This is a genomic window from Vibrio sp. Scap24 (assembly GCF_013394185.1).
Lineage (GTDB): Bacteria > Pseudomonadota > Gammaproteobacteria > Enterobacterales > Vibrionaceae > Vibrio > Vibrio pomeroyi.
The window spans coordinates 1-57,671 of sequence record NZ_CP041333.1; the positions used below are offsets into that span (position 1 = coordinate 1).

Below are 57,671 nucleotides of genomic sequence, written 5' to 3' on the forward strand. Positions count from 1 at the left end.
GCAAACCAACTCCGTTATTACTTAATTGTAGTTGCAATAACGGGGCGGACCATACATTTTAGTTGTGGATTTGCTAGAAATTACTCGCCTGAGTCAATTGAAGTTAAAATGAACTCGACTCGTTCCTCAACAGATAACTTAGGTACTTCCACCAGCTGATAACCAAACTGAGTATAGGCTGCCACCATTTTTTCGTAAGTGGCGATCGCTTCATCAAAATCTTGCTTGCGCTCTTGGTCATTGATGAAAATAGACTCCCAAGGCGGGAAGATAAATACCTTGGCGTTGTATGCAAGCTCATTACAGCTATTGAGTAAGGATTCTGGAATAGGCAACGTCTCTAACAAGCTGTAACCGTATGAATCCACGATGCTTCTATCAAAGAAAACCGGCTGTTCACTCGATTCGAAGGCTTGATAATTGGCTAACTCTTCTCGCACCATTTCGTCACGAAAAGCCATTTTGTTTAACCATGGTAAGGCGTGACCTTGCTGTTCGACTTGATGTTGAATCACTTTACGCCCGACCTCTGGTGCGCAGCGATAGCCCTTGCTTTTCAAAGCGTCGATGACCGAGGTTTTGCCTGAACCCGGCCCACCGGTAAATACAATTAGGTTATTCAAATGAACCTCTTCAAAGGGGAAAGATAACGAATCGAATCCTAACGAAACCCAAGTTAACGAATCAAGGATAGAATGGACTTAAATTCTGGTGTGCGGCAATCTTTCACAAGCTCGTATAAGCTCATTTCTAATCCCGTAATTTGGACACCAGCGTCCCGCAATCGACTGATAGCCAGTTTCTTATTCAATGCTGTTCGCGAACTAACACAGTCACCAACTACCTGAGCCTTGTACCCGAGCTCCAACAAACCTATTGCAGTTTGATAAACACAAATATGAGCCTCAATACCACACACCAACCACGTATCCACATCTTTGGCTTGCACTGCCTCAACAAACTTAGGCTCGTTACACGCGTTGAACGTGAATTTTGGTATCGGATTAGAGTCACTCAATAGGTCATTCAGCTCACTAACGGTTGCCCCCAACTTCTCTGGGTTCTGCTCCAAGCTCACAATAGGAAGACCTAAAACCTGAGCTCCCTCAATCAACTTTCCACAGTTAGCAATCAATGTCTCGCTCTCATCAACAAGGCGTGCGAGCTTGCCCTGAACATCCACAACCACCAAACCTGTCTTTTGTTTCGTTAGCATGTTTACTCCTTGTGTTGGGAAGCCTTATCCAAATGCAATCTGATGCACACTCTTTCTACTATGTAATGATTCAGCTTACAAAGCCATACAGTAATACATAAAAGACTACGGAATAATGGTCATCAACGGTCGAAAGGTCGCAAAACAAAAATAATTGATACTGACATGACATTAAAGAGTGAGTAAGAAAAATGAACAAGATAACGAAATCAGCATTAGCACTGGGCTTGATCAGCGCGGTTTCTCTTCCAGCTTTAGCAGCAGGCACTGACGGCGGCGCATACATTGGTGGTGGCCTTAGCGTCTACCAAGATTCAGATACAGATGGCGCGCCTAGCTTAGATTCTAGCGGCATGGGTTACAACCTATACGGCGGTTACCAATTCAACCGTATCGTTGGCGTGGAACTTGGCTACACAGATTACGCAAACTACAAAAACAGCACTGACAAGCTTTCACCAACGTCTATTTCTGTGTCAGCAAACCTAGGTTACACATTCGACAACACAATCCGCCCATTCGTATTGGCTGGTTTAAGCTCTGTCGACCTCAATGCGAATAGCGGTGCAGGATACGATGATGATAGCGGTACAGGTTTCCACTTTGGTGTTGGTGTTGAATACACGCCGGTTGAGCACCTAACGCTGCGCCTAATCTCACAAGCAGATGCGGTAAGCGTAAATGACTACTCAATTGGAAGTAACGGCTCATTCAAAAGCGGTGACCATACGCTTGCATTCAACAGCATTAGCTTCGGTGGTTCATACAACTTCTAATGTGATTGAACCACGTAGAATAAGCTGAACATACTAATTCACTTTGCTGTTCCACCTTGTCATGAAGGTCACTCAGTAAAGTGAATTTTTTGTTTCTACACGCCTATCGCGTCATTTCACTTTAACCAGTTATCGCTCATCACCGCCCAATTGAGCTTTATGCGTTGATATTAGAGCTTTCTTGGTAGCGAGACTAAAATAAAGGGATAAGAGACGCAGGAAAACAAACCTATGAATCTACCAAGCTTAAACATGTCGATAAACAAGCTGCCCTTTGTGTTGGCTGTATATTATCTGCTTGTCATCAACATCCCTCTCTCCCAAGAGCTGTTTAGTATTGTTCAGGCGTCCAAGTCTGAAAGCGTTGCGTTTCTTATATCCATCCCTATCTTCTTCCTTGCTGCCTTCAATTTTATCTTCCAAGTCTTCAACTGGCCGATATTCTCCAAGCCATTTTTTATCTTCTTGCTCATCACCTCAACACTCGTCAGCTACAGCATGTTCAATTACGGCATCTATGTCGATTATGGGATGATAGAGAACGTCTTCGAAACCAATAGCGGCGAAGCAGCAAGCTATGTAAGTACCCACTCCATCTTGTGGTTATTCGCGATGGGGATTGTCCCGTCACTGATGTTACTGTTTACCAAACTCAAGCGAGAATCATGGAAAGATTTCTTTGTCTGGAAGTCGATTGGATTGCTTTCTTCTTTGATTGTTATCGCGATTATTGCTGGGTTGTTTTACAAAGATTATGTCTCGATTGGTCGTAATAACTCGCACATCAAAAAGATGATCATCCCAACCGAATATGTGTCATCCGCAGTCAAATACATCAATAACACCTACATCAAAGAACCTATCCCCTACCAAGAGCTAGGATTAGATGCGAAGCAAACACCGCAAGCTAAAGCGGCAACCAAACCGACCTTATTGGTGTTTGTGCTGGGCGAAACCGCACGCGTGTATAACTACCAATATCATGGCTATGAAAGAGAAACGAACGCTCACACCCAGCCTTACAACCCGATATTTTTCTCCGATGTTCAGTCGTGCGGAACAGCCACTGCGGTTTCTGTGCCGTGTATGTTCTCGAACATGAATCGCAGCAACTACGACCGCGACAAAGCTTATAACCAAGATAACGTGGTCGACATCATGAACCGCGCGGGCATTCACTCTATCTGGCGAGAACATGATGGTGGAGACAAGGCGGTTGCACACCGAATCAAAGAGATGACGCTCGTCGCCAAAGACAGCGACCCGTTGTGCAATAACGATGTGTGCTACGACACGGCGATGCTGGAGAACTTCGAGCAAGATACTCAAGATCTCAACCAAGATAGCATCATTTTCTATCATATTGCCGGATCTCATGGCCCTACTTACTTCGAACGCTATCCAGATGAACATAAGAAATTCACACCTGATTGCGCTCGCGCCGATATTGAAAACTGCACCAAAGAGGAAGTGGTTAACACCTACGACAACACCATCTTGTACACGGATTTCTTCCTCTCACAGGCGATGCAAAAGCTTGAGAAACTGAACGACAAATACAACGTGGCGTTGATGTACGTGTCCGATCACGGCGAATCTCTGGGAGAAAATGGCGTCTATTTACACGGCATGCCTTACTCTCTCGCTCCAAAAGAACAAACCCACGTTCCACTGATCTTTTGGATGTCGGATAGCTTTGCTGCTGAGAAAGGCATCAGTGACACATGCTTGCGTAAAGCAGGCAAAGAGCAGAGCTTCTCACACGATAATCTGTTCGACTCTTTGCTTGGCCTGATGGACGTTCAAACCAAAGAATACCGAGCGAACCAAGATATTTTTGCAGCATGTCGGTAGTGCTTTTGCTTATGTAAACCATCGAAAAACTTGAGTTGCCTGAACAAGCTCTCCTCAAGTTCCCCTAAAAAGAAAAGACCTCGGTCTTTTCTTTTTTTCGTCGCTAACATGGAGCCAGAGTGCTAATTTATAACGACGAAACAATGAGCTACATTTAATGGAGACAATAATGGAAGAGTCCGTCGTGCTCCAAAGACCAACCTGTCTTGTTAGACTTTATCTCACTCACATCGCTCATTGAACTTACCAAGATTAAGCTCAGTTCAATACGGCACCTGAATGGCGCCACAATATCAATGTTTACGTCATATCTTTAAGGACAAATGAATGGACGCTTTCATAATTTCAAGCTGGCAATTTTCTGAGGGTGTGGCACATGAACACATCACCAGCCCAGCCTCATTCGAGCAATCAACTTGGTATCACTGCCAAAGAGATGCTGACGGTTTGAGAGAATGGCTCCACTGTAATACGGTTCCAAATGCCATCATCGATTCATTACTCACCGATGACACCCGCCCTCGGTTCGAACAGTTTGGCCACGACTGTTTTTTGATGATTCTGCGAGGCATTAATCTAAACGAAGGTGCTAACCCTGACGACATGCTTAGCCTACGCATCTTATGGTACAAAGGCACTTTAATATCGACACGCAAAGTTCCTTCAAAAGCGGTCAGTAATCTGATATCCGACCTCAAACAAAACCAAGGCCCGACATCTTTACCTGATGTATTGTTGGGCATGATACGTGGAATCAACCACAGTATTTCAACCTTCCTAGTACCCGTCGAACTCTTGATTGACGAGTTAGAATCTAAATCCAATATCGACATAAGATCCATTAACGCTCTGCATTCAAGGCTACTTAGACTAAGGCGCTATTTGAAGCCACAGAAATACGTTTTTGAGGACTTAATGAGTGACCTGCCTGTACCATTGAGTAAGCACAACAGTCATATAAAGAACAGCCTTGATACCATCCTGAGAATTAATGAGTCTGTTGAGTTTTACATCGAACAAATTAATGTATTTTTAGCGAGCCTAAGTCAGCAACAAGCTGAAAAAATGAATAGAAATACGTACCTATTTTCTATCATTGCGGGTATTTTCCTCCCTGCTGGGTTTTTCACCGGTTTGCTGGGTGTCAATATTGCTGGAATACCCGGAACAGATAACCCAATAGCATTCCCACTATTTTGCATTGGGCTGCTCGTGGTCGTAGCGGCAGAGGTCGTTATTTTGAAAAAATTGAGGTTTATTTAATGGTTGAGTTTTTGCAATCCAATATGTGGCTTAGACAAGTGGTTTTAGGTTTACTTCTTATCACTGTGTATTGGGTGATCAAACGCTTAGGTAAGAACTGGATAGAAACATTAGCGGAAAATAAGCGCGTCGAATTGAAGCGAAAGCAGTTCGTGATTAAGTGTTTCAATATTGTTCTGTTTCTACTCTTCATCGCTGTGTTTACGATTGTTCTTAACTTAGGTTTTGGTGATATTTCGCTATTCTTATCATCCATATTTGCGGTGCTGGGTGTCGCATTATTCGCGCAATGGTCGATTCTAAGTAACCTCACAGCCAGCGTACTAATATTTTTCGTATTCCCTTATCGCATTGGCGACAGAGTAAGAGTCGCGGAGAAAGACGAAGACATCAGCGGTGTGATCATCGATATCACAATGTTCCACGTTATTCTTCGACACAGTTCAGGCAACATCATCACCTACCCTAATAACCTGATCCTACAAAAAGGCGTAATCAAAGTTTTGGTTGAACCTGAAGCAAAAAGTGAAGCAGGTGATACTGAGCTAACCAAAACTGAAAATTCAAAATCATAAGATCTACTGGTGCCTTAGATATCGGCATGTCAAACAGATAGACACAGCGAACTGATTCGTAAGATATTAAAAGAGCTTAGTTCAACACCGATTGCAGAGCTTGGCGATAAAGGGCATTAGAGAGAAGCTTCAATAAGGTAAAAAGTCTGACACCCGATACTTACGCTAAACAAGGCGGCCTAACCATTGATGTGTATGGTGGAGTGAGATCGGACTAACCCACTCTTTGTCTATCAAGCACTCTTTGTCTATAACGCGCATTCTTTCTATAACGAACGCTCTATCTATAACAAACGTCCTGTCTATAATGCACACCTCTGTCTTTTGTGTCCCATTAGCCGCAAGTTTTATTGAGTTTAGATTTGCGACTAAATATACTGGAGACACCATCAGACGGAGGACAAAAATGAATAATAAAAACAAACATATAGTTTTAATTCATGGTCTATATATGCCTGCGTTGATCATGCAATATCTGGATAGAAACTTCAAAAAATGCGGCTTTCAAACCCACAAGTTCGCTTACAACTCACTGCGCTTCCCTTCTGCCGCTAAACGCCTTAACCGATTCGTGAACGCACGCTTTGATGAGCACGATGAAGTCTACTTCTTTGGTCACTCACTCGGTGGCTTGCTGATCCGCCACTACTTTAAGTTTTACCAACCCAACTTTGCCGACACCTGCATCATTACCGCAGGGACTCCACACAATGGCGCGACTATCGCGAAAACGCTGTCGAATCATGGTCTTGGATTTATATTTGGTTCGAGCAAGATGATCTTAAGCGATGGCTTGGGTGATTATGATATTGATGTGCCGATTGGCGTGATTACTGGCACCTACGACGCAGGTGTGGGGCGCATTGTGTTGGGCAGAAACCCAGGAGATGGCACAGTTACGCTTGAAGATGCGAACCTGCGGGGTGCAACAGACACCTGCGCGCTCAAGCTTAATCACACGGCGCTTGTGTACTCTAAGGAAGTGGTTGCACTCTCAACTCAGTTCATCGAACACAGGGCTTTCAAGAGCGCTTCATAGCTTATTTACGTTAGCTTTCGCACATTTGCTCCTTTATCGAGCTCTTGTTCTCTTATTTATGATAGATAAAAACAAAAATACCACTCTGAGATAAGAGTGGTATTCAAAGATTCATGACTGCAAGTGAGTACTTGTTATAGACGATTTACTCGTGTTGGTAAGAACACCTCACCCAACATGCATCGCACCGAACCACCACCAATATCTTCAATCGTTTTCACATTGAATGGTAGCAGCTTACCGTGTGTCGAAAGTTGCGCTAACTGAGCTGGAGAGAACGCATCGTAAGCCGATTGAGACATCGCAATCACCTTGTCACCATTCACGGTTTCCAACTGTAGGATATTGCCACAGAATCGGTTCATCTGATCGATTGAGATAGAGATAACCTGCTTATCTTTAGCAAGCGACTTCACCACAAAACGGCGCTCAAACTCTGGGATCACTTCATCACAGATCACGCAGAAGTTATCACCAATCGCCATCATCACATTAGTGTGGTAGATCGGCTGACCAGACGGCAGTGCAGTTTGGAATGACACCACGCGAGAATAGCCAATACGCTTCGCATAATCCTCTAACACTTCACGGTCACAACGCTGAGAAAGCGCCGCGTAGATGGTCTTATTAATGTGGTCGATCACCATCACACCCGTGCTCTCTAGATAAGAACCTTGAGCAATGTAAGACTCTAGAGACTCACTGTGATTTACAATGCGACCAGACGCTTCAAGTGCTTCAATAAGGGCATTTGGCTTCACTTCATTTTGACGGTTTTCACACGCCATAGGGAACGTAAATAAGCTTCCGTCGCCACAGGTGCTAAACCAGTTATTAGGGAAGACCGCATCTGGCGTTTCCACACCTAGTTCTGGGTAATCAAACTCTACAACCTGCACACCTTCTTTACGCAACGAAGCAACCATTGCCTTAAATTCGGCCATGGTTTCTAATTTTACTTCAGCTTCGGTCAGATTAACTCTGTTCTGAAACTCATTATCTTGTGCCGTTTCTTCATTAAATTTAAATTCTTTTGGCGGCACCATAACAACGCAGTTGGCGTTTTGAACATTAGTAATGTGAAGTGATTTTTTGTGTAGGTTTAACATCTCAACCGTCCCTATCTTTTATTTACCTCAGAATTGTAAACAACTTGTTACGACAAGATTCACTGAAAAGAATAATGATTTGAATATTTATCCCAAACAATTCCTGCAAAACTCAGTTTATTCGGTAATTTTTACTGCAAGATAACAGCACATCAGAAAGAACCAACAGTTTGCATATGAGATACAGAATTTGCTGAATAAATATCCGAGCTTCATTCTCTAGCTTGCTGCGGGTTTAGGTTACAATTTAATCCATTTAGCGTTAGGATTATCACCGTTGCATAACAATCAATTACGTTTGAAATAAGCTTAACTTTTCCTGTCCGATTCAATCTAAAATACGCGTCATGAAAGACACGCTTTGAACCTTTCCTGCGACATCGCTTAAACAACGTATTAGTGTTAAACGAACTCGTGAGCCAAGTTTTTCAACCAAACGCTTAAACTAAAATCCATCAAATGGCTTAATGCTTATAAGAACGAATTGGCGCTTATATAATTTCAAATCAAGACTGTTAAATTTCTAATCGAACCTATAAAAACAAAGCTACACAGACGATGCAGTTGCTAATAGATGCATTCGTTTATAAAGGGAAATCTATGTACAAAAAATTTGAAGGCTTTACTGAAGCCTTTCCAAAGGGAGAGCCGATACAACCTCCTACTGGAATACTGGCATTCTGCCGCCATTACACTCGAGGTTTTGAAAAGCCGTTAATCTTGCTCGGCCTAATGAGCATGACCATCGCGATCATCGAAGTCGCGTTGTTCGGTTACATGGGCCAACTGGTTGATTGGCTATCAACCAGCAACCCAGAAACCTTCTTAGCAGATAACCAATCCACACTCATGGGGCTTGGTGTGCTGTTATTGGTCGTGATGCCGATCTTGATCAGTGTTTACTCGCTCTTGCTTCACCAAACCTTGCTGGGCAACTATCCAATGTCGATCCGTTGGTTGGCGCACCGCTATCTTTTGAAGCAGAGCTTGTCGTTCTATCAAGATGATTTTGCCGGACGTGTTGCCACTAAAGTAATGCAAACATCGCTCGCAGTGCGTGAAACCGTGACCAAAATGGTTGATGTGTTTGTTTACGTAACGGTTTACTTCACGGCAATGCTGTTCATGCTTGCCGAGTCAGATTGGCGTTTGATGGCTCCGATGCTGATTTGGTTGTTCGTTTATATCGGTATACAACTGCACTTTGTACCAAAGCTGAAAGACGTATCATCAGAACAAGCCGATGCGCGCTCGTTAATGACAGGTCGTATTGTCGATAGTTACACCAACATCGCGACGGTGAAACTGTTCTCACACAGTAAAAGAGAAACCGAATACGCCGAAGAAGTTATGGAAGGCTTCCTAGATACTGTGCACCGCCAAATGCGCTTGGTAACCGGCTTCAACATCTGTGTTGAGTTCGCTAACTATCTATTGGTGTTCAGCATTGCTGGTATCTCTATCTACCTATGGCTAGATAGCGCAATCACCGTGGGTGCAATTGCGATTGCAGTGAGCTTGGCTCTGCGTATTAACGGCATGTCGAAATGGATCATGTGGGAAATCGGTGGTCTGTTTGAAAACCTAGGTACTGTGATTGATGGCATTAAAACGCTGTCTAAGCCAATCGCTATCGAAGACAAGAAAGACGCTGAGCCACTTAAGGTTCCACAAGGCGGCATCAACTTCAACAACGTAAGCTTTAACTACGGCGAGAACAAGGGCGTGATCAACAACCTTAATCTCAACATTAAGCCGGGTGAAAAAGTGGGCTTGGTGGGTCGTTCAGGTGCAGGTAAATCAACCTTGGTTAACCTGCTGCTGCGTTTCCATGATGTAGAAAGCGGTCGCATTCTGATTGACGATCAAGAGATCTCAACAGTGACGCAAGACTCGCTGCGCAGCAACATCGGTATGGTGACCCAAGATACTTCACTGTTGCACCGTTCGATCAAAGACAACATTCTTTACGGTCGACCTGAAGCATCAGATGAAGAAGTTTACGCAGCCACTAAACAGGCGCACGCGCATGAGTTTATCGAAACCCTAACCGACCCGTTTGGCAACGTTGGTTACGATGCTCAAGTAGGTGAAAGAGGCGTTAAGCTTTCTGGCGGTCAGCGTCAACGTGTCGCTATCTCACGTGTTCTTTTGAAAAATGCACCACTGCTTGTTCTGGATGAAGCGACGTCTGCACTCGATTCTGAGGTAGAAGCAGCAATCCAAGAGAGTTTGATTGAGCTAATGGAAGGCAAAACTGTTATCGCGATTGCACACCGCCTATCGACCATTGCTGCGATGGACCGCCTGATCGTGCTTGATGAAGGCAATATCGTCGAAGAAGGCACACACCAAGAGTTAATTAACCAGAATGGTATCTACGCACAGTTGTGGAATCACCAAACGGGTGGCTTCATTGCGGATGATCTTGAGCAGGCAACCAGCGCTTAATTTTTGTGCTATTTTAAAAGTGCGGCGTAATTCACACCAATTTGTTAGTTAACGGTAAATTACACGTAGCAGAATGTTATGTCGTAATTATATAATGACTTTAACACCAAAAACGCCTCGCTTGCGCGTTCTGGAATAAGGCTAGACTTCGGGGGGAGGCTAGCCTTTCTTATGCCCCTAGATCAGCAATCTTTCCCACCTGTTACGTAAACTTCATCGATCCTTTTGTTTTTTTCTTGGCGTTTTTTTCTTAAAATGCGCGCAGTATTCTTTCTAGAGATCAACCATGAACAAAAGTGTCTTAACTAACGTTATCGCGTTAGCGCTGCTTGCTGGCGGCTATGCGACAGCAAACCAATACTTGCTTTATGCAGGCCTATTCGCATTTTCTGGTGCTATCACCAACTGGCTTGCGATTCACATGTTGTTCGAGAAAGTACCCGGCCTATACGGTTCAGGCGTTATTCCAGCACGCTTTGAAGAGTTCAAAGCAGCCATCAAACAATTGATGATGGAACAGTTCTTTACTGAAAGTAACATCGACCGCTTCCTGAGCAGCGAGATGTCTGGCGGCCAATCACTGAACCTAGAGCCTGTGATTAAGAAGATCGACTTTAACCCTGCATTCGATTCACTGGTCCATGTCATCGAGAACTCTCAATTTGGTGGCATGTTGGCAATGTTTGGTGGTACTGAAGCGCTGGAGCCAATGAAAGCGCCATTTGTTGAAAAGATGCAAGAGTCTGTTATCGAAATCAGCAAGAGCGATTCGGTAAAAAATGCCATCAAAGAAGAGCTAGAATCTCCAGCGATGATGGACGAAATCAAAGAGAACATTGAAGCGATCATCGATCAGCGTTTGAATGAACTAACACCGAAGCTTGTAAAAGAGATGGTTCAAACCATGATCAAGAAGCACCTTGGCTGGCTTGTGGTTTGGGGCGGTGTATTCGGTGGTGTGATTGGCTTAATCTCTGCGGCAATTACGCTGTAATCGGTTTACCAACAACCAACTTATCTGATTGCCTTTCCTGGCACTCAACAAAAAATGGAAGCTCATTAGCTTCCATTTTTTATATCGAAACAAACACGCTTGAAGTAAAAGCAGAGCCCTATTTTAAGGTTGCCAACAACTCAGGGTTAACACCAAAGCCCTTCTTGTGTTCCTCAATCACCACTTCACTGCGGGTCTGAATCACGCCAGGTAGCGTACCCAGCTTGGTGGCCATAAACGCTTGGTATGCCTTCATGTCTTTCACTCGAACCTTGATCATGGTATCGAAGTCTCCCGACAGCGAATAACACTCTTCCACCTCAGGCATCATTTCAACGGCTTGGGCAAACTTATCAAAAATCGAAAAACTGGTCTGATCGAGACGAATATGGATAAAGACTTGAACATCGAGTCCCAACTTTTCTGAACACAGCTCAGCATGGTAGCCCGTTATGTAGCCCTCTTTTTCCAATCGCTTGAGTCTATCAGAGCAAGGGGATGTCGTTAGGTTAACCTGCTTGGCCAACTCAACCACGGGTAAACGCCCTTTCATGTGCAGAATTCTTAGTATCTCTTTATCGATACGATCGAGTTGATGCTGAGACATAACATTCCTTAAACATTCTAAATTCGGCTCAGTATATTCCATACTAAGAGCAATCGAAGAAAACCCCGCTCACACATTTAAAAACTAAATGCACAAGTGATATTCACACCAAATATAAATTCATACAAATCGATAACAACCCTTATAAATCAAACTCTAGTTATTAACAAATTATTATAGAAATGACCCGATAAACAAATAAGTTGAGCCAGAAACGAAAGAAAGGATATATGGCAAAGTGAATAATAGAATTATCAAAGAGAAAGGATGACTCTATTATGAAAACGCAAGAACTCGCATATAAACCTTACGGCATTGGTTCATGGACGCACGTAACGGTATCAAAAGATGTTGCTCAAGCACTAGCAAGTGAATACTCAAACTATGGATGGGAAGTGAAAGTTGATGGCAATGCCATTGAAACTGAGCTTGCACTCAAGGCAGCCTAGAAACTCAAAAACCTCCTAACACGGAGGTTTTTTGAATCAAGTTAGTAAGTACTTACTATGATTTAGGCTAAGCCAACTTGGGGAACAGTACTTCCGGTTTCGCAACGGCAATTGCACGTGCGGCAGAAGTGCTGAGTTTCCATATCGTAGTACAGGTTTCCACTAAATAGCTTTGACGTCCATTGCATCATACGGCCAGACGCTGTCTCGGGCTCTGATTCACAACGTTTCATTATAGACTTATGTAGTGTTGTTTTTTTACATCCTTTGCAATAGAGATCAGGCATACCTTTGTCCTATAGGTCTTTAGTGGTTACTGACAATTGACACATCATGTCCAATTCGGTTCCACAATTCACCGAGCTAATGACAAAAGTGAGCGCCAAGTTCAAAAAATAGCCACTTTTCTATTTTATTTTTTGACATCAAACGCCATCAACAAGGCAGATTTTTCATTTCTCGCTCAAGATCCTTCGCTTTCGATTTACATTGTAAAACCCCATAAAGACACCTCTTCAGCTCGATTCACCAGCAAACTTCCACGCAAAAAAGCGGCACCTCCACAATGAAAGCACCGCTTTATAACGTCATATCTGGTTCAATTTAACTCAAACTTAGAAGCCAAATTTACCGTTGTCATTTTTCCACTCTGAACGCGCAGGAATGGTTTCGATGGTGTCCCAGTGCTCCACAATCTTGCCATTATCAACACGGAATAGATCATAAAACGCTACGTGGTTATTCATGAATTGGCCTTCGCTGATCGACAGTACAAAATTACCTTGGCCTAAGATCTTGTGGTTAGCGGTATAAACCATTGGTATTCCTGCTTCAGCTAACGCACCCAAAGCTTCACCTAAACCGCTTAGACCATCGGCCACACCAGGGTTGTGCTGAAGGTAAGCGCTGTCTTCGTTATCGATGTACTGATTAATCTTCGACATATCACCGCCAATCAGGATGTCTTTGACAAAGCCACCGACAAGCTGTTTATTTTGATCCGTTTTCTCGAGATCTACGACTTTAGTCGTACCGTCTAATTGAGTGCGACCACTTGCGTTTGGCTTAGCGATCTCTTGCAAGTTATCCCAGTGTTCTACAATAAGTCCATCTTCAAAACGGAATACATCGAAGCCGACTTTAGGGCCGAAGAAGTTGTATTCAGTGTGTGTTACTACGAAGTCACCGTCTTGAAATGAGCGCTTAACTTGTGCCTTTGCAGAACCTTCAGGCAGCATTTGCAACACTTCACCAAAACCAGCTAAGCCATCACCGACCGCTAGATTATGTTGGATGTACTTCTCAGGGTTAATGTAGCTCACCGCTTTTGCATCGCCCGTTTCAATGCTTGAAATGACTGCGACGCCTTTCTCTTGAATAGACAGCTCTTGAGCTGCCACAGAACCGGTAACAACAGAAGCAGCGAGTACGCCAGCAGTTAGTAGTGTTGATTTGAATGTGTTGGTTATTGTTTTCATTATTAAGTCCTCTCGTTGGCTTGGAAACTATATTAGTCAACGAGAGAAGTTCGCGGCAGAGTGTATTTAGGCAGAAAAATGGTAGATATCGAACCTTAACGTATCCATGCTCAATCGCAGCTACTCCGTAAGAGACGGCTTTGAGTATTTCTTTTGAAACTCACTCGGTGTCATTTGGGTATGATTTTTAAAGTATTTGACGAAATTACTCGCGTCTTCAAACCCAAAATCCAATGCCATCTTTTGTGAGGTAATGTTGCTCACCACCAGCTGGCGCTTCATCTCTAACACCGTGAAAGAATCAATAATCTGCTTTGCTGTTAGCCCAGTTGCGACCTTGCAAACCTGATTCAGTGTTTTGTAGGTGGTACTAATTTGATTGGCGTACCAGTTTGCATCACGAACGCGCAGGTAGTTGTTTTGAAGCAATTCAAAGTAGCGGGCAAACTTAATGTTCTGCTGCAAACTCAAGGCGTCTTGCTTCACTTCTGGTCTTAGGCGATGAAGAATCAGCGCCAATGCCGAGAACAGGTACATCACAATCAAAGGATCGGGTTCTGGCTGATTCAGCTCTAGCGTAATTTGTTGCAGCAGGCTCTGTGTGCGATCTTGATGAAGTTCGTCTAATGGCAGTAATGCAGAGTGTGCCTTGTTCAAGTGGGTTGGCGTGTAGTTCGGCAGCTTCATATTAGCGTGAACGCTGTCGAGAAATGCTTGAGTAAAAATAACCGCCGTTCCTTGCGGCTTATTACTAAAATCAAAGGCGTGTACTTGCTCTCTTTGAATGAACAACACGCTCCCTTGGCTGAAAGGATAGTCTTGGAAGTCGACCATGTGCGTCCCAGAGCCTTGCTCAATAAACAGAATCAAGAAGAAGCTAACACGATGTGGCAATTGAGGATCGTGGTCGATGTTGCCATCAGAATAGAGTCGAGACAGCGGGATCAGCTCCAGTTCTGCCTGCGCCGTTTTCTCATGATTAAAGCTAATGTTCGGGATCGCTTGGGGCACTTCTCTCTTCCTATTCGTTTACTGCTTTACTCTAGCAACTGTAATGTATCCCTACGAAAACAGAAATCTCCAAGCCTTAGAACTTTGACTTGAGGTTCATCGCTGTCAGGCGTATTGGAATGTGTTCTATACACTCCAGACCAGCGCGATTAGAATATTCGGCTATCTGACGTTCTTATGAATTAAAGCTCTCTCCACCAATGAGGTTGAACATGCTCACTGTCACTCAAATTGCCAAGGCCTACAACATCTCTCGCACCACCATTCTCTATTATGAGCGTGCAGGGTTGCTTCTGCCTCACAGCCGTTCAGACAATGGTTATCGTTGGTATGGCGACAAAGAACAGGCTCGTCTAGAGAGTATTATCTCTTACCGATCGTTTGGCCTATCAATCCAAGAGATCACAGCGCTGCTTGATCGCAAAGACGATGTGAAACAAGAACAGACCTTAGTCAATCAGTTCAACGCGTTGGAAAAAGAGATTCAAAACCTTCGCCAACAACAAAAAGCGATTGTGATGCTATTGGAACAACCGGAATTGTTAGAACAGAAACTGCTAACCAAAGACCGTTGGGTACGTGTGATGGAGAACGCAGGGTTCAACGAAGAAGACATGAAGAACTGGCACAAGCAGTTTGAGAAGATGGAACCAACTGCTCACCAAGAGTTTTTAGAGTCTTTGAATATCGACCAAGATGAGGTCAAAAGCATTAGGGAGTGGTCAAAAAAATAGAGCCACCGAAGTGACTCTATTGTTCTTTGTTCAACTCTTTTGCTAATTCGTTTGCATTTTTACAATGTAAATTAGTCTAGCTCAACAAGGTTCTTCTCGAACTCTGCGTGTTGCTTCTTAACTTCGTCTTCTGGCTCGCCAGTGATTAGGCTCACGATAACGATAGAGATAGTCGATAGGATGATTCCCGGTACGATTTCGTAAACATCGAACCAACCGCCCGTGAACTGTTTCCAAAGTACGATAGTCACACCACCAACCACGATACCCGCTAGAGCGCCGTTACGGTTCATACGAGACCAGTACAGGCTCAATACGATAGCTGGACCAAATGCCGCACCGAAACCTGCCCATGCGTAAGATACAAGGCCAAGTACTGAACTGTCTGGTGTCATCGCTAGTACAAGTGCAATGAGAGAGATTAGGATTACCGCGAAACGGCCTACACGAACGATCTCTTCAGACGTCGCATCTTTCTTAAGTACTTGCTTGTAAAGATCTTCTGCAAGAGCAGATGAAGATACTAATAGCTGTGAATCCGCAGTACTCATGATTGCCGCTAGGATTGCAGCAAGTAGGATACCTGCGATTACTGGGTGGAACATAGCATTCACAAGAAGCATGAAGATCTTCTCGCCATCGTCTAGCTTAGGAGCGCCAGAGTTAGTCACGTAGATTAGACCGACAAGACCCACTAGCATTGCACCAACCATAGACAGTGCAGACCATACCACCGCGATACGACGCGCTGTTGTTAGGTCTTTATTGCTACGTGTTGCTTTGAAACGAGCAAGGATGTGTGGCTGACCGAAGTAACCTAGACCCCATGCCGCTAGCGAGATGATCGCGATAGCAGAAAGTGGCTCGCCTTTCGCATCATTCCATAGCGTTAGAAGCTCTGGGTTGATGTTGTGTAGGTCAGTAGACAGTTGGCCAAGGCCACCGTTCATTGCTGCGATTGGTACAATCAATAGCGCAGCAGACATCAATAGACCTTGAACCAAGTCAGTCCAAGATACCGCAAGGAAACCACCAAACAGGGTGTACGAAACCACACATACTGTGCCGATAATTACCGCTGTTGTGTAATCTAGGCCAAATACCGTTTCAAACAATTTACCACCCGCTACCAAGCCTGAACTTGTGTAGAAAAGGAAGAATAAAAGGATAAAGAAAGCAGAAATTGTTTGGATCAGCTTAGAGTTATCATTGAAGCGACGAGATAGGAACTCAGGCAACGTCAGTGATTCAGTTGTAATACTGTAAGTACGCAGACGCTTAGCACTGATTAACCAGTTAGCCCAAGTACCCACAAGTAGGCCACCAGCAAGCCAGAATGCTTCAAAGCCAGCAGCGTAAGCGTAACCTGGTAGGCCAAGTAGCAACCAACCACTCATGTCTGATGCACCAGCAGAAAGTGCAGCAGGCCATGGACCTAACGAACGACCACCTAGGAAGTAGTCGGTTGAGTTAGATGTACGTTTGTAAGCAATAACACCGATTGCCAGCATCATAACTAGATACGCAATGAACGTCGTCGTTATTGCAAAACTGTTTTCTATCATTTGATAGTCCTCATTTTGTAGAAAGCCTTCCATGCCTAATTCAATGCAAAGCACTCACCGTAAAGGCAAGCAAGTGCATTGAGTTAGGTATTCAGGCTCCAAAGCACTATGAGTTAAATCCACAAGTGTTTAGAGCCAGTATTACTGAAGGTTAGTGAGCTTCGCTTCCAAGTTCGAGCAAGGTCGCATTACCGCCCACGGCTGTTATATTTATAGTTCGCGTACGCTCGGTAATGAAGCGCAGCGATAGGTGTGGATCGTGAGCAACATTCATTGCCGTTAGATCCGTTTCAGCTACTAAACCGACGATTGCACCGTCACGCTTAGCAAGTTGTAAATTGATAGCTTGAGCCGTTTGTGAGTTACCCACATAACCCGCACTTCGTACATCGCAAGACAGCAGCTGTTGAGCAGCGTCATACGAGGCAACCTGTACCAAGTTAGTTGGCAGATTCGCTTGTTTCGCGGCGTCAGCAATTAAGGTGTTGAACTGCACGTCATCACTGCACAATTGAACGCTGTTACCAGCCAACAGTGCAGCAGTAATCATTGCCGTTGCGGTTTGCAGTGCGGGCACTTTCTCTTCGCAATCATCAACAATCACCAAAGCCACGCCACGACCTGCAGCATATAGCTCGTTGGTTTCGCCCGTAGGACCCGCCATGAGGTGATGTTCAGAAAGCAGTGCAGATGCTTGCTCTAAATGATAAGTCGCCACTGCTGCCAAAGGCGCAGACTGACTTTCGATCTCTGATTTGAATGAAAGTACCTGAGCACTCTTATGATCAAAGTCGGTAAGATTCCATTGTTCCCACGCTAGCAAAGCATCAGAAAAACCTGTCACTTGATGAACCATGATACTGCTCCTTATGCCTTGTCTTGTGATTGAGAAAACTGAACATCAGTAAAGCGATATAGGTAGTGAGGACCACCCGCTTTAGGACCTGTACCCGACAAGCCTTGACCACCAAATGGTTGAACACCAACAACTGCGCCCACTTGGTCACGGTTGATGTAGCAGTTACCCACTCGAACGTGTTTTTCGATCCAACGGTAAGTTGTTTCGTTACGGCTGTGGATACCCATGGTTAAGCCAAAGCCCGTTTGGTTAATTTGGTCTACCACTTGCGCCAACTCACTCGCCTTGAAGCGAACGATGTGCAGCACAGGGCCAAACTGTTCTTCTTTCAAACAGCTGATGTCATCAATTTCAAAAGCACTTGGTGGAACAAAATCACCATGTTCACAATCCGTACCTAGAGAAAGTTGAGCCACCTTCTTCTGGGTATTGGTCATGTTTTCTAAGTGCGTCATCAACTTCTGTTTCGCATTTTCATCGATAACAGGGCCAACATCCGTTTTATGTAGATGTGGAATACCAACACTTAGCTCGTCCATTGCACCGTGAATCAATGCAATTACGCGGTCTGCAATGTCTTCTTGGATGTAAAGCACACGTAGCGCAGAACAACGTTGACCTGCAGAAGCAAATGCAGAACGAATTACGTCACGAACCACTTGCTCAGGCAGTGCGGTACTGTCGACGATCATTGCATTTTGGCCACCCGTTTCCGCGATAAACGGAACTGGCTTAGCGTTACGGCTTGCCAATGACACATTGATGCGTTGCGCTGTTGGGGTTGAACCCGTAAAGGCAACGCCCGCAATTGCATCGTGGCTGGTTAGCGCACTGCCGATCTCAGCACCACGACCTGGAAGCAACTGAATGGTGCCAGCAGGGAAACCCGCTTCGTTCATCAGTTCCACCGCGCGAGCTGCAATCAAACTTGTTTGCTCAGCAGGCTTCGCTACAACCGTGTTACCCGCGACTAGTGCCGCTGTAATTTGGCCAAGGAAGATAGCGAGAGGGAAGTTCCAAGGGCTGATACAAACGAACACACCTCGACCTTGTCGTGAAGCGATTCGAGTCTGGCCGTCAAAACCTTTTAGTTCGAAACCTTGTAGGTTGTCCGCTTGTTTTGCGTAGTAACGACAGAAGTCGACTGCTTCACGTACTTCATCAACACTATCGTGAATTGTCTTACCCGCTTCTTGATGACAAATCGCCACCAGCTCAGCAAGGTTGTCTTCCATCAGATCAGCCAGCTTCTCAAGCGCAGCCGCTTTGGTTTCAACCGAAGTTGCGTTCCAATCAGCGAATGCCGCGTCTGCGCCAGTGATCGCTGCGGAAACATGATCAAGGTTGGCGAAAGCCACCTGACCGACATTAATACGACGATCGTAAGGTGCCGTGACTTGTTCAACGTTTTGATCTGCCTTGATCATGCTTTCGGCAAGAGATTCACCGTTGATCACAGGGCCAGCAGTCCATTGATTGTTAAGGAAAGACTTAACCTGCTCTTCGAATTGATGAGCTTCACTTTCGATATCAATGTTCACACCGTAAGAGTTCTTACGCTCAGGGAATACCGCTGGCGGCAGAGGAATCTTAGTGTTGTTCAGCGTATCGAACGCAAGAAGCATATCGACTGGGTGCTGTGTCAGCTCTGCCACAGGGCAGCGAGCATCAACCAAACGGTGGACAAACGAGCTGTTCGCGCCGTTCTCTAGTAAGCGACGCACTAAGTATGGCAGCAGATCTTTATGGCTACCAACTGGTGCGTAAATACGTACCGACTGTTGGTACGCTTCCATCGCATGGTTGTAAAGAGAATCACCCATGCCGTGTAAGCGTTGGAATTCAAAGTCTTTATGATCAGTCATTACTGCAATTGCAGAAACGGTGTGAGCATTGTGGCTCGCAAACTGCGGGAAGATATTGCCACGAACACTTGGGCTCAATAGGTAACGCGCACAAGCAAGGTAAGCTACATCTGTCGCTTCTTTACGTGTGTAAACTGGGTAATCTGTGAAACCAGCCTGTTGTGACCATTTGATCTCGCTGTCCCAGTACGCGCCTTTCACCAAGCGAAGCGGGATTAGATCACCCTGCTCTTTTGCTAGGCGGTTTAGCCAAACCAGAACCGGAAGCGCACGTTTTGAGTAAGCTTGAATAACCAGACCAAATTTACCCCAACCTTTCACAAGGTCAGTACGGTACAGTTTTTCAAATAATTTAAGAGAAAGCTCTAGGCGATCTGCTTCTTCAGCATCAATCGTAATTGCAACATCAAGCTCAACTGCGCGGCGCAATAGTTGCTCTAACGTGTCGCACAGTTCATTTAGAACACGGTCTTCATTCGCCACTTCATAACGTGGATGAAGGGCAGAAAGCTTGATAGAAACAGACGGTGCTGGGCTCGATTTTGAAGAGACGTATGTGTCTCGACCTACGGCTTCAATCGCCATTAGGTAATCTTTGAAGTATTTGTTTGCATCTGCCGTAGTCAGTGCTGCTTCACCTAGCATGTCGTATGAGTAGGTAAAACCTTTATCACGCATAGACTTACCGTTCTTCTGCGCTTCAGCAATGCTGCGGCCAAGAACGAATTGGTGACCCATCACCTTCATTGCTTGGTGCATCGCTTTACGAATCACCGGCTCAGAAAGCTTGTTCACTAAACGGTTAACCGCTTGACCTGCACTCTGCTCTTTAGATGAAAGTCCAACCACCTTGCCCGTTAACATCAGACCCCAAGTGGATGCGTTCACAAACACCGAGTCAGAATTCTTAAGGTGAGACTTCCAATCCGCAACGCTTAGCTTGTCGCGAATCAGCGCATCAGCCGTTGCTGAATCAGGAATACGCATCAAGGCTTCCGCCAGACACATCAGCAAGATGCCCTCTTGAGTATCTAAGCTGTATTCAAGCAACAGTGCATCGATCATCTGGATAGAAGTCTTATCCGCACGGATAGCTTCGATCAATGATGTCGTTTTCTCTGTGATTTGCTGCTTTTCAGACTCAGAAGGGGTAGCTAGTGGCAGAAGTTGCTCTAGCCATTGGGTTTCATCCACCATATATAATGGTGAGATAAGCGACCATAGATCAGCAAGCGGCTGCTCGTTGAATTCTGGCTTTAACACATCAGTAGCTGTAAACATGCGTTTTCCTTAATCTCACACCCGGAATTAGCCCGGGGATCTCTACAATGGCTGCAGTGTATTTAGAGTATATAAGGATTACTTGTCAAAAACTCCGAGTTTTTTGCTAAAAACTCGCTTTATTAACAAAACAAACACAACGTCACATATGAAACTTTAAAATAATATGCCGTTTTGTTTCACTATTTAACAGAAATTTTCTTTTTGTATTGGGATGGTGACATGCCTTGAAGGCGTGAAAAGGTGTGGGTAAAGGAGGATTGACCAGAGAATCCAGCAAGTTCCGCAACTTGTCCAAGGCTCAGGTTACCTTGTTCGATCAGGCGGCGAGAGCGGTCGATACGCTTGCCTAATACATATTGATGAGGAGTAATGCCCATTTGCTCTTTGAATAGCATGTGGAACTGGCTCTCCCCCAAGAACACACTGCCTGCTAGCTGCGCGACTGAGATCTTATTTGCGAGGTGTTGCTCGATGTAACGATCCAGCGCTTCAAGATCGAAACGCGAATCCTTGATTGAGGTTTCAAACGCCGAGATGTGTCTTTGCATCAGTGCGATCACCGTATCATTACAGGCACGGCTCAATAGTAGATCATCAGGGCTTGCCTGCATCTCTTGCACCAACATATGGATAAGCTTTTGAATTTGCGCGTCTAATTGGAAATAGACGTTTGATGACTCAAGCTGGTTAATCTTCTCTAGCATTAGAGGGTCGTCATCGGTTGGCACAGGCATATTTAGTACCAGAATATCCGACTGACCAACCACGCCACCGAAAGCATGATCAGAGCTTGCTGTCACCACACATCCTTGGCCGGGGCCGACAAGATTGCCCTTACCACTGACTTCAAATTCCGCCTGACCTTTTAGACCAATCACCACCTGAGAATAATGGTGCTCGTGGCAATCCATATGCGATGGCAAGGTAATGATCTCTGCGGGACGAGGGCCAGTAAGGCCTAGCGGAGACAAGTCTAGGTTTGGAAAGGGTAAAGGTTTTGGCATGACAGCAAAGTACTCAAGTCAACATAGTAAGAATAATACTCTGAAATCTGCACAAGATGAATTTGTAAATGATCATGAGAGTCATTTCCTAACCTTAATGGAAAGATCATCACTGCGATCATCTTGATCATGCCTCCGGAAAGATGATCAAGAGTGTATAAACTACGGGCATTGTAAAACCAATCGTTCCGGTGGATTAAAAGGCTTACAACGCAACTCTACAAACACCCAGAACCATGTCATAGATAAATACTTCTACGTTCCAACATAACGAATAAATTTTCTTATATAGCTCAAATATTTTGCTTTAAACCTGTAAAAAGTGTATCCGAAGTACCGAAACTTGGCTTTTGAGTAGATTGGATAGCAATAAAACGGTATAAAGACGGGTACTGTGTTAATTGCTAATAACTAGTGACTCACAACTAGGAAGTAGACACTTTATTAACGAGCCAATTTCAATCTACAAGTTGCAGGGACCTATGACTAACTTTCGAATTTCAGCGCTTTTACTTGCGCTATCCCCACTTTGGGTATCTGCATCGGTATCCGCTGAAGAACTGAATCAAGTCGATCCCGTTTCAGCTATCGATGCAAAGCTAACAGAGAAAAACTCAGATATTGAGCGTATTTCAGCAACCAAAGTATCGGCGACTGAGAACCTAAAACAACTACAAAACAAAAACAGTAAGTTGTTGCGCGAAGGTGAAGAACTTAAGGCAAAACGTAACAGAGCCAAGTCTGTACTAGACAAACAGTACAGTCGCTTACTTGAAGATCCAGAAACGGATCTGGTCTCTTTCCAGAAAAGTTACCAAGATGCATGGGCTGCGGTTAAAGAAAATCAATCTGCTCAGTTAGACAATCAACAAGCGATGAACGAGGGTGAAATTCACCTTTCTCAAATCAAGCAAAAGCAAGCTCGCCTGAATAATGAGCTGGCAAACTTGAGAGAGTCAAAAGTTGAAGCTCGCGTAAAACGTATTGCAACAGAACTGCGTGAAAGTGCGGTTCTTGAAACCAGCTACACCACCACATGTTCGTCAACAATGACACTGGGTGAGTGTACTGCGCAGGGTAAACACCTGACCAACCAAAAAGCCGTGCAAACGTTCAAGAGCCAATTACTTGAGCAGCTCACAGAAAGCACACTAGCGAAGCAAAACTTACAAGGCGTTCAGCTGAACATCCATGTTCAAGACAGCCAAGCAATCAAGAGCGGCTTCTCTGGTAACAGCTCTTACTTCATGCAGATGCAAGCTCAGCTTCAAGCAAAACCTGAAGCGGTTGCTGCGTGTAACCTATTGAACGTTTCAACCCGCTACTGTTTAACAGGCAGCAATGCAGCGGTTGTTAAAAAGAGTGACAAACAGTGGGCTAACGTGACGGTACGTTCTGATCAATACAATGATTCAGTGACTATCAACGGCATCAAGTACGGCAGCACGCCTCTTGAGGTTGCGCTACCAAGCGGTCGTCACCAAGTAACCATTTCAAAACAAGGTTACGAGTCTTACAACCGCACAGTTACCGTCAACGGCAGCGACACTATTTGGGTTAAGCTTCTTCCTAGCAAAGAAAGCTAAACACCCTTTCTACATAGAGCTAAGCCGATATAAACGCTTAGCTCTATATCAGATAGCCGTGCCTATTTCACAAAGCTGAATGAACACTCGCCATTTTGTTGATAGTTATAAACTGTATGATCGTCATAAACTTGTACGGTCATTATAAACAGTAGCTGCAGATGAAATGGCGTTGTCGTTTAGAATATTCGATTAACCTAAATTACGATTGAAGTAGCCCATCATGCGCCAAGGTCTTCCTACTCTATTATTTGCACTTGCTCCCTGCTTAATGACGTCAGCTGTTTTTGCTGAGGCAACGCCACCAGCGATCGCGTCATCTGTCACCGACATTGAAAGCTCACTTTTCGAAAAACACGCCGACCTCACGGCTGTTAAAAAGAAACTGGCGGACAAGCAAAACCAAGTCGACAATCAAGCACAGCAAACCGCCCGTTTAGCTAAGCAATCTGCAGAAGCAGAACAAAAACTCGCGACGGCGAAAGCAAACCTAGAGCAAGACTACACGCGTATGATTGATGAGCCCGATTTCGATATCTCGCCAGCTCAAAACCACTTTCAAGACGCTTGGAAGGTAGTCAAAGAAGGCAAGCTTGCGATTTCAGACTCTGAGCAGAAGCAACAAGGCTTGATGATGGAGCTAGAAGCAATTCAAGCGGAGAAAGCAGCCGTAGAAGCTTCAATCGCAAACCTGAATCAAGATAAGCTCAGAGCAAGAGCCGAGCGACTAAGAAACGAGATCACTCAAACGGAAGAACAAACGGTCAGCTTCACTAACCGTTGTAGCAACGACATGACACTAGCGCAGTGTTCTGATCAAACGGTGACCTTGGCACTGCAAAAAGCGGTAAAACAGTTCCAACACAACCTTGTCGACAACGCGACTGAATCGAAAACAGTAAAAGAGCACTTGGCGTCTGCTTCACTGAACATTCACGTTTTACAGCACAAGGTGAAATCCTCAGGTTTCTCTGAAGATAACCGTTACCGAGCGGTGATTGCTGCAAATCTAGAAACTCGTCCAAATAAAAACACACCTTGTCGCCTGTTGGGTATTCAGTCATCAAACTGTTTCACACAAAGCGATCAACAAGCCAACGACCAGCAGAAAGAAGTCGCTTGGGTTAACTTGGTGGTTCGTTCCAACCAGTACAACGATAAAGTGTCGATTAACGGTGTGAACTATGGCAGCACGCCAGTTGAAATCATGCTGCCAACCGGCCAACACATGGTGACGATCGAAAAAGAAGGTTACCTTTCTTTCCACCAAGAGCTGAAAATCGCTCGCGATCACAACCTAAGAGCCGTACTACAAGCTAAACAGAATTCACTGAATGTCGGTACTAAGTTTGCCGACCCTATGGGCAACGACACTCAGAGCCCAGAAATGATTGTGGTTGGCTCTGGTCGCTACTTGTTAGGTGAAAACAATGCCAAGCAAGTGACAATCAAACAACCTTTTGCATTAGCCGCTACACCGACTCGTGTTCAAGACTTTAAAGCGTTCGTTGAAAGCACTGGCTACCAGACAGACGCAGAGCTGATGAACACCTGCGACACCTTCGTTAATGCCGAGATCACCACCGTTTCTGACAACGACTGGCAGAGCCCTGGCTTTAAGCAAGCGAATAACGCTCCAGTGGTTTGTGTGAGCCAAAATGATGCCAAGGCATATACTCGTTGGTTATCTGACAACACAGGTTTTACCTACCGTTTACCAACACCACAAGAATGGGAAGCAGCAGCAAGAGCAGGCCAAGACACCAACTTCTGGTGGGGCAACGAATTCCGCTCAGGCAAAGCCAATACAGGTTGGGCAGGCACACCTTGGTCAAACGTTAGCACATCTCCGGTTAAATCATTCTTACCAACGCCTACTGGTTTCTACGACATGGTGGGTAACGTATGGGAATGGACAACCACTCAGAAAGGCTTAGCGAAGGGTGGAGCTTGGAGCTTCTCTCCAGAAGAAGCGAAAGTGTATAACGAACTGAACGTTGCACCTTCAACCGCAGCCAACTACCTAGGATTCCGAGTATTGCGAGAGCTGTAAGCTCTCCATTACTTGCTGAAGTTTTAAAATATTTACTCTAGGTTCTCAATTCTCACATTGAGCAGCGTTTATAGGGGAATTCCCCCCTTATGCATTAGCATTCCTAGGAGTAGATTCGTCGATAGAGTAGTAAGTCACTCTGGGTATCTAACTGATGCCTCAGTTTAATTTGCATGACCCTCGTGAATTAAACTGAAAATCTTCTACATGTCGACAAGGCATATCTTGTCTTTGGCCAGCCCCTCTTCAGGCTGGCTTTTTTTTGCCTGTTTATCACCCTTTTCGTTTATCTATTCCCCGTGATTGAAGCAGTTCATCAGCAATCCGTTTAACGGATATTCAACCCGAAATTCCAGTTCCGATTTCACTCTCGAATTACCATTGCAGCGCTATAAGAAACTGATATCATCGTTATACTTCTGATTACGAGATAAAACCTTGCCAGATCCACTCAACTCCATACATCGTTCTTTATTTGAACAACTTCCAGGCTGCTGGGGCTGCAAAGATACTGACTCGGTCTTCGTATATGCAAACCTTGCTTACAACCAACTGATTGGCTTAAAACCGGGCGAGACGTGTACTGGCTTGACCGATTTCGATATGCCGAGCCAAACCATCGAGTGCGCTCAAGATTTCAGAGCTCAAGACAAGCATGTGATGGATACACGCAGCACGCTCAAGATCCTCGATATTCACCCCTACCCTGACGGCCGCTGGCACGCACACATATTCACCAAAACTCCTTGGCTTGATGCCGAAGACAAGGTGCAAGGCACGATTTTCTATGGCCAAGAACTGACAGACACGGCGATTCTAGAGGTCGGTCATTGGGTATGTCAGGCGACATGTGCCAAAGACAATCAGGCATCGATTGCCGGATCAAAACCGCGAGTATCGAAACTGCAAAAGAAGCTAACAGCAAGAGAATCAGAAGTGTTGTTCTTACTGCTTTTCGGTAAGAAACCCCAGTACATTGCGCTGACGTTGAATATTTCAATCAAGACCGTCGAAGGCCATGTCGCGAGGTTAAAGCAGAAGTTTGATGCGCGCAGCAAAAGCCAGTTAATAGAATATGCGTTGGATTCAGGATTAGGTTCTGTGATTCCCGAGACCCTACTCAAAAAACAGATCTCGGTGGTTCTACACAGCGACTGATTGATGGTTCTCCACGCTCGTATTCAGATGAAAGTACAGACGAAAAAATACCGTTGATGTGAGTAAACACAAAATCAACGGTATCTTTTAAATGGTGTAACAGGCTAGAACTACGGCGCTAAGCGATCAATATCCCAGCTGTTGTCTTGGCGTGAGAACAAGAAGCGGTCATGTAAGCGGTGTTCACCACCTTGCCAGAATTCAATACTATCAACACGCACACGGAAACCACCCCAGAAAGAAGGTACAGGAATCTCACCTTTCGCAAACTTCTGCTTCAACTCTAAATATTTACCTTCCAAGATACCACGAGCAGAGATGCGGCTACTTTGCTTACTTGCAATAGCAGCTAACTGGCTCTCTTTTGGACGTGAAGAGAAGTACTTCATGTTTTCCATCGCGGTCAGCTTTTCAGCCGTACCCGTGATATGAACTTGGCGCTCAAGAGGGTGCCAAGGGAAATGCAGGCTGATTTTGCTGTTATGCTCAAGTTGATGCGCTTTACGGCTACCTAAGTTGGTGTAAAAAACAAAACCGTCTTTATCGACATTCTTCAGTAGAACAATGCGTTGGAATGGCTGACCATTTTCATCAACCGTAGCAACTGTCATGGCAGTAGGGTCAGTCAACTTAGCTTCGATGGCTTGCTCTAGCCATAGATTGAATTGCTCAATCGGGTCTGCGGCCAAGTCTTTACGTCTCAATCCACCCTTAGCGTATTCGCGACGAATATCTGTCAGTTCCATTTGGTTGCTCCTTTTAATTTTTTTGTGATTTTGCGCCGTAATCCTTTGAAACACAAGTCTAAGCCTTGGTTTTGTCTCATAGAAGGTGCTCTGTGTTAACAAGATCTCGGTACTCTCTCCATCATATTGATAATCTTTATACAAACCGATGACAAGCTGAGATCCCAGTGACCAAAATACTGCCTAACCTAATGACGCCCTTCGTTTTATTCTCGTTGCTACTAGGAGCAGCAGGGTTGACCGCAACACACTTTTTGGCAGTGCAATTTCAAGAAAAAATCGTCACTCAACAACTCAACGAAGCGGCCAATAAAGCGAATCTACAAATCGATTCTGAGTTGGATAAATTCAAGCAGATCCCCGATCTGCTCAGCCACGATCCGCGCTTGCTGTCTTACTTCGACAAATCACCACAAGCAGACAGGATTTCCGCGGCGCAGCTCAATAACTTGTTATTCGAATGGTCGGGACAAAGCCAAGCGGACACCATCTATATCCATGACCCGAGCGGCACTGTCGTAGCCTCAAGTAACTATCAAAAGCCACGAACTTTTGTTGGTGAAAACTTCTCGTTTCGTCCCTACTTTGCTTCTGCAATTAAAGGCAACAAGACACAATATGTCGCGCTAGGTGCTCGCTCGGACGTACGAGGTTATTTTCTGTCTTCGCCTTTGTATATTGACGAGGAAATCGTCGGGGTTATCACCGTAAAAGTCAGCCTAGAAAACCTAGAGAACATACTGACTAGCGACGATTTTGAGATCGTAGTACTCGACTCAAACCAAGTGGTGTTTCTTTCAAGCCAAGCGCCTTGGCTTTATCATTCTTTGCTGCCATTAACTGAGCAACAACAGACCGATATCGCACTTCAACGCCAATACGGTCAGAGCGAAATTTCGATCATTGAAGCCTTTCGCTCTTCAAGCTCTCAGCCAGAAGCTAACAGCGCCAGCCAGGCTAACCACCGTCAATCCAGCGAGATCCGAAAAGAGCTAACCGCCAACCAGTTATTCAAGCTTGGGACTTTTAATCTTTACCCTGCAGCCGTCAGCGACAACCAATATCAAGTGGTGGCTTTGAAAGAGACCAAAGCTGAACTGCTTAAGGTGATGCAGATCGACATCATCTTTGTTGTTATTTATAGCTTAGTAATGCTGATTGCTTGGTCATGGCGCCAAACCTACGTAGCGAAAGTGGCGTTGACCCGACTCAACCAAAACCTGGAACAAACGGTAGATAAGCGCACTCAGTATCTAAAGCAATCGAATCAGCAGCTTCAGCAAACCATCTTTCAGTACCAAGAATCGCAATTGAAGTTGAAACAAACAGAACAAGAGCTGACCCAAACCGCCAAATTAGCCGTTCTGGGCGAGCTGTCAGCCAGTATTAACCATGAAATCAACCAACCGCTTGCGGCACTCAGAACCTACAGCGAGAACAGCTTAAAACTGCTTGAGATGGATCGAACCGATTTGGTGAAAAGCAACCTAGGCAAAATGATCGCGTTGAATACTTCGATTACTGAGATCATCGCCCGCCTAAAGGTATTCACTCGTAAAGTGACCAAACAGGAACATCATGTGGCGAATCTGCATCAAGCGATCAACAACGCCACCAGTATTCTCAGCGCACTGATGATCAAGCAAGGCATCACGCTCAGGTTAAGCACGGTACCAGATGACATTAATATCGCGATTCACCCAACCGAGCTTGAACAAGTGCTGGTGAATCTGATTCACAACGCAACTCAAGCACTTCAACAGCAAGCCATCGATCAGCAAGCCTTGCTCCCACAAGCAGCAGCCCAGCAAGCTATCCCACAGATAGGCGTTGAGTGGCAGCTGCATGAAGACATGTGTCAGGTGATCATTTGGGATAATGGAATTGGCATGCCTGCCGACAAGCTTGAACAACTTTTTGACCCGTTTTTCACCACCAAGCCAGAAGGCTTAGGGCTTGGACTCTCTATATCGAAGCGGATTATTGAAGCGTATCACGGCTCGATCAGTGCAACCCTGTTGGAGCCGACAGGCATGGTATTCTCGCTTAATATTCCGTTATACAAAGTTAACGACTAGCGCATCGTTGTTATTGTTAACGAGAAAACGAATTTCACATTACTTCTAATCCAACATACTGCTAAGGAATCGGCTTTTGCACTCTATGCCCAAACTCTATTTTGTCGACGATGAACCCGCTATCCGAGACTCGGTAGAACAAGCCATGCTGATTGAAGGCATCGACATTGTCTGCTTCCCTAATGCCGTTGAGGCGCTCAAGCAGATAGACGTCGCACAAGCAGGCATCGTGATTACTGACATCCACATGCCCGTAATGGACGGTATTCAATTTACCCAGAAGTTGCTGAGCCAGAATCCTAACTTTCAAATCATCGTGCTGACTGGACATGGTGATGTGCAAACTGCGGTGTCCGCGATGAAGACCGGCGCTTATGATTTTCTGGAAAAGCCGTTTGTGGTTGATGCCCTATTAACGGCAGTCAAAAAAGCAGCCGACAAACTCGCATTGGTAGAAGAGAACAACCTATTAAGAAAAGAGTTAGCGATGCAGAATCAGGTTGGCCCCAAATTAATTGGCCAATCTCCATCGATGCAGACATTACGCCGTGAACTAATCACATTAGATTGCAAACAAAACCCACTGCTGTTGTTTGTTGGCGATATCGGCACGGGAAAACGAATCACCGCTCAGTACACACACGATCTGCATAGCCACTCAACCGCCGAGCTTTGCCCTATCGCGGCATTCAATTTACCCCGTAATGACCAAGCGACGTTTGATCAATTTGTTCTGCAATTATTCCATAAACATCAGGGTGGAACGCTCTATATCCATGAAACAGAAGCGTTAACTTCGCAGCAATGGCTATGGTTAGCCGCTCTAAAACCCACTCTACTTCGTGAAAACTCATGCAAGACCAATGCAACTTGTATCATTATCGCAACTACAGTAGTTCCTACTACAATTACAGGTGAACTGCGCCGTTTTAATTTACTACCCTTGGCGCAGAGAACGGAAGATATAGGCTCTTTGTTCAAACATTTTGCTCGCGGTGCAGCAAGTCGCTATCAGTTACCACCGCCAGTTATCACCGAGAAAGAGATTCAACGGCTGATCACCACTCATTGGAGTGAAAACATTCGCCAGCTTCGTCAACATGCCGAACTCAGAGTGCTGACTCAAGTGAAGCAACCGTCACTCGACAACGATGAACATGAGCAAAACGACGAAAGCCAACTTGATGTAAGTATTGAAGAGCAACAACAATCATTAAGCCAACGTACTGATAGCTTTGAGCAGATTATCTTGATCGAGGCACTACACCGCCATCAAGGACGCTTAAAAGAAGTACAACAAGAGCTGCAAGTGTCGCGAAAAACGCTCTATGACAAGCTAAGAAAGCATCAACTCGATAAAACGGATTTCAAAAATCGATAGGATCTAAAAAATATATAAATTCAAAGATTTAAAGGAGCAAAATCTTAACATTTATCAAAAGTAAGAATACACTCAATAGGCTTGCACTTTTATTTAGCAAACAAGGACTGTTATGAGCCAGAAGAATTTCAGCAAATTGAACGAAACCGAACTTGAGTACGTCGACGATAAAACCGCGGCGCTACTCCTCAATACGCCGACCAGTGCGCGTATTATGTTGTGGGTGATCGTTCTGTTTTTTATTGCTGCTATTGGGTGGTCCGCTTGGGCTGAAATAGACAAAGTCACCGTTGGCCAAGGCAAGGTCATCCCCTCTTCCCAAATCCAAGTGGTGCAAAACCTTGAGGGTGGCCTAGTTAAGGAGATTTTAGTTAAAGAAGGTCAACAAGTTCAAAAAGGCCAACAACTACTTTTGATCGATGACACTCGATTTCGTTCAGACTTCCGTGAGCGTGAACAACAGGTCGCCAACTTAACCGCCAACGTGTTAATGCTCTCTGCTTCATTAACCAGTGTCGTTATCAACGAAGATTTCTCTGAAAAAGAGTGGAAAAAAAGTGTCACTCTCGATTACGGTAAGCTCGCCTTCCCACCTAAGTTCTACGAGCTTCAACCTCAACTGGTTAATCGTCAAAAAGCAGAATACCGCCAAGACCTTAACAACCTAAAAAACCAACTTTCTGTTTTTGATCAACAAGTTGAACAGAAACAACAAGACCTTATCGAAATTAAAGCACGTGTCCGCAACCTAAAACAGAGCTACCAATTTGCTCGCCAAGAACTGGATATCACCAAGCCCCTTGCCGATGAAGGTGTGGTACCACGCATTGAGTTACTAAAGCTCCAAAGACAAGTGAATGACACTCGCCGAGAAATGACCTCAAGCGAACTCAAAGTCCCCCTCCTACGTTCAGCCATCAAAGAATCTATGCTCAGCCGTATTGATGCCGCGTTGAACTTCCGATCAGAACAACAAGAAAAGCTCAATCAAGCACAAGATAAGCTCTCTGCACTGACCGAATCGGCCGTTGGCCTTGAAGACAGAGTAAACCGTACTGTCGTAGTTTCTCCGGTAACCGGAACCGTTAAAACGCTTGGCATTAATACCGTAGGCGGTGTTATCCAACCGGGTATGGACATCGTAGAGATTGTACCGACTGAAGATTCTCTATTGGTCGAAGCAAAAATAGCTCCTCAAGACATCGCCTTCCTGCGCCCAGAACTGACAGCCATCGTTAAATTCAGTGCTTACGACTTCACCAAATACGGTGGTTTAGAAGGCGTGTTAGAGCACATCAGTGCCGATACCACCCAAGATGAAGAAGGCAACAGCTTCTACATCGTGCGTGTACGCACCGAAAAACACAATTTTGGTAAAAACGAAGAACTGCCAATCATTCCGGGAATGACGGCCTCTGTCGACATCATCACGGGCAAAAGAACCGTGCTTGAATACATGTTGAAGCCAATATTAAGCGCTCAAAACAACGCACTAAAAGAGTAAGGACGTTTGATGTTTAACAACGCCTTTCAATACACAGCAAACAGACAAGAGCAGAGGCTATGAAGTCTCGGATATCGCTGTTGCTGCTGGTCCTCACCTCTTTTACCTCTGTGGCGCTTAACAAAAGCGATCAACGATGGATAGATGCGGTCACCAAAACTTACGGTGACAGAGCCGGAAAACGAGTGGCGACATGGCGCTCAAACATGACGTCTTACGACGGGTTAAGTGAGAAAGAGAAACTCAGGTCGGTAAACCAGTTCTTCAACCAGATGTACTTTGTCGACGACACCATTCTGTGGGGAAAGAACGACTACTGGGCGACACCACTGGAGTTTCTGGGCAGTAATGCCGGCGACTGTGAAGACTTCACTATCGCAAAATACTTCTCTTTGCTTGAGCTTGGCGTCCCAGATAAGAAATTACGATTAGTGTACGTAAAAGCACTTGAGTTAAACCAATTCCACATGGTGTTGGCGTACTACTCAACACCCAGTGCAGAGCCACTAATTTTAGACAACTTAAACCCTGAAATAAAACGCGGTTCCAAACGCCCAGACCTACGACCAATTTACAGTTTTAACGGTAAAAACCTTTGGTTAATCAAGTCAGCAGCGGGCAGCGGTAAGCTAGCAGGGAAATCTTCAAGATTGAGCTTATGGAACGACTTACGTTCCCGTGAGCGCTCTCTAAAATTAAACAAACCCATTATCAATTACGATGAGTAGGTACAATGACTTTATATAAACAGCTTGTGGTCGGGATGGTTGCGGTGTTCATACTACTGATGACGTCAGTTTTTATGATCGAATTCAATACCACCCGTGGATACTTAGAGGAGCAGCAACGCTCTGAGGTAAGTAATACCATTAATACTGTTGGACTGGCTCTCGCCCCTTACCTCGAAGAAAAGGACAAGGTGGCGGTGGAGTCTGTTATCAACGCCCTGTTTGATGGCAGTTCTTATTCCGTCGTTCGATTGATTTTCTTAGACAGCGGCGAGGATATTCTCCGCTCATACCCTGTTAAATCAACAGGCGTACCACAGTGGTTTACCAACCTAAATTTGTTTGAGCCAGTTCATGACCGCCGAGTGATCACCAGTGGTTGGATGCAGCTAGCAGAAGTTGAGATCGTCAGTCACCCGGGTCCGGCTTATGATCAACTTTGGCAAGCATTTACACGCCTACTGACCATCTTTGGATCGATCTTCCTACTGGGTTTGGTGTCGATTTCATGGATCCTCAAGCGAGCATTACGTCCGTTAGCATTGATCATTACCAAAATGGATCAGATCGCGAAGAATCAATTTGGTGAACCTCTGGTTCGTCCGAAAACAAAAGATCTGATCTTAGTTGTCGATGGCATCAACCACATGTCGACTCAAGTGGAATTAGCATTTAAGAACCAAGCAAAAGAGGCTCAGAAGCTGCGTGAAAGAGCGTACATCGACCCTGTGTCGCAGCTAGGTAACCGCGCTTACTACATGTCTCAATTAACTCAGTGGTTAGAAGAATCGAGCTTAGGTGGTTTGGCCGTACTGAAAGCGGAATTTATTAGCGAAGAATACGATGAAAAAGGCTATCAAGAAGGTGATGCCTTAGTTCACCAACTGGCAGAACAATTACAGGCTTCTATTTCATCACCAGACATCACCATCGCACGTATCTCTAGCGATGAATTTGGCTTCATCATGCCAAACATTGACGAAAGCGAACTTAAACTTGTTGCTAGCAGCATCGTGAACTGCATTCAAAGCCTAGGTTCAGATCCAACAGGCATGGCGAACCCACACATTGCACTGGGTGTGACCTACAGCAACAAGCGCAAAACCAGTACCGAAATCATGTCGCTGGTGGATAACGCACTTTCAAGTGCCAAAGCGAACCGCGAGCTTGCTTATGGCTACGTCACCGCTGACGACCACGGTGCGGTAATGGGTAAACAACAATGGCGTATGTTGGTTGAAGAAGCGATCATCAACGACCTAGTCACCTTCCGTCTGCAAGCTGCAAACAATGCCTTTGGTAAAACGTACCACCAAGAGGTGTTCTCTGCGATTGAGAAAGACGGTGTCCGTTACGGTGCGAACCAATATCTGTACGCACTAGAGCAGCTTGAAATGAGCCACATTCTCGACCAATACGTTATCGAGAAGATGATTGAAAAGCTTAATGCCAATGAAGTTACAAGCCCGATTGCTATCAACATCTCGCCAAGTAGCATTTCTCAGCCAAGCTTCATCCGCTGGATTGGCAAAACACTTGAGCAAAATGCCTCTGTCGCTCACCTGCTGCATTTTGAGATTCCAGAAAACTGTTTCATCAACGTTCCGCACTACACGGCGCTATTGTGTAACACCATTCGCAACGCTGAAGCGGTGTTTGGTGTCGACAACTACGGACGTAACTTCCAATCACTGGATTACATCAACGAGTACCGCCCAAGCTATGTGAAGCTGGATTACCTATTCACACATAACCTTGATGACGAAAAACAGAAATTTACCCTAACGTCGATCTCACGAACGGCTCATAACCTTGGCGTGACGACCATCGCGTCTCGAATAGAAACTCAAACTCAGCTAGATATCCTATCTGATAACTACGTAGAAGTGTTCCAAGGCTTCATTGTTGATAAATAGTTGTAAGGGTTATATCGCATGCAAGATCCACTATTGAACTCACTGATCTACGTTAGCCGGTATTACGGGTTAGCTAACTCGCCCGAAGCGTTGATCAATGGGTTGCCACTAACTGATGGAAAGCTAACCCCTTTCCTATTCCCACGCTCTGCTGAGCGTGCGGGATTAGTAGCAAAAGAAAACCGTTCCGACTTAGATAACATTCCACACCTGATTCTGCCTGCTGTTTTACTGCTAAAACAAGGTGAGGCATGTGTTCTCAACAGTATCGATTTAGAAAAACAAGAAGCAGAAATCATCACGGCTGAAAGCGGAATGGTGCCAATCATCATTCCAATGGAAGAATTGAAAGAGCAATTCATCGGCCGCTACTTCTTAGTAAAGAAACAATTCCGTTACGACGAACGCTCACCTGAGGTTCTCAAAACTCGTAAAGGACACTGGTTTTGGAGCACGATTTGGGAATCGAAAAACATCTATCGTGATGTGTTGATCGCCTCTATTCTGATCAACATCTTTGCCATTGCTGCACCAATGTTCACGCGTTTGGTATACGACAAAGTAGTTCCCAACCTAGCATTTGAAACCTTATGGGTGCTGGCGAGTGGTATCTTTGTGGTGTTCCTGTTCGACCTGCTATTAAAGCTAATGCGAAGCTACTTCATTGATGTTGCAGGTAAGAAATCCGATATCTTGATCTCCTCGAAACTTTTCAGCAAAGTGTTGGGCATTCGTATGGAAGCCAAACCAGCTTCGGTCGGTGCTTTCGCTAAAAACCTGCAAGAGTTCGAATCCATTCGTGAATTCTTTACCTCGGCAACCATTGGCTCGCTCATCGACTTACCCTTCGCGCTCATGTTCTTGGCCTTAATTTGGTTAATGGCTGGCAACTTGGTGTTTGTTCCTGTGGCCGGTGTGGTCGTGCTGATCGTCTACGCACTATTAATTCAGGGCCCACTGCGTCGTACCATTGAAGAAGGCTCCCGTCTTGCTTCTCAAAAATATGCGAACTTGATTGAGAGTTTAGCTGGCTTAGAGACGGTTAAGCTGTTCAGCGCGCAAAGCCAATTCCAATTCCGTTGGGAAGAAGCGGTTGCTCACATGGCGAACTGGAATATCAAAAGTCGCCGCATTACCGACAGCATCCAAAATACGGCGGGCTTTGTTCAGCAAAGTACCAACGTAGGCATGATCATTTTTGGTGTGTACTTAATTGCGGAAGGTGAACTAACTATGGGTGGCTTGATCGCTGCAACCATGTTGAGTGGCCGAGCGATTGGTCCTCTTGTTCAGCTATCACTGCTTTCGACTCGTTACAACCAAGCAAAATCATCGATGACGTTGATTGAGCAAGTCATGTCGATGCCGGATGAACAGGAAGAAGGTAAGCGCTACATCCACCGCCCTATTATCCAAGGCCATATCTCACTCGACAAAGTGACGTTCCACTATCCGGATTCGCCAGTCGCTTCTATCAGAGATTTAACTCTGCATATTAGACCTGGTGAGAAAGTAGCGATCATTGGACGTATCGGTTCAGGTAAAACCACACTAGAACGCCTGATTATGGGCCTGTACAAGCCCACAGAGGGCCATGTACGTATAGATGACACCGACATGGAACAACTTCACCATGTCGACGTACGACGCAATATAGGCTGTGTACCGCAAGACAGTAATCTGTTCTACGGTTCGGTAAGAGACAACATCACTCTTGGTCGCCCTTTAGTAGATGACCGTGATGTGATGGATGCTGCGAACCGTGCAGGCGTTACCGCATTTACTCAGCAAGACCCTGCTGGCCTAGAGCGTCAAGTCGGTGAAGGCGGTGCGTTACTTTCTGGTGGCCAGCGTCAGTCGATTGCGATTGCCAGAGCCTTCCTAGGCCGTCCGCCAGTGCTGTTAATGGATGAACCGACCAGCGCTATGGATAACCGTTCAGAGATGCACATTAAGCACCAGCTCAACCAGTTGCTTCCAAGCGAGACGTTAATCCTAATCACACACAAAACATCGATGCTGGATATTGTCGACCGAGTGATCGTAATGGAGAAAGGCTGCATCATCGCCGATGGTCCGAAAGCGCAAGTTCTGTCAGACCTCAAACAAGGTAAAGTAAGAGCGGTGAGCTAACTCAAGACACGGGCTCAAAACAGCCAATATTATAGAAACCAAAAAGGGGGAGCATCAGCTCCCCCTTTTTTATTTGTTAGTCTTGGCACTTAGGCTATGCATCGCTTTATCTTATGAAGATAGGCTACAAAGCAATGTCTTCTTGTTCCATCTTAAACGAACACTGAATCTCATATTGGTTGAATGAGAAAACGCTCCCGCCGTGAGTTCGTTTCGTTGTTACTGTTTCATCACCAAACTGAATCGTCACACGGGTGTACACTTTTTCGTGCGCTTCAACTGTGCATTCAGCAAGGTTGGTTTCAAACTCTGCTTCTAGTGTATCTAGCTGTGATTTGGTGTTTTCAATCGCTTGGTTGTTCTTTTCTCGTTGTTGTTCTATTTCCAACGCTTGCTCTTCGCTTCTCTCAGCTTTTGGTCGCTTCTTAAATTCGAGTTCTTGGCGAATCACATCCATTGTTTGTTCTTGGGTGTGTTTATAGGTTTCCTTTAGTTCAGCGATTTTCTGTCGGTATCCATCGTAACGAGCAAAACCATGAACCTTAGTTGCCGTGTCGCCCTCTACGCCTAAGAACACACATTCGACCTTTCCACCGACTTTGGCTTCGCCACCACTGAGCGTGCCATGTTTCTTCATGGTATCCATTACGACAAGATTGTTTCCACAGCGAATGTCGTTACTCATGCTGTGCACGCCAAGTCGAATGTCACCGGCGGTTTGCAGTTCTGCATTCTGAGCGTAGCTCGCGGTGATGGAACCTTTGCTGAATACCTTACAACTTTTCGCTTCACCCTCTTTCGTAGTGTGGCCGATAATGCCTTTCGCGACTTTGATATCACCTTGAGCCTGAACTTCGGCCGATTCAATAAAACCACCCACAGTAATACTGCCAGTGGCTTTCACAATCATTCCCGGTTCAATGTTGCCAGAGACAAACACATTGCCTTTGAATTTGACGTGTCCGGTGGATACATCGACATTACTAACACACAAGGCATCATCGACTTCAATGGTGCGGTCTTTGATGATGGGTAATCCGGGATAAGAGGCGAGTAATAAGTTGGGGTCATCAGGAGAAATGTAGGTGCCCTTGCCAGGCTTGATTAAACTGTCTTGTCCCGGAAGTGGCGGGATAATTCGACCTTGGACGGTAAAGCCAGCGATGCCTTTAGTCGCGGGAGTGCGTTTCATTAACTGGTCGTTTTGACCAACGGTAATGGTTTCTCCCAAGTCTCGCATATCAATCTTGCCTTCGTCTTTACTGCGAGGTTTCAAAACTTGTCGAGTAATGTCTTCAACCAAGGCCGCGAACTTTGCGTCTTTACCTTTTACGGGTTGTGTTCCCTTGGCGACGGGCTGCGTAAACTTTTCTCCGGGCTTAAGTTTGCTACTCATCATCAATACTTTTCTGAGCGCTAACTTATTAATTCCCTTTGTGATGTGAGCTTGTGCTAAACAATGAATGATGTCGCTACCGCGTAGTGGGTGTCCATTATACGGGCCAGTGACCACTAGACTTGCTAGCATCTCATCATCAGTTAATTCGACCGTTACACTGGCATTACGAACTTCTGCAATCAAGATTCCTTCATACGCTTCTCCTTTGCCCTCTTTTGCAAGAGTCACAAAACGCAGCACCTCATCTTCAAAAAGAAAATAGTTAGATGCATTCAAAGCTTCTAAGGCTGGTGGCAGAGTCTTATTGTCAAAGCTTGCGTCGACCACAAAACCCGACGGCAGACATGCCATCACTTGTTGCTTATCTTCCGACAGTGTAACGATGTTATCCCACATTCGAATTGAGTATCCCTAATGACTCAGTTGTTATTCAGTCTATATAATTCATTCTGCGCTTAGTATCACATTATTAGAATAATCAGCGTCACATCACTTACTTTCGATTCTGCAAACATGACTCATAAATAAGACTTAACTATTTTATGATCCGCTTCAACTTTACAAATATAAAGGTGAACAGTTTCAGCATTTCCCATGCGAGTGAACGTTGAACAGATGTGATCGCAATCTGATAAAAACGGATAGGATTAGAAGATTAAGGGCTATATTAAAGAGAGTGAATTAGAAATGGTGAGGGCGACAATGAAAGCGATGATGAAGGTAAAACTGGACTTGGATGTGAAGTTTCAGTTTACAGTGTAAATCGAATATTCTAATTTACACTGTAAATCTAATTAACGCTGAAAACGGGATGGGAAACCAAACTGCCTATTTACAGTGTAAATTTGATAATAGGAAATCGACATCTTGTCGGAATTGAATTTCGGCTTGTTTTCGCCCAACAAGATTAAACTGTTCGACACAAGTCCCCCACTCTTTCTGCTGAATGACTTTCGCGATAAGCAAATCAGAAACGGCGAAATCTGTATCGGTTATAACGTCAGATTCAGCTATGTGAGCTTGACGAGCATTACTCTGCAGAATCAGATTCAGGACACTGAAACCAATGCTGTCGTAACTATTGCCGCCATCGACATAATTCCTGATGAGTTGGATTTCAGACTCAGCCATAGATTCCGCTTGCCTTGGCAGTAATGCGCGCACCATATCAACTTCGAGAGAAGCCAAAGAGCCAGAAACAACAAAACAGAACCTACGCTCAAAGTGATTTTGCAGTTGGCTCATCCAGATTTGAGCGTTTGGGTTAAGCGACTTAACCATCAATACAGAGTGACAACCGCTTGCCTGATCTCGCTGGTGGCCAATATGAACAGGCACAAATCCACTATCACGCCAGAAAGAAATCAAATCACTAGTCGCACCGAAGCTTGTCGCCAAATAATCAACTTGCTCTGTTTGTACAGCTTGCTCAGATAATTGCCCTAACATCCAACGGCCAATACCCAAACCTTGATGACGTGTCGAGACGGCAATGCGCATCACTCGAAGACAGCGGCTAGTTGCAGCTTTAACAGAGCCAAGCTGGTTAGCTAACAGAACTGGCGCAAGGTGACCTTGTGGACGACGTTTTCCAACTTGAACTTGTGCAATCAATTCTTTATCTAAACCGCCCTCCTCCGTCACCAACATACAACCAAGACACTTATCTCGCTGCCAAGCGGCAAATAAATGAATAGCTGGGTTATCGAGGAACTGCATTAAATCATTAGGAGACGTCTGATAATGGGCATCGACTAAAAGAGAAAAACATTGTTGAAGTTTTTGAGGGTTAACCAAGCAGTCTGCTTTTGACAACTCAACCAAGCTAAGTTGGTTGAGTGCATCATCGGAAAAATCTTCCGACTTATAAACAGCTGATTCACTCGGGCACGCATCTTCACCAAGCAGGAAACAATCAAATAGCCAACGCTCTAGTGGGTCGTTGTTATTCCAACGGATAGGTTGTTCAAGCTTGTAGCCCTTCCATCCAGGGCGATGTTCAGAAAGCCAAGCTTCAAATTTGATTCCAAACCCTCGCCCACTGCCTTCGTAACCATGAACTGTGGTTGAAAAAACCATGCGGTGATAACTATCGACCATAGATTTAAGCATTGGGATTGGAATGGCGGCCGCTTCATCAACCAACAACAGATCGCACTCAAGCTTAGATTTAAGTAATTCATCTGGCGCGACAAATCTTAAACTTCCACCTTGATAACCAATGTGAGTCGCGTTAATGACTTCACACGTATCGAGTCTCTGTAACGCATGAGAAAATACGGGCTCAATTGCTTTTACAGAGGGAGCAGTAACAATAATATTTAAGCCCTGTCGCTCTGCCAAAAGCTGCGCGGCTGCAATACCCAAAGTTGAGCTTTTACCTCGACCTCTGTCAGCAGTTAAAATAAGTGGGCGTTTTCGATGTCCTGTGACGACTTTCTTAACTAACTCAATCGCCGTTTTTTGCTGTTCAAATCGGTCAGCCGAGCTGTCGTGATTGAGTTTTTGAGGAAGCGAATTAACCGCTTCGATCACATTCACCTGTTCGTCACTTTGCGAAACAGAAAGCAGCTTATCAAAATGTCGCTTTAACCAAGATTGACCAAAGCATTCGCTATCTTCAGAGTCATCAATTTTTGGTGCTAACACCAACAACAACCCACCACCAACTAACGACCCCAGCGCAGCACTAAAACCATTCGCATCAAACTGCTCTCTAAAATCACACACAAGCACTTGGCATTCACGGCCAAGAAGTTGTTGGCCTTTTTTTACTGGCGCGTGAATCGCACCTTCGAACGGAGCGCCACCAATCTGGAAAACGGTTTGAGAATCTGCGTCTTGAAGGAAGGTTGTAACAGAGGAGTTTTGCCAATCGAAATCGCCATCAAAGACAACGCCATAGCGGTGATCATTATGCTGAGCGATATTAGAAAGTGTGTGTAGAAAAGTGTTGGTTGGGTTTGTCATAGTTAGTGTCCAGATTCGTCTAAACACAGTTTATCACAGCCAAATAAAAAGCCGCATAAAGCGGCTTTAGAGTAGTAAGGGAAAGTTGTCGATTTAATCGAGCTTCGATTGTACGAACGCCAGGATTTCTTCCATCGTCGCATCATCAACTTTCTTAAGATTTAGCGCTAAGTTTGAACCTTTACGGCTGTATGAAGCGCGGCCTTTAATTAGTTCAACTTTTGGAGACGCTTTCTTAGCTGGCGCAGGTGCCAATTCAAGAATCCAACCTTCTAGGGTTTCAGTAACGTCTTTGGTCAAGCGAGTTACGCCTTGAGCTTCACTGCGCTGCCATACAAAACCTTCTGAAGCATCACACTTAGTCAGTAGTGTTTGTTGTTGTTCGCTCGTTAGGCCACCAAATTGTTTGTGTAGTTTAACAATCGTTGGACGACCAAGGTCGCTCACATTTGGGTAAGCTTGCAGTAATTCAAGTGGCAAAGCGGCCGCTTTCAATGCGCCACTAACCAAAGCTTCGCTGCACTGGAACATTTTCGCTAGTGCTTTTTGGTCTTCAGCTTCGCCTTTATCTAGCTTCGCTTGCATCTCTTTGCCCTTCTCATACAGAGAAAGTGGTTTGTGAGCGTTTGCAACATCAGATAAGAATTTAGCATGGTCGCCGTTAATGTTTTCAGCAACATAGATAAGGAACTCTTTGTCAGCCAAAATACATGACATACGACGACGGCTACCATCAAGAACTTCAATCTTACCGTCTTTGTTCTTACGACCAACCGCTGGGTATTGCTGGCCGCGTTCTTTTAACGTTGTCAGTACGTCAGAAAGCGCATGTTCATTAAGGAAAGATTGCTCACGCGCGTTCTCTTCGAAAACAACCGTTCGAGTCGCTACTTCAGAAGCAGGAATTCGAACCAATTCAAATGAAACCAACTCTTCGCCCGCAACTGAAAGTTCAATCACTTGAGCCTGTTCTTTAGCCGCGGTTTGCGCTTCTTGAGGCGTTGCTACGCGACGTTTGTTTGCTTTACCAAATAGCTTTGCATTTAAGTCAGATGTTTTAATTGCCATTCTTGTTATCCCTGATTAAGTGAAGGCCAGTTGCTGTGTAATACACGCTCTAATTCTAGAGCACTTTTTTGTACTGCGTCTTGAGCGACAGCCAGAGTTTTCTTACCACCTTCGAAGTCGCTAACCGTGAGGTCGAAAACCGTGCTGTAGGTATCGGCGCAGGTTTCAAATGCGCGGCTTCTTGGAATCGTCGCCATCATCACTTGGTCATTCAGCAGGTAGTTCATTTCAGTGAGAACCGAAACCTGCTTCTTATTGTCATCTTCAAACATGGTTGGCATCAGACGAACAAACTCAAGCCCTTTCCAATCGTCCGGGAACATCTCGTACACGGTTGGTAAGTGCTGGAAGAAGTTAACCGTTGAAGCCCAGTCTAAACGCTTTGCAGCACATGGAATAAGAAGAGCGTTCGACGCGTACATTGCGTTCCACACTAGTGGATCTACGTGCGGGCCGGTATCAATCATAATCACATCAAAGTCGTCAGCGATTTTGTCGATAAGCTTCTCTTTAAGAAGACGAACGATATCAAGTGACTGATCTTGAGAGAGGCTTTGCCACGCTTCAGCGTTAAACATCGCATCTTCAGGGAAGGCAGAAATTGTCTTTAGGTTTGGATACTGAGTTGGTAAGAGTACGTTTTTGCGAAGAAACTCTAGGTCAACATCTTGGCCTTCAGGCACGTTGTCCAACATGATATCAACGGCAGAATAGATACTGTCGTGCTCTGCACCACTGATTTGCGGGTTTAAGAACAGACGTAATGAACCTTGTGGATCCAAGTCAATCAGACAGATACGGTAACGCTTGTCTAAATTCAGAGACAAACAAGCCGCTAGGTGAACCGCCGTCATTGATTTACCTGTACCACCCTTCTGGTTTTGTACGTTGATAATCCAAGGTTTGTTGTCTGCGTGCTGTTTGCGTTGGTGGAACTTTGGCACTTCTGCCGCATCCATCAGCATGTGAGCTTCAGTCAATGAAATCGAGTAATGATTGGCGTTGTTCTTTGTAAACTGGTGACCATCCGCTTCAAGCTTGGTAATTGCCTCATCCAATTTTCGACGAGTTAAGCCTGAACGAGTCTCCATCATAGCTTTAGACATTGGAGGGAAATGTTCATCACTTCGCTCTTCCAGAATAATCTCAATTCGGTCAGCCTGAACTTGTTGAGTTTGTTCGGCCAGCTGATAGAGCTTATCAATCGTTTGTTCTCTTTTCATTGCCAGTTTCCGTAATGATTAACTAAGTACAAATTGTACAGCGATTAACAACAAACACAACAAAAACATGAACATACATTTATGAGTAAAATCACATAAAATAGACTGTATTTTTACAGTTTGATGAAACAACGGCTGAGACAAACACAAAAAATGACCGTTTTTATCATGCACAACCATGCTATTTCTGGCTTAGATTTTAAATGTTACAGCATCACTTATTTACAATGTAAATGCAATTTCAGCAAAAAACCTTCGGAACGATTGAAATACAAGCATAGATTACGGTTCGTGTGATTTGCATTCGAAATTGTGAGTTTTTCAACCAAGAAACAATAAAAAACCCAAAATAGCATCGCTAATATAAAACCACGACAAGATGAGGCGTCACTAGATAAAAGAGAGTTGAACCTAATACGGAAGAATGATCATGGAATACATCAGGCGTAAGAGAATTGATAAGGCGGTATTATGAAGCATGATCAAGGTGTAAACTCATCAATATTGATCCGCATGAGTGACTGTTCGAAATGATCAACTTCCGGAAAAATGATCAAGTAAATATCGTTCCGGAAGCATATAATTTAACAGCTAACTTACGGGCAAATGCTTTTGCAATGGGGATTCGAGGCCTATAAGGCCTCATTGCTTGGAAATTCAATCTGCACAGACTCAGAATACAGAAACATGACAATTTCATGATCATGCTTCCTAAGTAACGCAGGCCCGCTTTAATGACACTCAAGCCAGCCGTTAACACCGGCTTCAGAACAAATTTTGTACGTAATAGGGTAGGAACGATAGAAAAGGGCACTTACTTGATCATTGTTCCGATAGATAAGCCATCAAAACTATCCACATTGACGAGTTAGAAGTGACTTAACCAACCATGTTGAATTATGGACTGTGGATAAGCTGTACAAGTATAATGATCATGCTTTCGAATCAATAATGATCATGCTTACAATGGCTTAATGATCATCATTCTGACACTCTGTGATCATGCTTTCTTAGGTTTAATGATCATAGTTTCGGACTCTTTATGATCATGCTTTCCAAGTGGTTTTTTTTTAATACTTTAAATTCAGCCACTTAAAAGTAAACTGACGTCCAGATCATTAGATCACTTAATCATTTAAGATCATATTAATCAAAAAGATCAGTTATTTAAAAGCCAATAAATTCTCTTTATTTATGATCATTCTTTCTTTATCATTCAGGAACTATAGTGAAATTACGGTTAGTGTGATACGGATCAAAAATGAAACCAGAAGAGAAATTGTTAATTAAGGCACGAAGCCACAAAGATGGTCATTTATTTGAGGTATCTGAAACAGCCGTTGAATGGATAGAACAATATCAACACTTCAAAGGTGTCACCAAAAGCATAGTTGAGCTTCTTAACCTAATTTCACTTCGTGGGTTTAGCAGCAAAGACGGATACGTTTCAACCACTGAGATTATCGAATCAACCGATGGTCAAGTCACTCGCGCAGCCTTGCAACAAAGGCTGAGAGCAGCGGTAAATATCGGTCTTTTCAAACAAATCCCCGTTCGTTTTGAAGAAGGCCTTGCAGGTAAAACCATGCTGCATCGCTTTGTTAACCCAAACCAATTGATATCGGTACTGGGTGCCACCAGCTTAGTCACAGAAAGCGTCAAGCAAAACGAAAAGCAAAAGCGCTCTAAAGCCCTCGCTCAAACCAAAGTAAACAAACGTTTACTGAATGAGCATGGTCTTAATACTCCCCCAACGATGAAAGACGAAGCGGATCAATTCATTGTTTCGCCAACCAATTGGGCGGGCATTATTGATCAAGCGTTGGCGCCGCCTAGAACGCGCAAGAGCTACCAGAAATCAATGGTTTCGATCTCGGGTACTCGCGCTGTGATCGAGACAAGATCGTCTAAAAATATTATGACGGTCGATGATCTGATGACGCTTTTCGCGTTGTTCACGCTAACCGTTCAGTATCATGATCATCACCAAGATGATTACCACCTAGACGCGAAACATACGCCGAACAAAACACCACTCTACATCACAGACATTTTGTCTTTGCGTGGCAAGAAAGACAGTGGCCCTGCTCGTGACTCGATCCGCGACAGTATTGATCGTATCGAGTTTACGGATTTCCAACTGCATGAGCTTACTGGTCGCTGGCTTAGTGAGAACATGCCAGAAGGCTTTAAGAGTGATCGTTTCCGATTCTTAGCGAGAACCATTACTGCATCGGAAGAAGCGCCTACAGAGGGCTCTGACGGCGAAATTCGCATTAAACCGAACCTATACATTCTCGTTTGGGAACCTTCGTTCTACGAAGAGCTCCTGACTCGTGATTATTTCTTCCTGTTCCCGCCAGAAATCCTGAAGCAACATACCTTGGTTTTCCAAATGTATTCGTACTTCAGAAGCCGCATGGCACGTCGTCATTCAGATTGTATGTTGCTGAGCGAACTGAATCAGAAATTGGCTCGTAACATCGATTGGCGTCGTTTTTCGATGGATCTGATCCGCGAACTGAGAAAGTTGGGCGAAGTCGGAGATCAAGAAGATACCTTCCTGGTTAATCTTTGGGGTTATCACTTGACGATCACCGCGTTGATCGAAAAAGGCAAAACGACCGATTATCAAGTAGATATCAAATGTAACGTGGAAGAAGTACTGCGTTACTCAAGAGCACGTACCACCAACGCCGGTAAACGTAACATGGCACCAACGCTGCCAAACCCACTTCGCAACGAGATGGTGTCTAAGCAGAAGCTGGAAGAGCTGTCTGAGATTATCGATGGTGAGTTTGAACCCATTCAGCGCAAAGCACCGTCGCCAAGAGGCAAATTAGGGCGTCGAGTGAAGCAACGTAAGCACTCGGTTGAGATCAATGCTGACGAGATCATGATAACGCTCTCTAAATATACCTCTGCAGAGGCTCTAGAACGCAGTATAACGGCTTTATCTGCTATGACAGGGCACTCACATGCCTCGATCAAAGAAGAGTGCTCAGAGCTGATTGAGAAGCTTGATTGGCTGAGAGTAGGGGAAGACGTTATCCCTTACGAAACATTGAGTAAGCTGATTGAGCTGTACAACGACCGTGATAGCAACAGTAATCGACATCTCTCTATCGAACGCCTGATCTCTGGTTTGGCGGTGCGTCGTAAAGTGTGCAAACAAGTGCACGAAGGACATCTAGACGAAAATGTGTTCTTGGCGCTCGATGAAATGGCGATTGGCCACTAGCTTTCGGCCCGCTTTCATTGCTGTGAATAGGTCATTTAATCATCATTAGGTGCTGATAATAATCGTACCTAATGCTGACAAAGCGATGACAATGTAACGCATCCAGTTGATTATTATTTATCCCGAATAGACAACCTTTTGTCCTTTCTTATGATTAATAGATTGGCTCATATTTTGTTACATCATACTGAATAGATTTTTGCGAGTTCCCCAAGGGACTCGCTTTTTTTTGTCCTAAATTCCGATCAACATTAAAAATCAACAGCTTACATAATTGACTACCGAAGCATGATCAAGGTCAGATCATGCTTTCAATGGATCCTGTTGTTTCAAGTAGACGGTCATTTTAATGAGTTGATATTGGATCGATAGGGGAATGATCAGTGAATCTGATGTTTTACATTACCTTGATCATCGTTCTGGGATTGGTTTGCCATAAAGCGGACATGAGATTCGATCAATTTTTCGGATTCTTGTAACCAGCGCGGCTCTTGTTGTTGATTCGCAAACTCCAACGCGAGCACACACAAGTGCTGCACTCGCTGTGTACACCACTCTTGTAGGTCTGGCTCCGCTTTCGTGTCACAACACACTGCTTGAAGCTTACTGTAAGCGAACATCAGGTATTGATACGCCTTTTCTTGATGATGTGAGTTTTGGTCTGAATTTCGGTAGAAAGTAAAGATACGCAGGCACCCGTCTAACCAACATGCGATGCCTTTGCTTTGTTTATCCGTGATCAAAGGCCCCCAGAGTGCATCTGGAGGCGTTAAGATCAAAAGTTCCAACCGTTCCACTTGATCATGCTTTCGGTTTTTGTACCAATCTCCGATTCGCTCTAACCAAGTGTCTAGTTCATTCATGCAACGTTATCCCACTGTTTTACAAAGTGATTATCAGAGACTTGCTTAATTTCATGCTGTATTTCGCTGCTCTGCTCTCGAATACGATCTGCGTCTATGGAATAGTTTGGCTCATTTTTTACGAGTTCGCCAAATGGCAGATCGGGATCTGGCACCGCTGAGATCAACAGCTTGGTATATGGGTGCTGCGGATTCGTTAAGATCGACTGAGTTGATCCCCATTCAACGATCTGTCCTTTGTACATCACCGCGGTCTCTTCTGCGATGTAATGAGCGGTCGCAAGGTCGTGGGTAATGTACAAGAAGCCTATCCCAAGCTCTTTCTTCATTTTTTGCATGAGATTGAGCACGCCAAGTCGAATTGAAACATCCAACATCGAGGTTGGTTCATCGGCAAGAATGACTTCAGCCCCAACCGCAAGCGCTCTGGCTAGGTTAACCCGTTGTCTTTGGCCGCCACTGAGCTCGTGAGGGTATTTCGCGAGCGTTTCGACAGGTAACTCCACCAGCGTGAGCAACTCTTTAAGGCGTGCTTCTAGAGCCGCTTTATTGGCGACTTGCTTATGAATCTTAAGCGGGCGCGTTAAGTGGTGCTCTATGGTGTGAGTGGGATTAAGTGAGCCAAACGGGTCTTGAAACACCATTTGCACACGGCTGCGATAATCCAAGATGTCTTTGCGGGTCTTGAGCGTAGAGATGTCTCTGCCGTTGAACAAGATCTCTCCCTCTGTCGCAGGGTAAACCTTTGTCATCAGCCTCGCGCAGGTGCTTTTCCCGCAGCCGGACTCGCCAACCAGTGCCAGCGTTCTTCCTGCATATAGGTCAAAGCTCACGCCGTGCAGCGCTCGGAATATCTCTTCCTTGCCAAATCCACCGCCAACAGTGAACTCTTTGACGAGGTTTTTTACTTGAAAAATTGGTTGTGACATAGAGCTCTCCTAGCACGCTGTCGCGTGAGCATGTTCGTGAATATTAGGGAAAGAACTCCATAGCTTTTGGGTGTAGGAGTGCTGCGGATTGTTGCGAATCTCGTAGGCTTGATTGACTTCAACGATTTGGCCATGGCGCATGATGGCAATGCGATCACACAGTTGGCTCATTAACGCTAAGTCGTGAGTGATAAAGAGGATCGAGAAGCCAAACTCCTCTCTGAGTTGGTGTATCTGCTGCAAAATCTCGCGCTGCACAACCACATCCAAAGCTGTAGTTGGCTCGTCCATGATGATCAGCTTAGGGTTGAGGGCGAGGGCAATCGCAATAACCAAACGCTGACGCATGCCGCCACTGAACTGATGCGGGTACTCTGTTAGGCGATGACGTGGAATATTGACAAGGTCGAGTAACTTCTCAGCGCGATCTTTGGCCTGTTCGTTGGTCATGCCTTTGTGGTGGCGCAGCACATCAGCAAATTGTTCTTCGATGGTTAATACAGGGTTGAGTGAATTCATTGCACTTTGGAACACCATGGCAATCTCACTCCAGCGCAAGGTATTCAAATGACTGTCTGATAAGCTCAGCAGATCTTGTCCACCAAAGAGTATTTGGCCTCCGGATATGAACGCGGGCGGTTTATGCAGACGGTTAATGGCAAACGCGATGGTACTTTTGCCACAGCCAGATTCTCCGGCCAAGCCAAAAATCTCACCTTGGCCTATGCTAAAGCTGACGGATTTGACCGCGTTGAAATCACCGTCATCGGTGATGTAGTCGACACATAAATTCTTCACTTCGAGAAGTGGTGTATCTGAAATTCCCACAGACATGATAAATACTCAGTTATGATATTGATAACCATTATCATTAGCATGTGTTGAGTTTAGTGGAAGCGATGAGCACAAAAAGAATGAAGTGCCTCGAAATTTATCTTGGGTTATTTCACGAATTTTCAGCGGAAAAGAAGAATTGGAAGAGGGGAAAGTGAGAGTTGGATCAAACCACATTTCTTATGGGGAATCTTTTAAATGTAATTGCAGAAAATGCCTTTGGCAAAGTTTAAATGAGGCATTTATTAATTAGGTTTGTGAAGCGTCGGAATCATCACATTTCAGTACAGATTTTCTTAACAAGCGAAATAGCATTTGCTACAGATTACCTGTCCATTACATGGTGCTTTTCGGAGGAAAACATGTCCATTAATTCTATCAACCATGATGAAATGACAAATATTGCAAACAAGTGGGATGCTGAAGAAGAAGTATCTTTCAAACCAGAAAAGAAAATGAAGTCCGCTGAAGCTCGTCGTCGTATCGAGGCTCTAAGAGAAATTAGAGAAAGCGGTTTGAGTCTGGAAGAAGCGAGGGAGCTAGGTCTTATTCACTAATAATCCCCATTGCATTTAGAAGGGTGGTACCATGCCACCCTTTGATTTATAAGTACTTTTCCATAATTTATTATCTATGTAAGATCAATGGTTTGATTCTCTTCTCTAGTTTGCAGCTTCGCTAAGCCCTTTTTGAAACCACGTCCTCCAGACAAAAAACACGCCCATGACATACTCTTTAACCAAGTTGTTTGACAGCAATATGCAACGCCACTAATTTTAAAGTTAAAGCAAAAATATGCGATGTCGTTGGTAAGGAGAAGGCTATGTCTAATTCTGTGGCTCAAGCCAAAGAAGTGCTATTTTATGAACCTGAAGATCCAAACGGATACCTGTCAAATTTTGCAGCTTGCCCCATCAAGGTTGATGATCAAATTTGGGCAACCAGCGAACACTATTATCAAGCCATGAAGTTCTCCTGCGAAGTACTTCGCAACACCATTCTGCAAGCGAGCACACCTGCTGAAGCATTCTCTTTGAGCCGTGACAACGAAGACCAAGTTCGTGAGGATTGGTATGAGATTCGTGTTGAAGTGATGCAGTTCATCGTCACCGAGAAATTCAGACAGAATCCGCAGTTTGCGCTGTTTCTTACCAATACCGGAGATTCGGTGATCAAAGAACATTCACACAAAGACCATTTTTGGGGTGATGGCGGTGATGGCACTGGCGAGAACCATTTAGGCAAGATTCTGATGGCTGTGCGTCAACAGCTTCGTACTCAACAACTGCATTTGATTGCTGCGCATTAATCCATTGATCTTCGGTTGTTCCAAATTAAGTGGGTCGGATTATGAGTAAACTCTTTTAGCCCTTAAAGACGAATTAAAAAGGCCTCCCTGTTTAGCTTGTGTGCTTAACAGGGCGGCCTTTTAAGTTTAAGAACGAGTTAGGTATCGAAGAGAGCTAAAGTGCGTTACCTAAGCTATACGGTGACGCTGTATTTATAGTGGTTCTAATGTTGCTACAAGTAACTCTGTACGATGTCGTTGAGCTGCCCATCGTCTTTCATCTGGTCTAGACGTTGGTTAATGAAGGTTTGAAGTTTAGGATCCATCTCAGGGTCAAACGCCAAATGGATAGGGTAGTTATTTATGACAGAACCAAACTCTTGCATCTGGTAGTCATCAATACTTAGCTTCTGCTCGTTTAGGTTGTATTTGATTCGTGATTCCATTTCCACGAACACAGTATCACCAGGTGCTCGGTTCAGGACACGAAACGCAGCGGTGTAATCTTTAACTCGAATCTCGTTGAGCTTGCCTTGTTGGATGTATGGCTCTAGGTTCGGATATTCAAACCCCACCAGTAATACCACTGCTTTTCCGTCTAGATCGTCGATTGTATTGAACTCAAACGGCTTTTTACCGCTGCTGAGTAACACGTGTTTTACATTGTAAATCGGATCTTCAGACAGGTTAACAGATTGGATATTTCCCCAACTTGGGCTGCCGTAGGTTACCCAGTTTGGGTTCTCTCTAGCATCGAGCTTGTCGATCATTCGGTTAAAAGGGTAGGTGTGGTAGTTGATCTCATATTGGCTGTCATCGAATACCGCTTCAACAATATCCGATACCATTCCTCTGTGAGATGACCCGTCAGTTTCGATCTGAAAAGGTTGCGCTTGGCTCGCAATAATGTAGTAGTGAATAGGTTCGCTTGCAAAAGCATAACTGCTTGAAAACAAACTGACTATGGATGCAACGATAAGATGTTTTTTCATAACCTTCCCTAGTTATTTGATGAATGACTACTATTATACTAGTTGAGTAATTGTAGTTTGCTAGGATAACAATAATGGTAATTTGTGTATGGTGAAAAAAGGAAAACGCTATATTGGACTCTCCCGACAGTTAATCGGGGTAATCATCGCAATCAGTACCTTATTCACAGTCATAGTGACAGGTCTGGGATTATATGTGGAGTACCAAAGTCGAGTTTCTTTTATCAGTTCTCAGATCGAACAGGTTAAAGCTGGCTACCTCTCTGGTTTAACGGCGAGCTTATGGGTGGAAGACCGAACCCAACTGTTTGTGCAAGCTGAAGGCATCTCTCGTTTACCCTCTGTTAGTTATCTTCTAATAGAAAGCCCTGATGAAAAAATTCTAGAACTCGGCCGACCAACCACAGGCCAGTCTTACTCTCAGTCTTGGGAGATGGTGCACCAGATGGGCGGCAAAGACTTCCCATTAGCGACGCTCACGGTGCAATCTGATTTAAGTATGATCCTCAATGACTTCGAAGAACGGGTTCTGTTATTACTCGCCTTCGAAGCGGTCAAAGTTTTCTTACTTTCTCTGGTGTGTCTAACGATAGTGTATCGTCTGGTCGTGAAACGCTTGATGGCCATGTCCTCTCAGATCAATCAACAACAAGTTGAAGACAACAAGCCGCGCTTCTTAACCCCAACCGATTCGACTTACAAAGATGAGATCTCGACGCTAGAGAGCAGTTACAACCAGTCGATTGAACGCATTCGTCAACAATATCAAGAACTGGAAAAAGCTAAAGATATCGCCGAGGTGGCTAACCGTAACAAGAGTGAATTTCTGGCTAACATGAGCCACGAGATCCGTACCCCAATGAATGGGATTATCGGCTTGTCATCTCTGCTCTCTGAAATGGATATGCCGAAAGAGCAAAAAGAGTATGTCAACATGCTCAACACCTCCTCACTTACGCTGCTCGATTTAATTAACGACATCCTCGATTACTCGAAGATTGAAGCTGGTCGCTTAGAGCTTCAGCAAGAACCGATGAAAATGATGGGCATTGCAGCGGATGTTGAATCGACTTTCCGAGTTAAAGCTGAACAGAAAGGGCTGAGATTCCAGCTCGCGATTGATCCTAAGATCCCAACCATGGTGATCGGCGATGGTACTCAGCTCAGACAGGTGTTGAACAACCTAGTCGGCAACGCCATCAAATTTACTGAGCATGGCCATGTCACGTTATCGCTTCATTTAGAACAAGTGATTGAGCCGGAGCAAAAGCTGAGGGTTCGATTTGAGGTGACAGACAGCGGTATCGGCATTGCCGAAGACAAACAGCAATCGGTATTCGATAAGTTCCAACAAGCCGATGGCAGTACCACACGTATTTATGGCGGCACAGGGCTTGGCCTAACGATATGCGATAAGATCGTGACCTTGATGGGCAGCAAGCTTGAACTGACCAGTGTCGAAGGTAAGGGTAGTACATTCTATTTCGTTGCCGACTTTGACCCGTGTTTAGAAGCGGACGAGAGCAATATCGACTTTAATAAGGTTTCGGTATTGCTGGTGGATGATAGCCAGTTGAACATGCGTATAACGTCCACACAGCTGCAATCCTTCGGCGTTAAGTCAGAGTGCTGCGAAACGGCAAACCAAGCGCTAGAGTTGGTTTCAGAGTCCGTGGCTAAGTCGTCGCCTTACGATTTAGTGTTGATTGATAAAGTGATGCCGTCGGTTGATGGCTTCCAACTGGCGAGAAGCTTGGTCGAGCGCTTTGGTAGCGAATGTCCTAAGTTAGTGATGATCTCCGCCGACCCAAGAAAGCAAGATGAAGTTCGCGCGAAACAAGTCGGCTTTGTCGCTTATATCGCTCGCCCTTATCAGGACAACCAACTTAAGTGGACCATCAGTGAGGTGCTTGCGAGAGCCGCTGATACTTCAACCTTCACCTATCCAAATCGAGGCGAGGTGGCGTTTAAAGACAATGAACCAGCACCAATAACCAAACCTGCGACAGTTGCTAAGCCAGCACAGCCTGAGAAAACGGCTTTAAAAGAAGAATCAAAGCCTGCGGCGGTCACGGCCTCTTTTAGTGGCAAGGTCTTAGTTGTGGAAGATTCGAGAGTGAATCAACAAGTGGCCAAGATGATGCTTAAGAAGCTAGGCTTTGAGGTTGATATCGCAGACAACGGGGAAATCGGTGTCGAGAAGTTTAAAGCCAATGACTACGTGATGATCTTTATGGACTGTCAGATGCCTGTGCTTGATGGCTTTGAAGCAACTAAGCAGATCCGAGTGCTGGAAGAGGGCTCTTCACAACATATTCCTATCGTCGCACTCACGGCCAACGTTGTGCAGAGAGACAAGCATCTATGTTTTGATGTGGGTATGGATGAGTTTTTACCAAAGCCCGTTAATCAAGGGAAGCTGAGAGAGATCGTTGAGAGTTTTTTAGCGAAAGAAACCGACTCAACGAGCGAAGAGAGTGAGCAAAAAATTGTCTAGCTTCATGTGAGCTCTAATGCTTTCACCTCCTATTAAGACCTAAAGTATCATCGTGCTTTAGGTCTTTTTTATGTGTCGTTAGAAGGGATTGGCTCCGTCACTTAAAAAACAGTTAAGAACCGTGAACATTGATCGCTAACTCACTTTATTAAACTCATGCTCAAGCTTCATTTCTTTGTCATACAGTTTTACTTCGGCTTTGCTAATGTAAAGTGACGATCCATCAAGGATTCACCCACACCCCATCCATCACCTGTTGTACCTCTGCTATTTGCTTTTATTGAAACCTAATCAATTGAAAGGGCTATAAACATGAGTAAAGTAATCGCAACTCACTCTGAGTTAGACAAAGCAACGCAACTATTCGACGACTTCTTAGCGGGCATGCCGGAAATCTCAATCAATACCGCTCACACCGATGCACCAAGCAGCATGAACATCAATGACAATGAAGAAGTGCAGGCTTATCTCAAATACTCATTCTCGCAATATCTCGACTCAATATCTCAGCCAGATACCGACCTCGAACCTGAATTGAAGCCCCATACTCAAGTGTTGCTCACATTGGATGAAAGTGGCTACCCCGTCACTGCAGTGAGTGATGGAGACGGTGAATTAGAAATTCTGATTTGGGACAACGACTACGATGGCATTGTTGACCATGTCTTGCCGAAACCAGACGGCAGTTGCGGTATTTTGACCAACCAATACACCACCAAAGATTTGGTGGCAATTGAGTGGGCGAGCGCCATTATGGACGTGAACCTAAATAGCTTTGAGTTTGAGCGCACGACTATCTCTCTGCTCTCTGAAAACGAAATTAAAATCGAACAAATAGGCGCGACACCCAAGACTGAGATCATCCATGCATCGTCTGAGAACGCGATTAATATGCTTCATGCAATTGAGCAAGAGTTTAGGTACATCCATGGCCACGCCTAAGTAGCATCTACGATTGGGTTTCCGCCCGAGAATGAACACATGGAAAATTTATGTGGTCGATTACATCTAAGTGAAAAGCTAAAGGAAGCGCTAAAGGTGGTCTACTTGGGTAGACCACCTTGTTGTTTGTGTATGTTTGAGCTTCGTCTCGATCTATTTAAGCTTAATCTCTGTCGATCGCAAACGGGGACCACGCTTGTCGAGTCGGCATCACCTCGACTCGGTTGATATTGATGTGCTCTGGCAAGGTCGCAATATGAAACATCTGCTCGGCGATATCCTCTGCTGAAAGTGGCGTCGTACCTTGGTAAAGGTTGTCTGAAGCCATCTGATTACCTTTGGTTCGAACTAGCGTGAACTCTGTTTCTGCAATGCCAGGAGACAAGTCAGTTACACGTACTCCGGTGCCTTGTAGGTCACAGCGTAGGTTGTAACTAAACTGCTTTACGAACGCTTTGCTCGCGCCATATACATGACTGCCTGGGTAAGGCCATTGCCCAGCAATAGAACCAACATTGATGATAGAGCTCCCAGCGCCTTGTTTAATTAACGTCGGCAGCAGAGCATGAGTAACATTGACTAAGCCAGTGACATTGGTGTCGATCATGGTGTGCCAGTCTTTTAAGTCCACATCAGGTGCGCCTTCTGGCGCTAAGGCTAGGCCTGCATTATTAACCAATGCGGTAATCGATGAAAATTCAGCGGGCAGTGAATCAATGGCGTGTTTTACGGCGTCTGCGTCTCGAACGTCGAGTTGAATCACATGCACAGGCACCGTTAATTCTTCCTTTAGGTCGAGTAACCTTTCGATACGACGACCAGACAACACTAATGACCAGTTATCTTCTGCAAAACGCTTTGCTGCCGCTTTGCCGAAGCCAGAGGTCGCCCCTGTAATGAACGCTATCTTATCCATAAGTAAATCCTTCTAATTTGAAATTAACATAAGTAGTGCCATGCCGATCAAAATCGGCGCGGTCGTTGTTTTGGCTGACAAGTTTGGTACTGATAGATACAGCTTTTGTCCGAGTAGATTGCCAATCAAAGCTGCCGGTAAGAGCCATAAACCTGTGATGAATGACGCTTGATTAAATGCGCCAATCCACATGAAGCCGATCAGTGAGATCGCGGAACTTAGTAGAAAAAACACAATTGCAGTGGCTCTTTGTTCACTGGTTTCAATGGTCAGGTTCATCAAATACGTCACTAACGGAGGCCCTCCCGAAGAAGCGGTAGTCATGCTGAATCCAGAAATTGCCCCCGCCCAAAATGCGTGTCGCTGGTGTAACCATGTGAGGCGAAAGTCGCAAATGATTAATGTGCCAGCGACTAAAGACATCATCGCGATAAAGGCCTTTAAGCCTGATTCAGATATCGTGCTAATGAAGTACAGCGAGAAGGGCACCGCAACCAACATGCCAATACACAACGGTGTAATAAGTTGAATGTTGATGGTGGACTTACTTCGTTTGAGCAGAGGAAAAGTACTTAAAAAATCCAACAGGATTGCAATGGTCACGGCTTGCAGAGGTGGAACAATAAAGCTGAGGGATAGCGCTGCAATAATCGCAAATCCAAACCCTGAATAGCCTCGTACTACCCCTGCAAACAGAATCAATGTTATCGCCAAGCCCATTTCCACTCTTACTCACCTCTTTGTTGTTGCGTGCTTGTCTACTGTTGTAGCTGCTGTTCTTTATTCGCATTTGATGAGATTTGTCTCGTCTGCCTTTCAATCTATTCACCCCTAAGAATTTTGAATAGAGCCAGTTCGACGATTGGATTGGGTCAGGTTGTCGGTTGGAAGGAGTGTGGGGTCGAGCCAATTTCACTGGCCCACGGTTTTGTTGAAACTGACACTATGCGGTCTGCCCTGTTTGGGATGAAGATTATTCCATCCGATAGCGCAGCCTTTTCAATTTGGTGTTTCGCGTCTTCCATTGTTGAAGGCGTGCTGGGCACAAGGAGCTGTGAATCTAGTGTTGTTAATGGAGACGATGAAATGGAAG

Annotated in this window: 45 protein-coding genes and 1 pseudogene (1 of these 46 running past the window's edge); 25 read left to right on the top strand and 21 right to left on the bottom strand. The window is 44.8% G+C overall.

The genetic code is table 11. The features are described 5' to 3' along the window. Nucleotides 1-80: 80 nt before the first annotated feature. Nucleotides 81-623 (bottom strand): AAA family ATPase, encoded by a 543-nt coding sequence (locus FLM53_RS15635; protein WP_176679098.1) that lies wholly within the window; start codon nt 621-623, stop codon nt 81-83. Between the two features lie 53 nt (nt 624-676). Then, nucleotides 677-1,216, bottom strand: a complete 540-nt coding sequence (locus FLM53_RS15640; protein ID WP_176679097.1) for a hydrolase — start codon at nt 1,214-1,216, stop codon at nt 677-679. 191 nt (nt 1,217-1,407) lie between these two features. On the opposite strand from FLM53_RS15640, the gene FLM53_RS15645 reads away from it, so the two are divergent. From FLM53_RS15645 to FLM53_RS15665, 6 genes and pseudogenes are all read left to right on the top strand, one after another. Then, entirely contained in the window at nt 1,408-1,992 is a 585-nt protein-coding gene (locus FLM53_RS15645) for a porin family protein (RefSeq protein WP_176679096.1), read from the top strand. Between the two features lie 231 nt (nt 1,993-2,223). Next, entirely contained in the window at nt 2,224-3,846 is a 1,623-nt protein-coding gene (locus FLM53_RS15650) for a phosphoethanolamine transferase (protein WP_176679095.1), read from the top strand. A 327-nt stretch (nt 3,847-4,173) separates the two neighbouring features. After that, nucleotides 4,174-5,109: a CorA family divalent cation transporter gene (locus FLM53_RS15655; protein ID WP_176679094.1), complete on the top strand. Its 936-nt coding sequence runs from the start codon at nt 4,174-4,176 to the stop codon at nt 5,107-5,109. Next, nucleotides 5,109-5,684, top strand: a complete 576-nt coding sequence (locus FLM53_RS15660) for a mechanosensitive ion channel family protein (protein ID WP_050647610.1) — start codon at nt 5,109-5,111, stop codon at nt 5,682-5,684. Before FLM53_RS15655 ends, FLM53_RS15660 begins: the two co-directional genes overlap by 1 nt. Before the next feature lie 18 nt (nt 5,685-5,702). After that, nucleotides 5,703-5,902 (top strand): annotated as a pseudogene (locus tag FLM53_RS24045) (AraC family transcriptional regulator); the annotation flags it as partial. 188 nt (nt 5,903-6,090) lie between these two features. Beyond that, nucleotides 6,091-6,723 carry a triacylglycerol lipase gene (locus FLM53_RS15665; protein WP_176679093.1) on the top strand — a complete coding sequence of 211 codons (633 nt, stop codon included), beginning with the start codon at nt 6,091-6,093 and terminating at the stop codon, nt 6,721-6,723. A gap of 134 nt (nt 6,724-6,857) precedes the next feature. Here FLM53_RS15665 and FLM53_RS15670 read toward each other — a convergent pair whose 3' ends face one another. Then, nucleotides 6,858-7,832, bottom strand: coding sequence for an arginine deiminase-related protein (locus tag FLM53_RS15670; protein ID WP_017067108.1), 975 nt, complete (start codon nt 7,830-7,832; stop codon nt 6,858-6,860). A 600-nt stretch (nt 7,833-8,432) separates the two neighbouring features. Here FLM53_RS15670 and FLM53_RS15675 point away from each other — a divergent pair. Together FLM53_RS15675 and FLM53_RS15680 are read left to right on the top strand one after the other, a co-directional pair. Next, nucleotides 8,433-10,283, top strand: coding sequence for an ABC transporter ATP-binding protein (locus FLM53_RS15675; protein ID WP_176679092.1), 1,851 nt, complete (start codon nt 8,433-8,435; stop codon nt 10,281-10,283). 286 nt (nt 10,284-10,569) lie between these two features. Beyond that, nucleotides 10,570-11,277, top strand: a complete 708-nt coding sequence (locus FLM53_RS15680) for a DUF445 family protein (protein ID WP_136982554.1) — start codon at nt 10,570-10,572, stop codon at nt 11,275-11,277. Between the two features lie 118 nt (nt 11,278-11,395). Here FLM53_RS15680 and FLM53_RS15685 read toward each other — a convergent pair whose 3' ends face one another. Continuing rightward, complete coding sequence (locus FLM53_RS15685; RefSeq protein WP_004732526.1) at nt 11,396-11,884, bottom strand: Lrp/AsnC family transcriptional regulator; 489 nt, start codon at nt 11,882-11,884, stop codon at nt 11,396-11,398. Nucleotides 11,885-12,162: 278 nt separating this feature from the next. On the opposite strand from FLM53_RS15685, the gene FLM53_RS15690 reads away from it, so the two are divergent. Then, a complete protein-coding gene (locus FLM53_RS15690; RefSeq protein WP_017632012.1) occupies nt 12,163-12,333 on the top strand; it encodes a hypothetical protein in 171 nt (56 codons plus the stop codon). A 614-nt stretch (nt 12,334-12,947) separates the two neighbouring features. On the opposite strand, the gene FLM53_RS15695 is transcribed toward FLM53_RS15690, so the two are convergent. Together FLM53_RS15695 and FLM53_RS15700 are read right to left on the bottom strand one after the other, a co-directional pair. Then, complete coding sequence (locus tag FLM53_RS15695) at nt 12,948-13,811, bottom strand: nuclear transport factor 2 family protein (RefSeq protein WP_176679091.1); 864 nt, start codon at nt 13,809-13,811, stop codon at nt 12,948-12,950. Nucleotides 13,812-13,931: 120 nt separating this feature from the next. Beyond that, a complete protein-coding gene (locus tag FLM53_RS15700) occupies nt 13,932-14,822 on the bottom strand; it encodes an AraC family transcriptional regulator (protein ID WP_176679090.1) in 891 nt (296 codons plus the stop codon). 212 nt (nt 14,823-15,034) lie between these two features. Between FLM53_RS15700 and FLM53_RS15705 the strand changes: the two genes are divergently transcribed. Then, nucleotides 15,035-15,556 carry a MerR family transcriptional regulator gene (locus tag FLM53_RS15705; RefSeq protein WP_176679089.1) on the top strand — a complete coding sequence of 174 codons (522 nt, stop codon included), beginning with the start codon at nt 15,035-15,037 and terminating at the stop codon, nt 15,554-15,556. Nucleotides 15,557-15,627: 71 nt separating this feature from the next. Here the strand turns inward: FLM53_RS15705 and putP are convergent, their stop codons facing one another. From putP to FLM53_RS15725, 4 genes are all read right to left on the bottom strand, one after another. Further along, entirely contained in the window at nt 15,628-17,154 is a 1,527-nt protein-coding gene (gene putP / locus FLM53_RS15710; RefSeq protein WP_176679088.1) for a sodium/proline symporter PutP, read from the bottom strand. A 118-nt stretch (nt 17,155-17,272) separates the two neighbouring features. Beyond that, complete coding sequence (locus FLM53_RS15715; RefSeq protein ID WP_176679087.1) at nt 17,273-17,977, bottom strand: 1-pyrroline-5-carboxylate dehydrogenase; 705 nt, start codon at nt 17,975-17,977, stop codon at nt 17,273-17,275. An 11-nt stretch (nt 17,978-17,988) separates the two neighbouring features. Further along, nucleotides 17,989-21,126, bottom strand: a complete 3,138-nt coding sequence (gene putA, locus FLM53_RS15720) for a bifunctional proline dehydrogenase/L-glutamate gamma-semialdehyde dehydrogenase PutA (RefSeq protein WP_176679086.1) — start codon at nt 21,124-21,126, stop codon at nt 17,989-17,991. A 182-nt stretch (nt 21,127-21,308) separates the two neighbouring features. Continuing rightward, nucleotides 21,309-22,133 carry an AraC family transcriptional regulator gene (locus tag FLM53_RS15725; RefSeq protein WP_076650541.1) on the bottom strand — a complete coding sequence of 275 codons (825 nt, stop codon included), beginning with the start codon at nt 22,131-22,133 and terminating at the stop codon, nt 21,309-21,311. 482 nt (nt 22,134-22,615) lie between these two features. Between FLM53_RS15725 and FLM53_RS15730 the strand changes: the two genes are divergently transcribed. From FLM53_RS15730 to FLM53_RS15740, 3 genes are all read left to right on the top strand, one after another. After that, a complete protein-coding gene (locus FLM53_RS15730; RefSeq protein WP_176679085.1) occupies nt 22,616-23,719 on the top strand; it encodes a PEGA domain-containing protein in 1,104 nt (367 codons plus the stop codon). Nucleotides 23,720-23,942: 223 nt separating this feature from the next. After that, nucleotides 23,943-25,772: a formylglycine-generating enzyme family protein gene (locus tag FLM53_RS15735; RefSeq protein ID WP_176679084.1), complete on the top strand. Its 1,830-nt coding sequence runs from the start codon at nt 23,943-23,945 to the stop codon at nt 25,770-25,772. A 438-nt stretch (nt 25,773-26,210) separates the two neighbouring features. Then, entirely contained in the window at nt 26,211-26,930 is a 720-nt protein-coding gene (locus FLM53_RS15740; RefSeq protein WP_176679083.1) for a helix-turn-helix transcriptional regulator, read from the top strand. A gap of 110 nt (nt 26,931-27,040) precedes the next feature. Here the strand turns inward: FLM53_RS15740 and pdxH are convergent, their stop codons facing one another. Then, complete coding sequence (pdxH, locus tag FLM53_RS15745) at nt 27,041-27,676, bottom strand: pyridoxamine 5'-phosphate oxidase (protein WP_017061203.1); 636 nt, start codon at nt 27,674-27,676, stop codon at nt 27,041-27,043. 167 nt (nt 27,677-27,843) lie between these two features. Here pdxH and FLM53_RS15750 point away from each other — a divergent pair, with 167 nt between their 5' ends. From FLM53_RS15750 to FLM53_RS15775, 6 genes are all read left to right on the top strand, one after another. Beyond that, nucleotides 27,844-29,754: an ATP-binding protein gene (locus FLM53_RS15750; RefSeq protein ID WP_176679082.1), complete on the top strand. Its 1,911-nt coding sequence runs from the start codon at nt 27,844-27,846 to the stop codon at nt 29,752-29,754. Nucleotides 29,755-29,839: 85 nt separating this feature from the next. Continuing rightward, nucleotides 29,840-31,135 (top strand): sigma-54 dependent transcriptional regulator, encoded by a 1,296-nt coding sequence (locus tag FLM53_RS15755; RefSeq protein ID WP_176680054.1) that lies wholly within the window; start codon nt 29,840-29,842, stop codon nt 31,133-31,135. Nucleotides 31,136-31,247: 112 nt separating this feature from the next. Continuing rightward, nucleotides 31,248-32,639, top strand: coding sequence for an HlyD family type I secretion periplasmic adaptor subunit (locus tag FLM53_RS15760; RefSeq protein WP_176679081.1), 1,392 nt, complete (start codon nt 31,248-31,250; stop codon nt 32,637-32,639). A 59-nt stretch (nt 32,640-32,698) separates the two neighbouring features. Beyond that, nucleotides 32,699-33,367, top strand: coding sequence for a transglutaminase-like cysteine peptidase (locus FLM53_RS15765; protein WP_017629972.1), 669 nt, complete (start codon nt 32,699-32,701; stop codon nt 33,365-33,367). A gap of 5 nt (nt 33,368-33,372) precedes the next feature. Then, nucleotides 33,373-35,283 (top strand): LapD/MoxY N-terminal periplasmic domain-containing protein, encoded by a 1,911-nt coding sequence (locus tag FLM53_RS15770; protein ID WP_176679080.1) that lies wholly within the window; start codon nt 33,373-33,375, stop codon nt 35,281-35,283. An 18-nt stretch (nt 35,284-35,301) separates the two neighbouring features. Further along, nucleotides 35,302-37,416 carry a type I secretion system permease/ATPase gene (locus FLM53_RS15775; RefSeq protein WP_176679079.1) on the top strand — a complete coding sequence of 705 codons (2,115 nt, stop codon included), beginning with the start codon at nt 35,302-35,304 and terminating at the stop codon, nt 37,414-37,416. Between the two features lie 124 nt (nt 37,417-37,540). On the opposite strand, the gene FLM53_RS15780 is transcribed toward FLM53_RS15775, so the two are convergent. From FLM53_RS15780 to FLM53_RS15795, 4 genes are all read right to left on the bottom strand, one after another. Further along, the gene (locus FLM53_RS15780) at nt 37,541-39,211 is read right to left on the bottom strand and encodes a DUF342 domain-containing protein (RefSeq protein WP_176679078.1); all 1,671 of its coding nucleotides are present in this window, start codon (nt 39,209-39,211) and stop codon (nt 37,541-37,543) included. Nucleotides 39,212-39,643: 432 nt separating this feature from the next. After that, the gene (locus FLM53_RS15785) at nt 39,644-41,785 is read right to left on the bottom strand and encodes a tRNA(Met) cytidine acetyltransferase TmcA (protein WP_176679077.1); all 2,142 of its coding nucleotides are present in this window, start codon (nt 41,783-41,785) and stop codon (nt 39,644-39,646) included. A 93-nt stretch (nt 41,786-41,878) separates the two neighbouring features. Further along, entirely contained in the window at nt 41,879-42,853 is a 975-nt protein-coding gene (locus FLM53_RS15790; RefSeq protein ID WP_132761652.1) for a ParB/RepB/Spo0J family partition protein, read from the bottom strand. Between the two features lie 5 nt (nt 42,854-42,858). Further along, nucleotides 42,859-44,076, bottom strand: coding sequence for a ParA family protein (locus FLM53_RS15795; RefSeq protein ID WP_048660527.1), 1,218 nt, complete (start codon nt 44,074-44,076; stop codon nt 42,859-42,861). Between the two features lie 1,261 nt (nt 44,077-45,337). Here FLM53_RS15795 and FLM53_RS15800 point away from each other — a divergent pair. After that, nucleotides 45,338-47,317 (top strand): replication initiator protein RctB domain-containing protein, encoded by a 1,980-nt coding sequence (locus FLM53_RS15800; RefSeq protein ID WP_176679076.1) that lies wholly within the window; start codon nt 45,338-45,340, stop codon nt 47,315-47,317. 380 nt (nt 47,318-47,697) lie between these two features. Here the strand turns inward: FLM53_RS15800 and FLM53_RS15805 are convergent, their stop codons facing one another. From FLM53_RS15805 to FLM53_RS15815, 3 genes are read right to left on the bottom strand one after another with little or no spacing between them, the layout of a single operon-like run. Beyond that, the gene (locus tag FLM53_RS15805; RefSeq protein WP_176679075.1) at nt 47,698-48,180 is read right to left on the bottom strand and encodes a transcriptional regulator; all 483 of its coding nucleotides are present in this window, start codon (nt 48,178-48,180) and stop codon (nt 47,698-47,700) included. Continuing rightward, nucleotides 48,177-49,109, bottom strand: coding sequence for an ATP-binding cassette domain-containing protein (locus tag FLM53_RS15810; RefSeq protein WP_176679074.1), 933 nt, complete (start codon nt 49,107-49,109; stop codon nt 48,177-48,179). The genes FLM53_RS15805 and FLM53_RS15810 overlap by 4 nt, the downstream gene beginning before the upstream one ends. A 9-nt stretch (nt 49,110-49,118) precedes the next feature. Next, on the bottom strand, nt 49,119-49,943 hold the full coding sequence (locus FLM53_RS15815) for an ABC transporter ATP-binding protein (protein ID WP_176679073.1): 825 nt from the start codon (nt 49,941-49,943) through the stop codon (nt 49,119-49,121). A gap of 362 nt (nt 49,944-50,305) precedes the next feature. On the opposite strand from FLM53_RS15815, the gene FLM53_RS15820 reads away from it, so the two are divergent. Next, nucleotides 50,306-50,500 (top strand): PA3496 family putative envelope integrity protein, encoded by a 195-nt coding sequence (locus FLM53_RS15820; protein WP_004736928.1) that lies wholly within the window; start codon nt 50,306-50,308, stop codon nt 50,498-50,500. 191 nt (nt 50,501-50,691) lie between these two features. Continuing rightward, nucleotides 50,692-51,252, top strand: a complete 561-nt coding sequence (locus FLM53_RS15825) for an NADAR family protein (RefSeq protein ID WP_176679072.1) — start codon at nt 50,692-50,694, stop codon at nt 51,250-51,252. Nucleotides 51,253-51,464: 212 nt separating this feature from the next. Here the strand turns inward: FLM53_RS15825 and FLM53_RS15830 are convergent, their stop codons facing one another. Further along, nucleotides 51,465-52,223: an ABC transporter substrate-binding protein gene (locus FLM53_RS15830; RefSeq protein WP_176679071.1), complete on the bottom strand. Its 759-nt coding sequence runs from the start codon at nt 52,221-52,223 to the stop codon at nt 51,465-51,467. An 88-nt stretch (nt 52,224-52,311) separates the two neighbouring features. Here FLM53_RS15830 and FLM53_RS15835 point away from each other — a divergent pair, with 88 nt between their 5' ends. After that, nucleotides 52,312-54,720, top strand: coding sequence for a response regulator (locus tag FLM53_RS15835; protein WP_176679070.1), 2,409 nt, complete (start codon nt 52,312-52,314; stop codon nt 54,718-54,720). A gap of 312 nt (nt 54,721-55,032) precedes the next feature. After that, nucleotides 55,033-55,662, top strand: a complete 630-nt coding sequence (locus FLM53_RS15840) for a hypothetical protein (RefSeq protein WP_176679069.1) — start codon at nt 55,033-55,035, stop codon at nt 55,660-55,662. Between the two features lie 163 nt (nt 55,663-55,825). On the opposite strand, the gene FLM53_RS15845 is transcribed toward FLM53_RS15840, so the two are convergent. Continuing rightward, nucleotides 55,826-56,578, bottom strand: a complete 753-nt coding sequence (locus FLM53_RS15845; protein ID WP_176679068.1) for an SDR family NAD(P)-dependent oxidoreductase — start codon at nt 56,576-56,578, stop codon at nt 55,826-55,828. 12 nt (nt 56,579-56,590) lie between these two features. Continuing rightward, nucleotides 56,591-57,286, bottom strand: coding sequence for a sulfite exporter TauE/SafE family protein (locus FLM53_RS15850; protein WP_176680053.1), 696 nt, complete (start codon nt 57,284-57,286; stop codon nt 56,591-56,593). Nucleotides 57,287-57,664: 378 nt separating this feature from the next. Here FLM53_RS15850 and FLM53_RS15855 point away from each other — a divergent pair, with 378 nt between their 5' ends. After that, nucleotides 57,665-57,671, top strand: the start of a protein-coding gene (locus FLM53_RS15855) for an aspartate aminotransferase family protein (RefSeq protein WP_176679067.1). 1,310 nt of this gene lie beyond the right edge of the window; the window shows 7 of its 1,317 coding nt (coding positions 1-7); the start codon lies at nt 57,665-57,667; its stop codon lies beyond the right edge, outside the window.

Bases quoted from the DNA above. Each gene is read 5' to 3' on its own strand.
- FLM53_RS15640 (WP_176679097.1), bottom strand. From the start codon at position 1,216: ATGCTAACGAAACAAAAGACAGGTTTGGTGGTTGTGGATGTTCAGGGC.
- FLM53_RS15645 (WP_176679096.1), top strand. From the start codon at position 1,408: ATGAACAAGATAACGAAATCAGCATTAGCACTGGGCTTGATCAGCGCG.
- FLM53_RS15650 (WP_176679095.1), top strand. From the start codon at position 2,224: ATGAATCTACCAAGCTTAAACATGTCGATAAACAAGCTGCCCTTTGTG.
- FLM53_RS15655 (WP_176679094.1), top strand. From the start codon at position 4,174: ATGGACGCTTTCATAATTTCAAGCTGGCAATTTTCTGAGGGTGTGGCA.
- FLM53_RS15660 (WP_050647610.1), top strand. From the start codon at position 5,109: ATGGTTGAGTTTTTGCAATCCAATATGTGGCTTAGACAAGTGGTTTTA.
- FLM53_RS15665 (WP_176679093.1), top strand. From the start codon at position 6,091: ATGAATAATAAAAACAAACATATAGTTTTAATTCATGGTCTATATATG.
- FLM53_RS15670 (WP_017067108.1), bottom strand. From the start codon at position 7,832: ATGTTAAACCTACACAAAAAATCACTTCACATTACTAATGTTCAAAAC.
- FLM53_RS15675 (WP_176679092.1), top strand. From the start codon at position 8,433: ATGTACAAAAAATTTGAAGGCTTTACTGAAGCCTTTCCAAAGGGAGAG.
- FLM53_RS15680 (WP_136982554.1), top strand. From the start codon at position 10,570: ATGAACAAAAGTGTCTTAACTAACGTTATCGCGTTAGCGCTGCTTGCT.
- FLM53_RS15685 (WP_004732526.1), bottom strand. From the start codon at position 11,884: ATGTCTCAGCATCAACTCGATCGTATCGATAAAGAGATACTAAGAATT.
- FLM53_RS15690 (WP_017632012.1), top strand. From the start codon at position 12,163: ATGAAAACGCAAGAACTCGCATATAAACCTTACGGCATTGGTTCATGG.
- FLM53_RS15695 (WP_176679091.1), bottom strand. From the start codon at position 13,811: ATGAAAACAATAACCAACACATTCAAATCAACACTACTAACTGCTGGC.
- FLM53_RS15705 (WP_176679089.1), top strand. From the start codon at position 15,035: ATGCTCACTGTCACTCAAATTGCCAAGGCCTACAACATCTCTCGCACC.
- putP (WP_176679088.1), bottom strand. From the start codon at position 17,154: ATGGAAGGCTTTCTACAAAATGAGGACTATCAAATGATAGAAAACAGT.
- FLM53_RS15715 (WP_176679087.1), bottom strand. From the start codon at position 17,977: ATGGTTCATCAAGTGACAGGTTTTTCTGATGCTTTGCTAGCGTGGGAA.
- putA (WP_176679086.1), bottom strand. From the start codon at position 21,126: ATGTTTACAGCTACTGATGTGTTAAAGCCAGAATTCAACGAGCAGCCG.
- FLM53_RS15725 (WP_076650541.1), bottom strand. From the start codon at position 22,133: ATGCCAAAACCTTTACCCTTTCCAAACCTAGACTTGTCTCCGCTAGGC.
- FLM53_RS15730 (WP_176679085.1), top strand. From the start codon at position 22,616: ATGACTAACTTTCGAATTTCAGCGCTTTTACTTGCGCTATCCCCACTT.
- FLM53_RS15735 (WP_176679084.1), top strand. From the start codon at position 23,943: ATGCGCCAAGGTCTTCCTACTCTATTATTTGCACTTGCTCCCTGCTTA.
- pdxH (WP_017061203.1), bottom strand. From the start codon at position 27,676: ATGGAACTGACAGATATTCGTCGCGAATACGCTAAGGGTGGATTGAGA.
- FLM53_RS15755 (WP_176680054.1), top strand. From the start codon at position 29,840: ATGCCCAAACTCTATTTTGTCGACGATGAACCCGCTATCCGAGACTCG.
- FLM53_RS15760 (WP_176679081.1), top strand. From the start codon at position 31,248: ATGAGCCAGAAGAATTTCAGCAAATTGAACGAAACCGAACTTGAGTAC.
- FLM53_RS15765 (WP_017629972.1), top strand. From the start codon at position 32,699: ATGAAGTCTCGGATATCGCTGTTGCTGCTGGTCCTCACCTCTTTTACC.
- FLM53_RS15770 (WP_176679080.1), top strand. From the start codon at position 33,373: ATGACTTTATATAAACAGCTTGTGGTCGGGATGGTTGCGGTGTTCATA.
- FLM53_RS15775 (WP_176679079.1), top strand. From the start codon at position 35,302: ATGCAAGATCCACTATTGAACTCACTGATCTACGTTAGCCGGTATTAC.
- FLM53_RS15780 (WP_176679078.1), bottom strand. From the start codon at position 39,211: ATGTGGGATAACATCGTTACACTGTCGGAAGATAAGCAACAAGTGATG.
- FLM53_RS15785 (WP_176679077.1), bottom strand. From the start codon at position 41,785: ATGACAAACCCAACCAACACTTTTCTACACACACTTTCTAATATCGCT.
- FLM53_RS15790 (WP_132761652.1), bottom strand. From the start codon at position 42,853: ATGGCAATTAAAACATCTGACTTAAATGCAAAGCTATTTGGTAAAGCA.
- FLM53_RS15795 (WP_048660527.1), bottom strand. From the start codon at position 44,076: ATGAAAAGAGAACAAACGATTGATAAGCTCTATCAGCTGGCCGAACAA.
- FLM53_RS15800 (WP_176679076.1), top strand. From the start codon at position 45,338: ATGAAACCAGAAGAGAAATTGTTAATTAAGGCACGAAGCCACAAAGAT.
- FLM53_RS15805 (WP_176679075.1), bottom strand. From the start codon at position 48,180: ATGAATGAACTAGACACTTGGTTAGAGCGAATCGGAGATTGGTACAAA.
- FLM53_RS15810 (WP_176679074.1), bottom strand. From the start codon at position 49,109: ATGTCACAACCAATTTTTCAAGTAAAAAACCTCGTCAAAGAGTTCACT.
- FLM53_RS15815 (WP_176679073.1), bottom strand. From the start codon at position 49,943: ATGTCTGTGGGAATTTCAGATACACCACTTCTCGAAGTGAAGAATTTA.
- FLM53_RS15820 (WP_004736928.1), top strand. From the start codon at position 50,306: ATGTCCATTAATTCTATCAACCATGATGAAATGACAAATATTGCAAAC.
- FLM53_RS15830 (WP_176679071.1), bottom strand. From the start codon at position 52,223: ATGAAAAAACATCTTATCGTTGCATCCATAGTCAGTTTGTTTTCAAGC.
- FLM53_RS15835 (WP_176679070.1), top strand. From the start codon at position 52,312: ATGGTGAAAAAAGGAAAACGCTATATTGGACTCTCCCGACAGTTAATC.
- FLM53_RS15840 (WP_176679069.1), top strand. From the start codon at position 55,033: ATGAGTAAAGTAATCGCAACTCACTCTGAGTTAGACAAAGCAACGCAA.
- FLM53_RS15845 (WP_176679068.1), bottom strand. From the start codon at position 56,578: ATGGATAAGATAGCGTTCATTACAGGGGCGACCTCTGGCTTCGGCAAA.